The 57249-nt window shown below is 62.6% G+C and carries 51 protein-coding genes, 1 tRNA gene and 1 pseudogene (1 of these 53 only partly in view); 25 read left to right on the top strand and 28 right to left on the bottom strand.

From position 1 onward, the window contains the following. On the top strand, positions 1-449 hold the final stretch of the coding sequence (locus HHL24_RS34225) for a cation diffusion facilitator family transporter (RefSeq protein ID WP_169489716.1). The gene continues 796 nt to the left of window position 1, outside the view; 449 of the gene's 1245 nt are visible here — the last part of the coding sequence; its start codon lies beyond the left edge, outside the window; the stop codon is at positions 447-449. A 54-nt stretch (positions 450-503) separates the two neighbouring features. On the opposite strand, the gene HHL24_RS34220 is transcribed toward HHL24_RS34225, so the two are convergent. From HHL24_RS34220 to HHL24_RS34210, 3 genes are all read right to left on the bottom strand, one after another. Next, the gene (locus tag HHL24_RS34220; RefSeq protein ID WP_012431468.1) at positions 504-962 is read right to left on the bottom strand and encodes an Lrp/AsnC family transcriptional regulator; all 459 of its coding nucleotides are present in this window, start codon (positions 960-962) and stop codon (positions 504-506) included. 90 nt (positions 963-1052) lie between these two features. Then, entirely contained in the window at positions 1053-1682 is a 630-nt protein-coding gene (locus HHL24_RS34215; RefSeq protein WP_169489715.1) for a 3'-5' exonuclease family protein, read from the bottom strand. Continuing rightward, entirely contained in the window at positions 1679-2323 is a 645-nt protein-coding gene (locus HHL24_RS34210; protein ID WP_169489714.1) for an MBL fold metallo-hydrolase, read from the bottom strand. The genes HHL24_RS34215 and HHL24_RS34210 overlap by 4 nt, the downstream gene beginning before the upstream one ends. Before the next feature lie 640 nt (positions 2324-2963). On the opposite strand from HHL24_RS34210, the gene HHL24_RS34205 reads away from it, so the two are divergent. Next, entirely contained in the window at positions 2964-3566 is a 603-nt protein-coding gene (locus HHL24_RS34205; RefSeq protein WP_407947538.1) for a septal ring lytic transglycosylase RlpA family protein, read from the top strand. A gap of 216 nt (positions 3567-3782) precedes the next feature. Here the strand turns inward: HHL24_RS34205 and rsmI are convergent, their stop codons facing one another. After that, positions 3783-4661, bottom strand: a complete 879-nt coding sequence (gene rsmI / locus HHL24_RS34200; protein ID WP_169489712.1) for a 16S rRNA (cytidine(1402)-2'-O)-methyltransferase — start codon at positions 4659-4661, stop codon at positions 3783-3785. Here rsmI and HHL24_RS34195 point away from each other — a divergent pair. The 5 genes from HHL24_RS34195 (at position 4660) to HHL24_RS34175 (ending at position 7251) form a co-directional block, all read left to right on the top strand. After that, positions 4660-5103 (top strand): YraN family protein, encoded by a 444-nt coding sequence (locus tag HHL24_RS34195; RefSeq protein ID WP_169489711.1) that lies wholly within the window; start codon positions 4660-4662, stop codon positions 5101-5103. The two genes, rsmI and HHL24_RS34195, sit on opposite strands and share 2 nt — an antisense overlap. 228 nt (positions 5104-5331) lie before the next feature. Next, positions 5332-5919 carry a phosphoheptose isomerase gene (locus HHL24_RS34190; RefSeq protein WP_169489710.1) on the top strand — a complete coding sequence of 196 codons (588 nt, stop codon included), beginning with the start codon at positions 5332-5334 and terminating at the stop codon, positions 5917-5919. Positions 5920-5945: 26 nt separating this feature from the next. Next, entirely contained in the window at positions 5946-6740 is a 795-nt protein-coding gene (locus tag HHL24_RS34185; RefSeq protein WP_169489709.1) for a BON domain-containing protein, read from the top strand. Next, positions 6737-7087 carry a c-type cytochrome gene (locus HHL24_RS34180; protein WP_169489708.1) on the top strand — a complete coding sequence of 117 codons (351 nt, stop codon included), beginning with the start codon at positions 6737-6739 and terminating at the stop codon, positions 7085-7087. Before HHL24_RS34185 ends, HHL24_RS34180 begins: the two co-directional genes overlap by 4 nt. Before the next feature lie 88 nt (positions 7088-7175). Beyond that, positions 7176-7251: transfer RNA gene (locus HHL24_RS34175), tRNA-Ala, on the top strand. A gap of 168 nt (positions 7252-7419) precedes the next feature. On the opposite strand, the gene HHL24_RS34170 is transcribed toward HHL24_RS34175, so the two are convergent. Continuing rightward, complete coding sequence (locus HHL24_RS34170) at positions 7420-9102, bottom strand: methyl-accepting chemotaxis protein (protein WP_206003150.1); 1683 nt, start codon at positions 9100-9102, stop codon at positions 7420-7422. Between the two features lie 512 nt (positions 9103-9614). Here HHL24_RS34170 and HHL24_RS34165 point away from each other — a divergent pair. The 7 genes from HHL24_RS34165 to HHL24_RS34135 all read left to right on the top strand — a co-directional run bounded on the left by HHL24_RS34165 (position 9615) and on the right by HHL24_RS34135 (position 18119). After that, the gene (locus HHL24_RS34165) at positions 9615-10187 is read left to right on the top strand and encodes a TetR/AcrR family transcriptional regulator (protein ID WP_169489706.1); all 573 of its coding nucleotides are present in this window, start codon (positions 9615-9617) and stop codon (positions 10185-10187) included. A gap of 56 nt (positions 10188-10243) precedes the next feature. Then, entirely contained in the window at positions 10244-11119 is an 876-nt protein-coding gene (locus HHL24_RS34160; protein ID WP_169489740.1) for an SDR family NAD(P)-dependent oxidoreductase, read from the top strand. A gap of 60 nt (positions 11120-11179) precedes the next feature. Next, complete coding sequence (locus HHL24_RS34155; RefSeq protein WP_169489705.1) at positions 11180-11881, top strand: NAD(P)H-binding protein; 702 nt, start codon at positions 11180-11182, stop codon at positions 11879-11881. 308 nt (positions 11882-12189) lie between these two features. Then, entirely contained in the window at positions 12190-13701 is a 1512-nt protein-coding gene (locus HHL24_RS34150) for a sensor domain-containing diguanylate cyclase (protein ID WP_169489704.1), read from the top strand. A gap of 179 nt (positions 13702-13880) precedes the next feature. Then, positions 13881-14495: a DUF2239 family protein gene (locus tag HHL24_RS34145; RefSeq protein WP_169489703.1), complete on the top strand. Its 615-nt coding sequence runs from the start codon at positions 13881-13883 to the stop codon at positions 14493-14495. A gap of 421 nt (positions 14496-14916) precedes the next feature. After that, entirely contained in the window at positions 14917-16482 is a 1566-nt protein-coding gene (locus tag HHL24_RS34140) for a methyl-accepting chemotaxis protein (RefSeq protein ID WP_169489702.1), read from the top strand. Positions 16483-16811: 329 nt separating this feature from the next. Continuing rightward, positions 16812-18119 (top strand): solute carrier family 23 protein, encoded by a 1308-nt coding sequence (locus HHL24_RS34135; protein ID WP_169489701.1) that lies wholly within the window; start codon positions 16812-16814, stop codon positions 18117-18119. Between the two features lie 77 nt (positions 18120-18196). Here HHL24_RS34135 and HHL24_RS34130 read toward each other — a convergent pair whose 3' ends face one another. Then, positions 18197-19852, bottom strand: coding sequence for a Na+/H+ antiporter (locus HHL24_RS34130; RefSeq protein ID WP_169489700.1), 1656 nt, complete (start codon positions 19850-19852; stop codon positions 18197-18199). Between the two features lie 516 nt (positions 19853-20368). On the opposite strand from HHL24_RS34130, the gene HHL24_RS34125 reads away from it, so the two are divergent. Both HHL24_RS34125 and HHL24_RS34120 read left to right on the top strand, forming a co-directional pair. After that, complete coding sequence (locus tag HHL24_RS34125; protein ID WP_169489699.1) at positions 20369-21637, top strand: sensor domain-containing phosphodiesterase; 1269 nt, start codon at positions 20369-20371, stop codon at positions 21635-21637. A 111-nt stretch (positions 21638-21748) separates the two neighbouring features. Then, a complete protein-coding gene (locus HHL24_RS34120) occupies positions 21749-22492 on the top strand; it encodes a copper homeostasis protein CutC (protein ID WP_169489698.1) in 744 nt (247 codons plus the stop codon). 163 nt (positions 22493-22655) lie between these two features. Here HHL24_RS34120 and HHL24_RS34115 read toward each other — a convergent pair whose 3' ends face one another. From HHL24_RS34115 to HHL24_RS34080, 8 genes are all read right to left on the bottom strand, one after another. Further along, a complete protein-coding gene (locus HHL24_RS34115; RefSeq protein ID WP_169489697.1) occupies positions 22656-26243 on the bottom strand; it encodes an indolepyruvate ferredoxin oxidoreductase family protein in 3588 nt (1195 codons plus the stop codon). A gap of 225 nt (positions 26244-26468) precedes the next feature. Beyond that, positions 26469-27440, bottom strand: coding sequence for an ion channel (locus HHL24_RS34110; protein WP_169489696.1), 972 nt, complete (start codon positions 27438-27440; stop codon positions 26469-26471). 245 nt (positions 27441-27685) lie between these two features. Then, positions 27686-27931, bottom strand: coding sequence for a hypothetical protein (locus tag HHL24_RS34105; RefSeq protein ID WP_169489695.1), 246 nt, complete (start codon positions 27929-27931; stop codon positions 27686-27688). Between the two features lie 61 nt (positions 27932-27992). Then, positions 27993-28223 carry a hypothetical protein gene (locus tag HHL24_RS34100; protein ID WP_169489694.1) on the bottom strand — a complete coding sequence of 77 codons (231 nt, stop codon included), beginning with the start codon at positions 28221-28223 and terminating at the stop codon, positions 27993-27995. A 159-nt stretch (positions 28224-28382) separates the two neighbouring features. Further along, positions 28383-29300: a carbohydrate kinase family protein gene (locus HHL24_RS34095; protein WP_169489693.1), complete on the bottom strand. Its 918-nt coding sequence runs from the start codon at positions 29298-29300 to the stop codon at positions 28383-28385. Between the two features lie 5 nt (positions 29301-29305). Then, positions 29306-30580 (bottom strand): AGE family epimerase/isomerase, encoded by a 1275-nt coding sequence (locus tag HHL24_RS34090; RefSeq protein ID WP_169489692.1) that lies wholly within the window; start codon positions 30578-30580, stop codon positions 29306-29308. Continuing rightward, entirely contained in the window at positions 30577-31563 is a 987-nt protein-coding gene (locus HHL24_RS34085) for a LacI family DNA-binding transcriptional regulator (RefSeq protein ID WP_169489691.1), read from the bottom strand. The genes HHL24_RS34090 and HHL24_RS34085 overlap by 4 nt, the downstream gene beginning before the upstream one ends. Before the next feature lie 387 nt (positions 31564-31950). Next, complete coding sequence (locus tag HHL24_RS34080) at positions 31951-32979, bottom strand: bile acid:sodium symporter family protein (RefSeq protein ID WP_169489690.1); 1029 nt, start codon at positions 32977-32979, stop codon at positions 31951-31953. Between the two features lie 542 nt (positions 32980-33521). Here HHL24_RS34080 and HHL24_RS34075 point away from each other — a divergent pair. Further along, positions 33522-34082, top strand: a complete 561-nt coding sequence (locus HHL24_RS34075; protein WP_329606783.1) for a hypothetical protein — start codon at positions 33522-33524, stop codon at positions 34080-34082. Positions 34083-34367: 285 nt separating this feature from the next. Here HHL24_RS34075 and HHL24_RS34070 read toward each other — a convergent pair whose 3' ends face one another. Then, a complete protein-coding gene (locus HHL24_RS34070) occupies positions 34368-34631 on the bottom strand; it encodes a hypothetical protein (RefSeq protein WP_169489689.1) in 264 nt (87 codons plus the stop codon). On the opposite strand from HHL24_RS34070, the gene HHL24_RS34065 reads away from it, so the two are divergent. The 3 genes from HHL24_RS34065 to HHL24_RS34055 all read left to right on the top strand — a co-directional run bounded on the left by HHL24_RS34065 (position 34630) and on the right by HHL24_RS34055 (position 40898). Further along, on the top strand, positions 34630-35718 hold the full coding sequence (locus HHL24_RS34065) for a porin (protein WP_169489688.1): 1089 nt from the start codon (positions 34630-34632) through the stop codon (positions 35716-35718). The two genes, HHL24_RS34070 and HHL24_RS34065, sit on opposite strands and share 2 nt — an antisense overlap. A gap of 216 nt (positions 35719-35934) precedes the next feature. Continuing rightward, complete coding sequence (locus HHL24_RS34060; RefSeq protein WP_169489687.1) at positions 35935-36873, top strand: LysR family transcriptional regulator; 939 nt, start codon at positions 35935-35937, stop codon at positions 36871-36873. A gap of 272 nt (positions 36874-37145) precedes the next feature. Then, entirely contained in the window at positions 37146-40898 is a 3753-nt protein-coding gene (locus HHL24_RS34055; protein ID WP_169489686.1) for a methylmalonyl-CoA mutase family protein, read from the top strand. Between the two features lie 151 nt (positions 40899-41049). Here HHL24_RS34055 and HHL24_RS34050 read toward each other — a convergent pair whose 3' ends face one another. Continuing rightward, a complete protein-coding gene (locus HHL24_RS34050; protein WP_169489685.1) occupies positions 41050-42009 on the bottom strand; it encodes an NAD(P)H-dependent flavin oxidoreductase in 960 nt (319 codons plus the stop codon). 311 nt (positions 42010-42320) lie between these two features. Here HHL24_RS34050 and HHL24_RS34045 point away from each other — a divergent pair, with 311 nt between their 5' ends. Next, positions 42321-43211, top strand: coding sequence for an alpha/beta fold hydrolase (locus HHL24_RS34045; RefSeq protein ID WP_169489684.1), 891 nt, complete (start codon positions 42321-42323; stop codon positions 43209-43211). Positions 43212-43350: 139 nt separating this feature from the next. On the opposite strand, the gene HHL24_RS34040 is transcribed toward HHL24_RS34045, so the two are convergent. Next, entirely contained in the window at positions 43351-43821 is a 471-nt protein-coding gene (locus tag HHL24_RS34040; protein WP_169489683.1) for an Lrp/AsnC family transcriptional regulator, read from the bottom strand. Between the two features lie 114 nt (positions 43822-43935). Here HHL24_RS34040 and HHL24_RS34035 point away from each other — a divergent pair, with 114 nt between their 5' ends. Next, positions 43936-44835 (top strand): DMT family transporter, encoded by a 900-nt coding sequence (locus HHL24_RS34035; RefSeq protein ID WP_169489682.1) that lies wholly within the window; start codon positions 43936-43938, stop codon positions 44833-44835. 389 nt (positions 44836-45224) lie between these two features. Here HHL24_RS34035 and HHL24_RS34030 read toward each other — a convergent pair whose 3' ends face one another. From HHL24_RS34030 to HHL24_RS34005, 6 genes are all read right to left on the bottom strand, one after another. Beyond that, entirely contained in the window at positions 45225-46145 is a 921-nt protein-coding gene (locus HHL24_RS34030) for an MBL fold metallo-hydrolase (protein WP_169489681.1), read from the bottom strand. Beyond that, a complete protein-coding gene (locus HHL24_RS34025) occupies positions 46142-46675 on the bottom strand; it encodes a MaoC family dehydratase (RefSeq protein WP_230417678.1) in 534 nt (177 codons plus the stop codon). Before HHL24_RS34025 ends, HHL24_RS34030 begins: the two co-directional genes overlap by 4 nt. Next, positions 46672-46899 (bottom strand): DUF1289 domain-containing protein, encoded by a 228-nt coding sequence (locus tag HHL24_RS34020; protein ID WP_169489680.1) that lies wholly within the window; start codon positions 46897-46899, stop codon positions 46672-46674. The genes HHL24_RS34025 and HHL24_RS34020 overlap by 4 nt, the downstream gene beginning before the upstream one ends. A 4-nt stretch (positions 46900-46903) precedes the next feature. Then, positions 46904-47425, bottom strand: coding sequence for a YbaK/EbsC family protein (locus HHL24_RS34015; RefSeq protein WP_169489679.1), 522 nt, complete (start codon positions 47423-47425; stop codon positions 46904-46906). Between the two features lie 29 nt (positions 47426-47454). Then, positions 47455-48381: a hydroxymethylglutaryl-CoA lyase gene (locus tag HHL24_RS34010; RefSeq protein WP_169489678.1), complete on the bottom strand. Its 927-nt coding sequence runs from the start codon at positions 48379-48381 to the stop codon at positions 47455-47457. A gap of 305 nt (positions 48382-48686) precedes the next feature. Next, complete coding sequence (locus HHL24_RS34005) at positions 48687-49628, bottom strand: 2-hydroxyacid dehydrogenase (protein ID WP_169489677.1); 942 nt, start codon at positions 49626-49628, stop codon at positions 48687-48689. 178 nt (positions 49629-49806) lie between these two features. Here HHL24_RS34005 and HHL24_RS43690 point away from each other — a divergent pair, with 178 nt between their 5' ends. From HHL24_RS43690 to HHL24_RS33990, 3 genes are all read left to right on the top strand, one after another. After that, positions 49807-50121: a hypothetical protein gene (locus HHL24_RS43690; RefSeq protein WP_206003145.1), complete on the top strand. Its 315-nt coding sequence runs from the start codon at positions 49807-49809 to the stop codon at positions 50119-50121. Positions 50122-50201: 80 nt separating this feature from the next. Further along, complete coding sequence (locus tag HHL24_RS33995; RefSeq protein ID WP_074285637.1) at positions 50202-50804, top strand: RBBP9/YdeN family alpha/beta hydrolase; 603 nt, start codon at positions 50202-50204, stop codon at positions 50802-50804. A gap of 181 nt (positions 50805-50985) precedes the next feature. Further along, positions 50986-52011, top strand: coding sequence for a sulfate ABC transporter substrate-binding protein (locus tag HHL24_RS33990; RefSeq protein WP_169489676.1), 1026 nt, complete (start codon positions 50986-50988; stop codon positions 52009-52011). A gap of 152 nt (positions 52012-52163) precedes the next feature. Here HHL24_RS33990 and bioB read toward each other — a convergent pair whose 3' ends face one another. The 5 genes and pseudogenes from bioB to HHL24_RS33965 form a co-directional block, all read right to left on the bottom strand. Beyond that, complete coding sequence (bioB, locus tag HHL24_RS33985; protein WP_169489675.1) at positions 52164-53243, bottom strand: biotin synthase BioB; 1080 nt, start codon at positions 53241-53243, stop codon at positions 52164-52166. 34 nt (positions 53244-53277) lie between these two features. After that, complete coding sequence (bioD, locus tag HHL24_RS33980; RefSeq protein WP_169489674.1) at positions 53278-54009, bottom strand: dethiobiotin synthase; 732 nt, start codon at positions 54007-54009, stop codon at positions 53278-53280. Further along, entirely contained in the window at positions 54006-55190 is a 1185-nt protein-coding gene (bioF, locus tag HHL24_RS33975; protein WP_169489673.1) for an 8-amino-7-oxononanoate synthase, read from the bottom strand. The genes bioD and bioF overlap by 4 nt, the downstream gene beginning before the upstream one ends. Then, entirely contained in the window at positions 55190-56539 is a 1350-nt protein-coding gene (gene bioA / locus HHL24_RS33970; RefSeq protein WP_169489672.1) for an adenosylmethionine--8-amino-7-oxononanoate transaminase, read from the bottom strand. The genes bioF and bioA overlap by 1 nt, the downstream gene beginning before the upstream one ends. A 490-nt stretch (positions 56540-57029) precedes the next feature. Beyond that, positions 57030-57249: pseudogene (locus tag HHL24_RS33965) on the bottom strand (IS3 family transposase); the annotation flags it as partial.

Genomic DNA, 57249 nt, shown 5'->3' with positions numbered 1-57249 from the left:
CGGAAGGGCACTACATCGCCGAATCGGCGCGCTTGCGCGTGCTGGCCGACAACCGCGTGCTCGACGCACTGATCCATGTCGACCCGGAGAACGACGCGGTTGCGCACCCACCCGTCAATCTGCCGACCCGGGAGCGGGTAGTCGCCGAAGTCAACGCGGCGTTCGCCGCGGGTGGCGTGAAGGCCGAGTCGGTCAATATGCACTACTTGAGCACGGGGCTCGATGTCGAAGTGGTTTTGCCGGCGGCGGGGTCGCGCACTGCCCAAAGCGATGCACCATATCTTGCTCGCATTGATCTGGACGCGCTCAGGCGCAGCCTGGGTGCCCGCAAGCTGAACGTGCTGCAAGGGTTGAGTGCATTGCCGGCCGAAAGCGGTGTCTCGACGCAAGCAGGGCCTCGCGAGGCCATCGCACGTGCCAAGGCAGCCGAACCACATAGCGCCGCCTGACTGACGTCACTCGAGCCGAGCGGCGCGGAACGGGCGAGCCGCCGCTTCACAGTCTCACAGCGGCAATTGCGTATCGAATTTGATTTCGCGCAGCACGACGCTCGTGCGCACTTGTGCGACGGCGGGAATCTTGAAGATGCGCTCGTGTAGAAAGCTGTCGTACGCCTTGATGTCCGGCGCGACGATCTTGAGGATGTAGTCGGATTCGCCAGTCGTGCTGTAGCACTCGGTGACCTCCGGGCAGGTGGCGATTTCCCGCTCGAACTGTTCGACGCCGCCTTCGGTGTGGCGTGTGAGATGGATATGCGCGAGCGCGCAGACGTGCAAGCCCAGCTTTTCGCGATCCAGCAATGCCGTGTAGCGCTGGATCACCCCAGATTGCTCCATATCCTTGATACGGCGCCAGCATGGGGTGCTCGACAGGCCGACCTGGTCAGAAATCTCTTGCACGGACCGGCGTGCGTCGAGCTGTAGCAGGCGCAGGATTTTTTGCGAGAACGTATCGAGTGTCAACTGCGCCTCCGTTGGCGTCGCCTTATCAACGCATGGTAGAGGGCTCGAAAACGAAACGCAATGTAAAACGGCTTCGGCGAGGGAGATTACCTAATTTGCCCGTTCCCCAGCGGCGTTTTGTCCTGAGCCGTCCCCATCTTGACCGGCCGCCAGCGTGGCCGCCTGGACCGCGCGCAGATCCTTGAGCATGTTGCAGAAGAGCGCGCCCTGCTCGATCGCGTCGTCCAGCGCGACATGCGTGTGCGGATGTTCGTCGAACCAGTGCTTCGGGAAGCGTGGCTTGATGTTCTTGCGATACGGCAGGCCGGTCAGTGCGAAGGCCAGCGTCTTGATGTCGAGCGCCGACCACGAAAACGGGCAGCGGCCGACGAACCGCATCATGTACCAGAACATGTAGGTGAAGTCGAAACCGGCCGGCATCGCCACGAACACCGGCTTGCCCGGCAACGCCTCGACCCATTCGACATAGGCCGTCAGCGCGGCCTGCGGGTCCTGCAAATCCTTGCGGCAGGCCTCCCATGCTTCCGGCTGCGTCTTCCACCATGCTTCCTGCACCGGATGCGGCTTGGCGCCGTCGAGCAATTCGAGATTCGCCGAGAAGGTGGCGATCAACTGCTTGTCTTCCGTGTACGCGGCGGAGGCGAAACTGAGCATTGAATGCGGACCGGGAATCGGGCCGTCCGCTTCGACATCGGTGCTCACATAGATTTCGCTGCTCATGCTTCGACTCCGTCGGCCACATACGGATTGGTGCGGCGCTCGGCGCCGAACGTGGAGGTGGGACCATGGCCGGGAACGAAGGCAACGTCGTCGCCCAGCGGCCAGAGTTTTTCGCGGATCGCGCGTACCAGGTCGGCGTGATTGCCGCGCGGAAAATCCGTGCGGCCGATCGAGCCGGCGAACAGCACGTCGCCCACCAGCGCGAGCCGGTGCGCGCGGCTGAAGAACACCACGTGGCCCGGTGTGTGGCCGGGGCAGTGATAGACCTCGAGGGTTTCGTTGCCGAATTGCACGATCTCGCCGTCTTGCAGCCAGCGGTCCGGTTCGAACGCCTCAGCAGCAGGAAAGCCGAAGCGCGTGCTTTGATCCGGCAGCTTGTCGAGCCAGAAACTTTCGTCGGGGTGCGGGCCTTCGATCGGCACGCCGTAGTGCGTGGCGAGCGTCTTCGCGCCGGCACAGTGATCGATGTGGCCATGCGTGAGGAATACTTTTTCAACCGTCACGTTCTGACGCGCGATTTCACCCTGGATGAGATCCAGGTCGCCGCCCGGGTCGACGACGGCCGCGCGTCCGGTTGCCTCGCAAACGAGCAGCGAGCTGTTCTGCTGGAACGGCGTGACGGGGATCAAGATGACTTTCATGGATGACGGCGCCGCTGGAAAAACGTTGATTGTACCGGCGTCTCGCCGACCCTCGTCGAGGGCGCTGAGGCCTTGCTACAGCCGGCTCTCGGCTGCCCATTCTTGCAGCAGGAGTGAAAATTCATCAAGGTTTTCAGTCAGTTGCCATCCCAAAATTTTCTTTTGGGTATAATGGCCTCCATGCACAAGGAATTGTGTATGCCACAAGGCGATGCGTCCCCATCAAAAATGGGCGCGCGGATCGCCACTCAAGTATGGGCTGTCGCAGTTGTGGGCGGCCATCAGGTATCGAAGCTTTCGATGCACACGTCTTACCCAGCCAGGCGCCGCGCGCCTGCAACGGACTTAAATGCCGTGACGCTGGGTGGGGCCTACGCCGCTGTTCCTGCGCGCTGAGTTTGCGCGCGCAAGAACGTGTTTGCCACGTTCGATGGCGGCATGTGGGGTCTGGTCAGGCTGCCGGGGACAGGTTGCGCCAGACGTGAAAATTAACCGTGCGGTAGCGGCTGGGTAAGCCGCGTGCGGGCTTTGACGTACTGCGCTTTTCTGCGCGGCGCGTTGTCGCCTATTGCCGCCGGAGTCGCAGGCAACACGCTCAACTTTTCGCGTGATGCGGCTCGACAATTTGATTACACGTCTTATGAAAACTCGGTTATCCCGTGGTGTGGGGACTCTTTTTGCCTTTTTTGTGCTGGCCGGCTGTGCCACGCCCCCGGGAGCGAGCAGCACGTCCGAAAGCGGCGTGCCGCTGAGCACCCAAAACGCGCAGGCAGGCTCCTTCGGCCCACAAGCTTTTGGTAGCGCGCCGGCCTCCGATGCCGCCGCCCAAGGCACATCGCTGGCCGATGCTCAGCCGCTTACTGACGATAGTTCCAGCGTTTCGGACTTTCATCAGAGCGGCCGCGCCTCGTGGTACGGCCGCGGCTTCCATGGCCGCCGCACTGCCAACGGCGAACGTTTCGACATGCACGCGCTTACCGCGGCACATCGTACGTTGCCGCTCGGCTCGTATGTTCGCGTGACCAATCCGGCTACCTCGCGCTCGGTCGTCGTGCGCATCAACGATCGTGGTCCGTATGCACGTGGCCGGATCATTGACCTGTCGATGGCCGCCGCCGCCGCGCTCGACATGCGCCATGCCGGTACCGCACGCGTGCAAATCGAAGGATTGACGCGGCAGGAAGCACGCACTGAGCTGAATGAAACGCTGGCGTCGAACTCGGGTTCGAGCGCAGAGAAGTAATGTAGCGGCTGCGGGCGCTCTTCTGATGCGCTCGTGACGCCGGGCAACATGGCGCTAACTCGCGCCGTTGTTCGCCAAAAGACAAAGGGCCGCTTCATTCGCGCGGCCCTTTTCTTTTACTCATCAACCGTAGCTGGACGCAGCCGCTCATTCCTTGCGGTCCTAACTCGCGCTGCGAGCCTGGATCCGCTGGCGGACATCCTTTCCCCGTCCGCTTTATTCCTCGTCTTTCTTCAGCGCCAAAGCGCGCGTGTAGAGCGCGTTGCGCGACGCTCCGGTGATGCTCGCCGCAACTTTCGCCGCGCTGCTCACCGTCAACTCTTCCAGCAGAATGCCCAGCAACGCGTCGTGATCGTGTTCGCCGACGGCTTCCGGCTGCGCGCCCTCCACCACCAGTACGAACTCACCGCGTTGCCGGTTCGGATCCGCGGCGAGCCACGTTGGCCCTTCGGCCAGGGTGCCGCAATGCAGCGCTTCATGTAACTTTGTCAATTCCCGTGCGATCAGCAGCTTGCGCTCGCCGCCGAATGCGTCGGCCAACGCTTGAACGGTTTCAACGATCCGGTGCGGCGCTTCGTAGAACACCATCGCGTGCGGATGGTTCGCGAGCGGTTGCAGTGCCGCGGCGCGTGCTTTTGCCTTCGGCGGCAGGAAGCCGAGGAACGAGAACGTCGCGACCCAGTCGCCGGCCGCGCTCAGCGCGGTGGCGAGCGCGCTCGCGCCGGGCAGTGGAATGACCGGGAAACCGGCTTCGCGCACCGCATCGACGAGTTTCGCGCCGGGGTCCGAGATGCCGGGCGTGCCCGCGTCGGAGACGTAGGCCACGCGTTCGCCCGCTTGCAGATGTTCGATCAGGCGCAGCGCCGCGGCCCGCTCGTTGTGCTGATGAACCGCGACGAGCGGCTTCGAGATGCCGTAGCGCGCGAGCAATTGGCCTGTGTTGCGGGTGTCTTCGGCGGCGATGCGATCCACCAGCCCGAGCACATGCAACGCGCGCAGCGTGACGTCGGCGATGTTGCCGATCGGCGTGGCCACCACATAGAGCGCGGCAGTAGGGTACTGCTGCCCTTGCGCGAGTTCGGAGAGAGGAGTCATGAGGCAGAAGACGCAGACAGACGGAACGAGGCCGCCATTGTGCCACCCAAACCACCCGCACAACTTTTCGAGACCAACCGGGTCCAAACTCGTCGGCGCGGCTTTCGAGGCGCGTGCGATGGAGTTTTTGCAGCGGCAGCGTTTGCGTTTCGTCGCACGTAATGTGCTGTGCCGGGGCGGTGAGATCGATCTGGTGATGCGCGACCGTGACGGCGCGCTGGTGTTCGTCGAAGTGCGCGCGCGTGCGCAGCAGCATTACGGCGGCGCGGCGGCGAGCATCGGGTGGCAAAAGAAGCAGCGTATCGTGCGTGCCGCGCGGCATTATCTGGCAACCCGCAGCAGGCGTTCGCAAGATGAGCCCGCGTGCCGTTTCGACGTGATTGCGTTCGAAGCGGGCCGGCTCGTCTGGCTGCGCGATGCATTTCGCGCCGACGAAGTCTGACGTAGTGCGCGGAGAACGCGCGTGAGTGCGATAAACTTGCGCTCGCGTGCAGGCCTCGCGAACGCCGCCGGCATACGGAAAGCAGCGAGGAAGCAGCGCATTTCGCGATGATTTTACGCATACGCACCGCGTTGCCGGCATGGTTCATCAGCGCGGTAAGACTTCGCAACACGACTTCACAACACGGCCGCGCATTGCGGTCCATTCGCGGTAGAAGATAGAGACTCGATGTCAGTCGAACGCATTCAACAACACTTCCGCGACAGCGCGGCAGTCAAACTCGAAGCCCTTGAAACCCTGTCGATGCCGATCGCCGCTGCGATCGACACGATGTTCGCCGCGCTTGCCAACGGCAGCCGCATTCTTGCGTGCGGCAACGGTGGCTCTGCGGCCGACGCGCAACATTTCGCCGCCGAACTGATTGGCCGCTTCGAGCGTGAGCGCCCGGGCTTGCCGGCGATCGCGCTGACCACCGACACGTCCGTGCTCACCGCCATCGCCAACGATTACTCGTTCGAGCAGATTTTTTCGAAGCAGGTGTGGGCCCTCGGCCAGCCGGGCGATGTACTGTTGGCTATCACCACGTCCGGCACTTCCGCCAATGTACTGGCTGCGATCGAGGCCGCGCACGAGCGCGAAATGATCGTGATCGCGGTGACCGGCAAGGGCGGCGGCCGTATGCAGGAAGTACTGAGCGATACCGATATCCACATTTGCGTGCCGTCCGATCGCACCGCGCGTATTCAGGAAGTGCATTTGCTGACCATCCATTGTCTGTGCGACGGCATCGATGCCATGTTGCTGGGCGAAGACTGAGACTGATTCCGAAGGAGAGCTAGTTGATGAGCGTATTCCGCGTCAAGAAGACACTGGTGAGAACCGTACTGGTGGTCGGGTTCGCGGCGGGGCTGTCCGCGACGTTGCAGGGTTGCTTTCTGGCCGTTGCCGGCGCGGCGGGCGGCAGCGCGCTGGTGGCGACTGACCGGCGCACGCTCGGCGCGCAGACCGAAGATCGCGAATTGCAGGTGAAGGCACTGTCGCAGATCAGCCAGAACTTGCCCGACAGCGCGCACGTCAACGTCGCGGTGTTCAACCGTCGCGTGCTGCTGACCGGCGAAGTGGCGGGGGACGCGTCGAAGCAGCGCGCGGAGACCATCGTGCGCGGCTTGAACAACGTCAACACGATCGTCAACGAACTGGCGATCATGCCGGCGAGCTCGTTTTCGTCGCGCACCAATGATACGTACCTGGAAACGCGCGTGAAGACCGCGCTGATCGCCGAGAAGAACATCTCGGCGAACAACTTCAAGGTCGTGGCCGAGCGCGGCTCGGTGTATCTGATGGGGCTTGTCACGATGGACGAAGGCAATCGCGGCGCCGACGTCGCGAGCCGCGTGCCGGGCGTGGTGCAGGTCGTGAAGGTGTTTCAGTACATCCAGCCGCAGGAAGCGGCGGCGGCTGCGGCTGCGGCGGCGACCGCGCCGGCCGTCGCTTCGCAGCCGGACGCGAACGCGCCGACCGTCGGGGCGATTCCCGATTCATCGGTGAGCTCGCGTCCGCTCGATCAGCAGCCGCCGGCGCCGGTCAGCAATTCGAACTCGGTGCATCCGGGCAATCCGAAGGCGACGACGCCATGAAGCGGGGCGTTGCTTTCGTTGCAGCAATGTTGACGGTGACTGCGTGGGTGGGTGCTTTTGCTTCTTCAGCGCGTGCCGCCGATGCGCCGCGTGGCCAGATCGTTGCAAACTCGAATGCCTGCATGGGATGTCACGCGGTGGACCGCAAACTGGTCGGCCCGTCGTTCCAGCAGATCGCTGCAAAGTACAAGGGCGATGCGCAAGCGCCGGCAAAATTGACGCGCAAGGTGAAGGAGGGCGGCTCCGGCGTATGGGGCATGATTCCGATGCCGGCGCATCAATCGATGAGCGATGCGGACATCCGCACGGTGGTGGATTGGGTGCTGGCTGGCGCGCCGTCGAAGTGATGTTTTGCGACTCGTTTTGCCACCGGGTTTTGCCTCCCCAGGGGCTTGGCAAAACGGAAAATGCTTGTGCTAGAATTGTTTGCACGTTGGGGGGGTAGCTCAGCTGGGAGAGCGTCGCGTTCGCAATGCGAAGGTCGGGAGTTCGATCCTCCTCCTCTCCACCAAGAGGATTCTGTTTCTACGTGAGAACCGGCTACGCGCCGGTTTTCGCGTTTCTGGCTTCGGGTTTTTAACCCGGTGTGGCGGTCGTCCTGCAGCCTGCTACGTTGAGCATTGCTTGTGACTTTGTTCACGCGTCGCCCGCGAGCGACGCGTCATCGGAAAGAGCCCGATCAGAACTTATCCCACCCGTCATCCGCAGCAGCAGTCACAGTAGTAAGCGCAGCAACCGGCGCAACTGCCGTAGCCCGCGCAACGCGCTTAGGAGCAGCGCGAACCGCAACCTCGCGCCGCGGCGCTTCCCGCCGAGCAGGCGCAGCCGCTATCGCCGCCATCGCAGGCGCAGCATCCTTCACCTGAAAAAACGCCACGGCCTCGTTCAACTGTTGCCCCTGGTCTTCCATTGATCGCGAAGCCGCAGCCGCCTCCTCCACCAAGGCCGCATTCTGCTGCGTGACGTTGTCCATCTGGGTAATCGCAAGATTGACCTGCTCGATCCCACGGCTTTGCTCAGTCGATGCCGCCGCGATCTCCGACATGATGTCGGTCACTTGCGCGACCGCCTGAGTCACTTCGGCCATCGTCTTACCCGCCTCGCCGGCAAGCGCCGAGCCGTCGCGGATCTTCTCCACGGAGTTGGCGATCAAATCCTTGATCTCCTTTGCCGCGCTCGATGAACGTTGCGCCAGGCTTCTGACTTCGCTCGCGACCACCGCGAAACCCCGTCCTTGTTCTCCCGCGCGCGCGGCTTCGACGGCTGCGTTCAGCGCGAGGATGTTCGTCTGGAACGCAATGCCTTCAATGATGCCCGTGATGTCCGCGATCTTGGTCGAGCTGTCGCTGATGTCGTGCATGGTGTTCACCACCTGGCCGACGACCTCGCTGCCCTTTTGCGCCACCGACGATGCATTCGCAGCTAGCATGCTGCCTTGCTGCGCGTTGTCGGCGTTCTGCTTAACGGTGGAGGTGAGTTCCTCCATGCTCGAAGCGGTTTCCTGCAACGAGGCCGCCTGCTGCTCAGTGCGCTGGCTCAGGTCCATATTGCCCGCCGCGATCTGGCGTGCCGCACCGGCGATGCTGGTGCTGCTGTCGCGCACGCGTCCGACGATCGCCGTCAGCCGTTCGTTCATCTCGCGCAGGGCGGTCAGCAGTTTGCTGGTTTCGTCGCGGCCCTCGACGGTGATGCGCGTGCGCAAATCGCCTTCCGACACGGTGCGTGCGACGTCGATCGCGAAACGCAGCGGTCCGGTCACTGCACGCGTGATCACCACGCATGCGCTGACGGCGAGCCCCAACGCGATGAGGCAGATCGCGATCAGCAGATTGCGCTGGTTTTCGTAGTGCGCCGTGTACTCGTTGACCAGTTGGTCCTGGCGTGTGCGCGTATAGTCGGCGTACGTATCGGTCGCATGAATTAGCGCAGCGAGCAGTGGCCGGCAATGCTCGTCCATCTCGACGATCGCTTCGTCCTTCTTGTTGCTGAGCGCGAGATTGACGATGTTGAGGGCAACCGGACCATAAGCCGCTTCGATCCGGTTGATCTCGGCAACGAGACTGCGTGCTTTCTCCGACGTATCAGTCGCGTTCGCGATCATGTCGTTGAGCTTTTTCAGGTCGGTTTGCACGTCTTCGTGCGCGCGCGTCACATCGGCTTTCTCTATTTCGAGGTCCTGAGGTTTGGTCACGAGTACAAGATTGCGCGCCGCGATCGCTCGACGATCCACGGCGGTTCGAACCTGCACCGCCATGTCGGCACGTGCGTTGATGCCATGTACGAAGGTGGAAAATCCATCGGTCGAATCGCTCAGCGCTTTCAAGGAAAGGCCGGAAACCGCGACGACAATGAAAGACAGCATGCCGAAGCCGGCAATGAGTTTGGTCTTGATGGTGAGGTTTTTGAGTGTCACGATTTTTTTCTCCAATAACGAAACGTTAAAGCGTTCGCAATGGACTCTCAGGTCCGGGTACGGGAGCGTCTATCTGGCTGCCGATCAACGTGGCAGCCCCGCGCGGTTTTCCCCTCCTGCCTCTCATAAGACGCATCGCTAAGCGCGTCGAACGTCGGGCAAAAAATGGGTATCCCATTTACCGGTTATCGGACGGAATCCCACTTACTGAAGACATAGCGGGTATTTCTCTACTAGGCTTGCACGCGATGCGCGATGAACGCTTCATTTCCGACGGATTTGAATATATTTAGGCGCATGATGAAAACATTTTCTTACGTTTTCATTTCGCCTTCCGAGGGTGCACGGGCAAATGACCGTCTGGCGAGGGTCGAACAACAAAAATGGCTTGAACAAGCAGACATCCATGGATATGATTGAGCAATCACTCATTTATTATTTGTCATCGAAGCGAACCGCGTATGGCCCGTCCGAAAAGCGAAGACAAACGCAACGCCATCCTTGCAGCCGCCGCCGAGGTCGTTGCTGAGCAGGGCTTGGGCGCGCCCACCGCACGCATTGCAAAACTCGCGGGCGTGGCTGAAGGAACGTTGTTCACCTACTTCGACAATAAGGACGAATTGCTGAACCAGCTCTACCTGGACATCAAGGCGGAGCTGCGCGAAGTGATGATGACGACTTATCCGAAGCAAGCCAGCGTGCGCGATCGCGCCCAACACGTGTGGAACAAGTTTGTCGATTGGGGCGTGGCGCAGCCGCAAAAGCGCCGGGCAATGGCGCAACTGTCCGTGTCGGAGCGGCTGACCGACTGCACCCGCGCAACTGGCATGGAGTCCTTCGCGGACATTAACGCAATGATTCAGGCAAGCGTGGCGAGCGGCGCCTTGCGTGATCATCCGCCGGCTTTTCTGACGGCGATCATGGCGGCGCTGGCCGAAACCACCATGGATTTCATTGCTCGCGAACCGGCCGACGCCGACCGCTATCGCAAGGCTGGCTTTGAAGCGTTCTGGCACGCGATTGCTCAGAACTAAATTTTTTGTCTAATTAATGAGTGATTACTTGCTCATTAAAATGTAAGGAGCACATGATGTCGAAGGTCTGGTTGGTTACGGGAAGCGCCCGCGGGCTTGGGCGCGAAATTGTCGAAGCGGCGTTGCGCGCCGGTGAGCGCGTCCTGGCTACGGCGCGCGATCCGCGTCAGTTGGCAGATCTGCTGACACGCTATGGCGAGCAGGTTCGGGCCGTTGCGCTGGACGTCACGGATCCGGCGGCGGCCCGCAATGCGGTGCAGGCCGCGGTCGATGCATTCGGACGGCTCGATGTAGTGGTGAACAACGCGGGCTTCGGTCACCTGGCGCCGTTCGAGCAAACCACCGAGGACGATTTCCGCGCGCAGATCGACACGAACTTCTATGGTGTGGTTAACGTCACGCGTGCCGCGCTCCCGGTGCTACGGAAACAACGAGCTGGCCACGTGATCCAGATTTCGTCGGTGGGCGGACGTGTGGGGATCGCGGGATTGAGTGCGTATCAGGCTGCCAAGTGGGCCGTCGGAGGATTTACCGAGGTGATCAGCCAGGAGCTCGCGCCGTTCGGCGTCCATGTGACTGCGCTCGAGCCTGGCGGCATGAAAACAGACTGGGGCACTGAGGCGAGCGGTGCGTTGCCGACGTTGCTGCCGGACTATGTGCCATCGGTCGGCGCGGTGGTGGATATGCTGTCCCAGCATATCGGCCATGAAACGGGTGATCCCGCGAAGGTTGCGCAAGTCGTCCTGAAACTTGCGTATCACGATTCATTGCCGGCCCATCTCTTACTCGGTAGTGACGCATTGCATTACGCCGGTGAAGGCGACAAGGCGCGCGCCGCGAGCGCCGAAGCCTGGCGAGCGGTCAGTACGGCGACCGATTTTGCTGCGCCGGCGCCGTTGCCGGCGTTTCCCACCGCACCGGCGAAAGCCTGAACACTGAGCCAGCAACAGAGCCAAAGGCAACCTGAGGACGAACGACATGGAGCACGCATCATGAAGGTTCTGATATTTGGCGCGACCGGCATGGTCGGGCAGGGCGTATTGCGCGAATGCCTGCGCGCGCCCGACGTCGAGGTGGTTCAGACGGTTGGCCGTACCCGCGCCGGTCAGCTCGATCCGCGCCTCGTCGAGCTGATTCAATCGGACCTGATGGACTACCGGGCGGTGGAAGAGTCGCTCAAGGGTTTCGATGCGTGCTTTTTCTGTTTGGGTGTGTCGTCCGCGGGCATGCAAGAGGCCGACTATGCGCGCCTCACTTATGACCTGACGCTGGCCGCTGCACAGACGCTCGCCCGTCTCAATCCGCAGATGACCTTCGTCTACGTGTCCGGCGCGGGTACCGACAGCACCGAACGCGGCCGCAGCATGTGGGCGCGGGTCAAGGGCAAGACCGAGAACGCGCTGTTGCGACTGCCGTTCAAGGCGGTCTACCTGTTTCGTCCCGGTGTGATCGAGCCGCTGAACGGCGCTCGTTCGAAGACCCGCTCGTACCGGTTGTTCTACACAGCGGCCAAGTCTCTGCTGCCGATGCTGCGCGCGCTTTTCCCCAACCACATTCTGAGCACCGAAGACATTGGTCAGGCGATGCTGGAGGTCGCGCGCCACGGCGCTGCCAAAGCAGTGCTCGAGGTCGCCGATATCCGTGCGCTCAGCCGCGCCGCATCCCAGCCTGCGCTTGATCTGCACGCCGGCTGAGCGCCCGGGTCGACGTGACGTCCGCGTGCCGCTCCGCTGTTTGCCGGGCGAAAGTGCGTGTGGGCGCAAACGCGGTTGCAAAATCTGACGTCCGTGCTGTTTCGCGGACAGGACGCCGGCATCGCCCTAACGCCAGCGGCTTGAGGCACGCCATCGTCACAAAATTTCGCCCAACCCGCCAAAAACCTGTCTTTTCCCCCGTTTGACGTGCCTCAGCCTCTGGTAGGCTACTGTTTCGCGGGACGCGCCCTCCGGACGCGCCAACTTCCTCACGCGCGTAGGTCAGCGCATGCTCGAATGAAAAGCTCATGGTGACGCGCCGACCGAACATCGTGATTGCCATCAGTATCGTGCTGGCCAGCGCGATTCTTGCGATTGCGGTGTGGGTATTGGCGCAGATGCGCGATGACGCGCTGCGGCGCGCCCAGGATTCGGTCTTCAACGTCTCGCTGCTTGTCGAACGCGACGTTTCGCGCAATCTCGAGATCTACGATCTGTCACTGCGGGCCGTTATCGACGGCCTGAAACAACCCGGCGTGCTGGAATTGCCGCCGGCGATCCGCCAGATGGTGCTGTTCGACGGCTCCGCCAGCGCAAAAGACATGGGTTCGATTTTCGTACTCGACCCAGCCGGCAACGTCATCTTCGATTCGCAAGCCACGCCGGCGCGCCGAATCAATCTCGCCGAGCGCGACTACTTCCAGGTTCAGCGCGATTCTCCCAATGTCGGCCTGTATGTCAGCCATCCGTTCATGCCCAAGGTGACCGGCAAGGACGTGAGCATTGCGTTGAGCCGCCGCGTCTCAAGGCCGGACGGCAGCTTCGGCGGCGTGGTGGTCGGCACGATGCGCCTGACTTACTTCAGGCGTCTTTTCGCCGGCATGAATCTCGGCGCGGGTGGTTCGATGGCGTTGATGCTGAGTGACGGCACGATGCTGATGCGGCGCCCATACGATCCAAAAATCATCGGTCGGAGTCTGGTGGGCACCTCGAACTATTCACGCTTCCTCCAGCAGCCGAGCGGGGACTTCTTCGGCACGGCGGCGATCGATGGTGTCGAGCGCTGGTACGCGTTCCGCCATATCGATATGTATCCGCTGATTCTCGACGTTGCGCTCTCTACGCACGATATCTATGTGGAGTGGCGGCATCGCGCGTGGATCATCGGCTCGCTGATCGCGGCGCTCGACGTGGCGATCATCGCGCTCGCCATCCTGTTCTCGCAGCAACTGCGGCAGCGCCGCGCGGCCGAAGAAGAGTTGCGCGTGCTGGCGAGCACCGACGGGCTGACCGGCCTGAACAATCGCCGCACTTTCGAGGAACACGCGGAGGAGGAGTGGCGCCGCGCGCAACGCAACGGCTGGCCGTTGTCGATGCTGCTAATCGACGTCGACACGTTCAAGGGCTTCAACGACCTATACGGCCATTCGGCCGGCGACGACGCGCTCATTGCCGTGGGCCGCTGCATCGGGCAGAGCGTGCGGCGCCCGGGCGATACCGCGGCGCGCTACGGCGGCGAAGAATTCGCCGTGCTGCTGCCGGATACCGACGAAGCCGGGGCGGCGTGTATCGCCGAGAAAATTCGCGCCGCGGTTCAGGCGCTCGAGCTTCGCCATGTCGCGAGCTCGCACCATGTGCTGACCGTCAGCATCGGCATAGCGTGCACCAGGAGTCAGATATTCGCGACGAGCCGCGCACTCGTCAACGCCGCGGACGAGGCGCTCTACGAGGCCAAGGACGCCGGCCGCAACCGCGTCCTGTGTTATCCGGTCGCGGCGCGGGCGGATCGGCGCAGCGATGTAGTGTCGCCGGCGCAATGAGGCGGCACCATTTACCCGATATGCCCGTCCGCGAATCGCGTCAAGTTCAAGCAGAGGCTGGCGCGGATTGGCGCAGGACGTATCGCGCGCGCTGCGCTGGGTAATTTAACCCGGGTAATATGTCGCCTTTAATTTATACCCGGGTATAATTCGACAAATTCATCTTTCTGGAGTTTGTCATGACCCCCTATCCTGCTACCTGCACCGCCTTCGAGGGGCATCGCCGCATCGCCTCGGGCCCCTTGTCCGAGGTGGCGCTCGCTGTCCGAGAGGTGCTGGCGCGCGGCGAACAGGCGCCCGTGCTGATTTTCGACAACATCACGAGTCGCCCGGTCGAGTTTGATTTGCGCGGCACGCCTGAAGAGATTCTCGCGCGGCTGGCAAGCCAGGCGCCTGGCGAGCCACCCGCACCAACCGCTGACGCCGGGGAAGACGATACCCCGCGCGGGCGCGGCCGGCCCAAGCTCGGCGTGGTGGCGAGAGAGGTCACGTTGCTGCCGCGTCATTGGGATTGGCTCAACGGGCAATCGGGTGGCGCCTCGGTTGCGCTACGCAAACTGGTCGAAGCAGCGCGGCTTGCGGGCGAGGACAAGGACCGCAAACGTGCAGCGCAAGAAGCGGTGTATCGCTTCATGACCGCGCTCGCCGGCAATCTGCCTGATTATGAGGATGCAACGCGCGCACTCTATGCCGACGATCGGGGGCGCTTTGAAGACATCGTCGCGGCATGGCCAGAGGACGTGCGCCATCACACGCTCCGGCTTGCCGAAGATGCTTTCGTCAGGTATCCGTAAATTAGAACGCGCACTGACACGTGCGCGGCCAACGAAGCGTATGGACGAAAAAAAACCGCTCACGCCGGGGAGCGTGAGCGGAAAGTCGGAGAGTTACAACAACATCGCGTGCGCTCATGGGGGTGAACGCAACAAACAAATTCTAAAAGCTCGGCTCATCCCCATATATCAGACAAATCCCAATCGCCGCGTCGACGCGCAAAGCACGTTGACGTAGCGATCCGGCCCCGTGTGCCAGGCATTCGCCAGGCATTCCTTACATCATCCTGTCCCGGTTATGCCCGCCATTTATTGCATCAAGTCTCTGTTACGCCCGCCGTAAAAGAGGTGGGAGCGTCGCCACGTATCCGAAAAATGGCGAAATATTTCGCCATGGCGCGGCGGCGCGAGCGTCCCCTCAGGACTTATGAAGGATGGTGAGATGAAGTGGTTCGACCGCATGACCGTATTCAGGAAGCTGCTGTTGGCGTTTGCCGTTGTAATCGGGTTCTGCGTCGTGATCGGCGGGACTGCGCTGAAGACGTTGTCGTCGATGCATGACATTACCGACATCATCAGCGACCAGCACATGAACGGCCTCTACTGGATGGAAGAGGCGAACCGTCACAAGATCGATTCCGATCTTGCCGCCGCGAATCTCGGCTACGCAGCCGACGACGCCGGCCGTCAAAAGTTGAAGGACAGCATCGTCGCATCGCTCAAGGAGATGCACGGCGGCTACGACCAGTATCGCGCGACCATCGCGACCAGCAAGGGTCAGGAGATGTTCGACGAAGTGCTGCGCAAGTCGGCCGTGTGGGAGGGCATCGTGCATCAGCAGATCGGTCTCGAACCGATTCCGGCCGGCGTCGACAACAACGAACTCGTGCGCCGCGCGATTGCGGCGAGCGAGGCGCTGCGCGATCGCATCACCGCGCTGATCGACTATCGCCGTCAGCAAGCCAACGACGCCCAGCAGGAGGCGAGTGCCGACTATCAGCACATGCGCATCGTGATGCTCGCGTTGGTGTTGGGCGCGATCGCGGCGGGCACCTTGCTCGCGACGGTGATTGCGCGACGCCTCGCGCGTCAGCTCGGCGGCGAACCGGATTACGCGATGCACATCGCCAACCGCATCGCCGATGGCGACCTGAGCGTGCGCGTCGACACCCGTGCGGGCGATACCGACAGCATGCTGTTCGCGCTGCGCAACATGCGTGAGCGGCTGGCCGGCATTGTCTCGGGTATCAGCGAGTCGAGCGAATCGATCCTGATGGCCTCGGGCGAGATTGCGCAGGGCAACACCGATCTGTCGCAACGCACCGAAGAACAGGCGGCCGCGTTGCAGGAAACCGCGTCGAGCATGCAGGAATTGACCTCGACGGTGAAGATGAATGCCGAGAACGCCCAGCAGGCGGGCGGCGTCGCGCATGGGGCGTCGGAGGTGGCGGCGCGCGGCAGCCACCTCGTCGGCGACGTGGTCGAAACGATGCGCGAACTGGCAGCGGGTTCGAAGCGCATGACCGACATCATCGCGGTGATCGAAGGGATCGCGTTCCAGACCAACATTCTCGCGCTGAACGCAGCGGTGGAAGCGGCGCGCGCCGGTGAACAGGGTCGCGGCTTTGCGGTGGTTGCGGGGGAAGTGCGTTCACTGGCCCAGCGCAGCGCGGTGTCGGCCAAGGAGATCAAGGAGCTGATCGAGAGCTCGACGGCGCGCGTGGGCAGCGGCGCTGAACTGGCCGAGCGGGCCGGTCAGACGATGGCGGAAGTTACGCATGCGGTGAAACGCGTGACCGACATCATGGGCGAGATTTCGTCGGCGTCGCAGGAGCAGAGCACCGGCATCGAGGAAGTGAACCGCGCCGTCGCGCAGATGGACGACGTGACCCAGCAGAACGCGGCGCTGGTCGAGCAGGCGGCGGCCGCGGCGGCGTCGATGGCGGACCAGGCGAGGCAATTGCAAGCGGCGGTCACGGTGTTCTCGCTGGACGCGCGGCACAGCTGATTGAGTGGCTGGTGGTGAGGAGCGTGGCTGATCGCGCAGAGTCGTCGTTAAGGCGTGATTGCTTGCGCCCGTGACGGATCAGGGGCGTGCTGCCCGCACCGGTGAACATCGGGGGCATGGCTGCTTGCGTCGTTGATAGATCAGGGCGGTGCCTGATTACCTCCGTGATATTCGAGGGCACTGCGTCTGTAGCGGCTTTGCGCGGTTTCAGCCGCGCTATTCGCCGCCCTTGCCAGGCCTGGTGGCTCTCCGTACACTCGCGCGTAATTCGCAGACGGCGCAAGTTCCGGCGCCGTTCACCATAACGCCGACAGAGGAGAACCCCCGCCATGGCCGATTCCTACTTCCCACGCTGGCGCGCCCAGCCGCACGCCGCCGAAGGCCGCATTGTCGGAACCGAAGAACGGCTTGCGTGGCCGCAGATGTTTGCGATGGGCGTTCAGCACGTCGTCGCGATGTTCGGTTCGACCGTGCTTGCGCCGTTGCTGATGGGCTTCGATCCGAACCTGTGCATCTTCATGTCGGGGATCGGCACGCTGTTGTTCTTCGTGCTGGTGGGTGGGCGCGTACCCAGCTATCTCGGCTCGAGCTTCGCGTTCATCGGTCTGGTGATTGCGGTGACGGGATACGGCGGCCACGGTCCGAACATGAACATTCCGGTGGCGTTGGGCGGGATCATCGCGTGCGGGGTGGTGTACGCGATCATTGGCCTGATCGTGTCGGCGGTCGGCACTAAATGGATTGAAACGTTGATGCCGCCGGTCGTGACTGGGGCGATCGTCTGCGTGATCGGGCTGAATCTTGCGCCGATCGCGGTGCACGGCGTAAGCGGCAGCAACTTCGACTCGTGGATGGCGCTGGTGACAGTGCTGTGCGTCGGCGCGGTCGCGGTGTTTGCGCGCGGCATGCTGCAGCGTTTGCTGATTCTGGTTGGTTTGCTGATGGCGTACGTGATTTACGCGATCGTAACGAATGGTCTCGGCATGGGTAAGCCGATCGACTTTGCGATTGTGGCGAACGCGGCGTGGTTCGGTATGCCGCACTTCACCGCGCCGGTTTTCAGCGTGCAGGCGATGACCTTGCTCGCACCGATTGCAGTGATTCTTGTTGCTGAGAATCTTGGGCACATCAAGGCCGTGAGCGCGATGACCGGTCAGAACCTCGACCGTTATGTCGGCCGCGCATTTCTCGGCGATGGACTCGCCACCATCGTGTCCGGTTTCGCTGGCGGCACCGGGGTGACGACCTATGCCGAGAACATCGGCGTGATGGCCGTGACCAAGATTTATTCGACGCTGGTGTTTGTGATTGCAGCCGTGATTGCGCTGGTTTTGGGCTTTTCGCCGAAGTTCGGCGCCGTGATTCAGACCATCCCGGGGCCGGTGCTCGGTGGCGTGTCGATCGTCGTGTTCGGCTTGATTGCCGTGACTGGCGCGCGCATCTGGGTCGTGAATAAAGTCGATTTCTCGGACAACCGGAATCTGATCGTTGCGGCGGTTACCCTTGTGCTGGGCGCTGGGGATTTCTCGTTGAAGCTCGGTGGATTCGGGCTTGGCGGGATCGGTACGGCTACCTTCGGCGCGATCATTCTTTACGCTCTCCTGAGAAGGAAGCCGGCGCAGGGGCCGGTGGCCTGATTTGCCTGCGGCGTTGGCCTTTTCTCTTGCGATCATGCGACTCAGAAAAGGTCGTCGCCGCGTCGTGACGGCAACCCCTATCGCTTCCGAACAGTCAGCGCTGTCTCCGACAAATCCACCTCGCGCATGAGCTTGTTCAAGGTCTCATCGTTGATTTCCTGGCTATTGCGCAGCGCAAGCAGCGCCTTCCGCTCAGCTCTCATCGCCGCTAACTTCATGCGGAACTCCAGCGCGTCGGCACGGCGCGCCAGCTCCCGCGGCTCCTGTTCTTCGTCGAGCGTGGCAAGCCTGCGACGATACAGATCCATCACCCTCGCAGTGACATCCGCCGCATACGCGGACGCCGACTCATCCAGATCCCCGCACTCGGTATCGTGCACCTCGTCAACCGCGCGAATCGCGGCTTGCGCCGCCACCGTGCGCGCCATCGCCTCCTCTGCGGCATGCGGATCCTTGCCCCGCCGCCAACCTCGCAACAACAGCGGCAACGCCACGACTGCGACCAGCAGTGACAAAAGAATCACCCCCGACGCAATGAAAATCGCGAGGTCCCGCCCCGGCAGCGGCGCGCCTCCCGGCAAGACTTCCGGCAACGACAGCACACCCGCCAGCGTCACCGCGCCGCGCACGCCGGCCACCGTCGTGACCGTCACCGTGCGTAAGCCCGGCACCGCATTCACCAGACCATGCTTCGCCGCGCCACGGCTCGCGAACCAGCGCAGCAGCCAGACCCAGACGAAGCGCATCGCATAGAGTGCCGCCGCCACCGCGGCGATGTAGCCGATCAGCAGCCACACCTGTGCGTTGCTGGTCTCGTGCGCATCGAGCAGCGCACGGCCCAGAATGTGCGGAAATTGCAGCCCCAACAGAATGAACACCATGCCGTTGAAGACGAACTCGATCATCGTCCACGTGCTGTTCGCGCGCACTCGCGATGACACCGGCCCGGCGTTCGCAATGCTCGCGTAGTTCATCATCATGCCGGCCGAGACCGCGGCCAGAATGCCCGACAACTCGAAGCGTTCGGCGATCAGATAAGCGGCGAACGGAATCAGCAGCGTCATCACCACACCGGGCGCCGGATCGCCTTCTTCGTTAAGACTCAGAAAGCGCGCCGACACAAAGCTGAACACCCAGCTCACCGCCGCGCCCGTCGCGAGACCGCCCGCCGCGATGATCACGAAGCTGATCGACGCATCGCGCAGCGAAAACACACCCGTGAGCGCCGCGGCAATCGCGAACTTCAACGCGACTAGGCCCGACGCGTCGTTCATCAATGCCTCGCCTTCAAGGATATGCATTAGCCGCCCAGGGATCTTGCCCTTGCCGGCGATGCCGGAGAGTGCCACCGCATCGGTCGGCGACAGCACCGCGGCCAGCGCGAATGCGACCGGCAGCGAGATCGACGGCACTAGCGCATGCACGAAGTAGCCAACCGCCAGCACCGTCATGAAAACCAGGCCGAGCGCGAGCATCAGGACGGAGCGTCGCGCCATGAACAACTCGCGCTTGGGAATGCGCCATCCGTCCGCGAACAGCAGCGGCGGAATGAACAGCATCATGAAAATTTCTGGATCGAAGGTGACATGCAGCCCGAGCCTGGGCCATGCGAGCAATGCGCCGATCGCGATCTGGACGAGCGGCAGCGGCAAGGCAATCGGCAGCATCCGGGTCACGACGCCGGAAGCGGCGACGGCGAGCAAAAGAATCAGTACTGTAAAGACAATATCCATCGGTCTATTTCTGGAGATATAGCGGTGCTTGCTCTGCGGAACGTCGCCGCATATCGGCCACGAGGGGTGCGTGAGGCGCAAGGCCGAAGTTTAGCCCGACGACGCAGCGCGCCATCGCTAACCCGGCAAGGCTCCCGCGAGCGGCCGGCAAACGGCCAGGCAAGCGTCCCGGTAAGCGTCCCGGAAAACATCCCGGCGAACGTCCCTGCAAGCGTTCCGGCAAACGTCTCGGTAAGCGTCTCGGTAAGCGTTCCGGCAAACGTCTCGGTAAGCGTCCGGCAAACGTCCGGCAAACGTCCCGGCACCGCGATGCACCTTAACGGTGCGCTCCACGCCCGTGGGCGGCGCATTGTCCCTTTCGCCGGTGCAGCCGGACATGCAAATGTCATTCGAATGTGCGCCAGCGTGCGCATGGAGCTTGCTTAAGGAATATCGATGACGCACATTTTGAGAAACGGTGCCGAGGTTGTTCGCTTCCGCGTTCGGACCGGCCCGGCTCTCGCGTGAGAGGATTGCATGACGATTGCGCAACAGGAAAGGACGGCCAGCGCGCCGCATGGCTTCGATGTCGAGGTGACGTCGGGGCTCGAACGTTTTTCGGCGCAGCATGGCGAGCTGACGTTGACCAGCGTGTTTCAACCGATTTTCAGCCTGTCGCATATGCGGGCGGTCGGCTACGAGGGGCTGCTGCGCGCGCACGACGCGCTCGACCGCCCCGTGTCGCCGCTCGACGTCTTCGGCGAGGCGGCGCGTGTGGGCGACGTGCTGCAAGTCGACCGGCTCGCCCAGACGCTGCATCTGGAGAACTTCAAGGTGCTTGGCGCTGAGCGCGAATGGCTGTTCCTGAACGTCCATCCCGGCGCGCTCACCGATCCGTATCTCGCCGCCGCCTTGCTGGCCAACCTCCGGCGCCTCGATCTGTCGCCGCGCCGGATTGTGCTCGAGGTGCTTGAACAACGCGCGGAAGATCTCGAACGTCTCGCCGACGCGGTGCGCCAGTTCCGTGAGCGCGGCTTCCTGATCGCACTCGACGACTTCGGTGCGGGCCACTCGAATGTCGAACGGATCTGGCAATTGAATCCCGATATCGTCAAGCTCGACCGCATCATGCTGTCGCACGCCGCGCATCGTGCGGATATGGCGACGATTCTGCCGGGGCTGGTGGCATTGCTGCACGAAGCGGGCAAGCTCGTACTCATTGAAGGCGTTGAAACGGAGCATGAAGCGCAGATGGCGCTCGCCTGCGACGCGGACTTCGTGCAGGGCTTTTTCTTCGGCCGGCCGAATCCTGGCGCGGCCGATGCGGGGCACGCCACGACTTGCATTAGCGAAGTCACCGATCGCTATCGCGATCAGGCCGAAGCGCGCGAGCGCCGTAATGCGAGCCGTCTTATACCGTACCTGCGGGCGTTCGAGCGCGCCGCGGAACGGCTCGCGGCCGGTGAACCGCTCGAGGAAGTGTGCTGGAATTTCCTCGCACTGGACCATGCCGCGCGCTGCTTCCTGCTCGACGCGAAGGGCAAGCAGGCGGGCCGCAACGTCGTGTTGCGCGCCGATCGCGCGGCGCATGAAACGCGCTTTTTGCCGCTTGCCGATGCGCAAGGGGCGAACTGGCTGCGTCGTCCGTATTTCCGTGCGGCGATCAACGCGCCGGAACGCGTGCATGTGACGCGTCCGTATCTGTCGATCAACGAGGCGTTGCCGTGCGTGACGCTCTCGATGGCGACGCGCGTCGGCGAGCAGACGTGCGTGCTGTGCGGCGATATCGATTGGGTCGAGGAATAGCGGTTCCGATGGTTCGATCTGGAGGGTGAGCAGCGGTTTTGTGATCCAGATCGAGAGGCCGAGCAGCGGTTCTGAGATCATGTCGCTTTTTGACGACACACAGCCGCGCTTATGTCAGTCCTACTCGAAGTCATCGCCACGACCGTTGCCGACGCCCGGCTTGCCGTGCAGGCGGGTGCGAACCGCCTTGAACTCGTCACCGCGATGGGCGAGGGCGGTTTGACGCCGAGCCTTGGGTTGATCGAGGCGGTGGTTGCCGCGGCGGCTATCCCTGCGGCCAACGCGGCAACCGTCGCTCCGGCGGCCGGCGCTCCGGTCAACGTGATCGTGCGGCCGCATAGCCGCTCGTTCGTGTACGACGCCGACGACTACGCCGTGATGCTGCGCGACGTGCGTGCACTCAAAGCGACTGGCGCGAACGGCGTGGTGATCGGCATGCTGACAGCAGACGGTGAGATCGATCGCGAAGGCCTGGCGCGCGCAATCGATGCAGCTGATGGTCTGGCCATCACATTCCACCGTGCGTTCGACGAAACGCGTGATCTGCAAAAAGCGCTCGACGTGCTGCTTGGTTTCGACGCCGTGACGAATGTCCTGACCTCTGGCGGCAAACCGTCGGTACTGCAGGCGGAGTCGATCATGCGTGACCTGGTACGGCAAGCGTCCGGCTCACATTGCACGGTACTGGCGGGCGCGGGTTTGACGATTGATGCAGTGGCCGGCTTTGTGAGTGCGACGCACGTTCAGGCAGTTCACTTCGGTTCGGGCGTACGTGTTGGCGGCAGCGGGCTCGCGCCCATCGATGCGGCGAAAGTCGCGCAGGTGAGAGCGCTACTGGATGCAAAGCGTAGCTGACTCGTCAGGAAGATCATCAGCGCTATTTGACGCAGCGCGTAGCAAAACGATCCAGCAGAAAATCAACGCTACTGGACGCAACGCGTAACAAATCCATCAGGCAAAAAAATGCCGCTTCGAGTTGACCCTCGAAAGCGGCATTTTCATCGCACCGGCGAAAGAATTACTTCGCGACGACCACCGGGATGCCGCGCAACTGCCCGGCGCCCTTCATCTCTTCCAACGACTTCTTCACCGACGCGCTCGTCGCCGCTTCGATCTGCAAGCGTGCCGCGAGATCGCGCTCGCCGCGCTTCACGCCCGCCAGGTTCGCCAGCTTCACGTGACCATAACCGCGTACACGCGCATGCAGATCGGCGAGCTTCGCGACGTCTTCCAGATTGTTCGCGTTGAGCTTCGAGAACGCTCGTTGCAATGTGGTTTCGTAGTCGTCGGCGAGTTCGCGCTCCATTTTTCGTTCCAGCGTGCGGCCGAACGGATCGAGCATCGTGCCGCGCAGACCGCTGAATTTCGCCATCACGCCGAGTACCGGCCACATCCATTGACCGAAAGTCTTCTTGGTCGGATTGACGCCCGGTTGAGGGCGCGTGAGCGTAGGCGGCGCGAGGTTGAACTTGATGCCAAAGTCCTTGCCCGCGACACCTTCGAATTGCGCCTCCAGTGCTTCACGGAAGGCCGCATCCGTATGCAGACGCGCGACTTCGTATTCGTCCTTCACCGCAAGCAGGCGATAGAACGTCGTCGCCACTGCACGTGTGATGCGCTCGCTCTTTGCATCGACCGCGGTTTCGGCACGACGCGCCGCATCGACTAGCGTGCGATATCGCTTCACGTAGCTTGCGCCACCGTATATCTGGAGACGGCCCTCGCGATGGGCGATCAGTTCGTCGAGCGTATCGACGCGCACCACCTGCTTCGCCAGATGCCGTGCTTGCCACAGCGATTCCAGCGCGGCCGGGTCTTCCGCGGCAACACGCCCGATCGAAAACGCCAGCTGATTCATCTGCACCGCGACGTTGTTCAATTCGATCGCGCGCATCATCGCGGCGAACGACACCGGCACGAGACCGAGTTGCCAGGCATAACCGAGCATCAGAATGTTCGCGCCGATGGTATCGCCGAGAAAACGCGTGGCGAGCGCCTGGGCGTCGCACGTCGACATGCGATCAACGCCCGCCGCGTGACGCATCTTGTCGATCAACGCATCGGCATGCAGCGTCGCGTCCGGGTTCTGCACGAAGGTCGCGTTCGGAATTGCGTGCGTGTTCACGACGATGCGCGTGCGGCCATGGCGCACCGTTTGCAAGGCATCGGCGCTGGCGCCCACCACCATGTCGCAGGCGAGCAGCACGTCAGCCTGTTGCGTGTCGATACGTACCTGGTTGAGCCACTCGTCGCGCGCGGCGAAGCGCACGAACGACAGCACCGAGCCGCCCTTTTGCGCGAAGCCCATGAAGTCGAGCACCGACGCGCTTTTGCCTTCCAGATGCGCAGCCATGCTGATCAACGCGCCGACCGTCACGACACCCGTGCCGCCAACGCCCGTCACCAGAATGTCGTACGGCGCGGCATCGAGATGCGTGGCGGGGATCGGCAACGCTTCGACGCGTGCGGCGAGCGCAGCAGGATCGAACGCGGCGCCCGCGGCTTTCTTCAGCTTGCCGCCTTCCACCGTGACGAAGCTGGGGCAGAAGCCGTTCACGCAGGAATAGTCTTTATTGCACGACGATTGATCGATGCGGCGCTTACGCCCCAACGCAGTCTCAACCGGTTCGACCGACAGACAGTTCGATTGCACGCCACAATCGCCGCATCCTTCGCAGACTTCCTCGTTGATGAAGAGACGTTTGTCCGGATCGGGAAACTCGCCTTTCTTCCTGCGACGCCGTTTTTCCGCCGCACAGGTCTGGTCATAGATCAGCACGGTCACACCGTCGGTGTCGCGCAGTTCGCGCTGAACGGTGTCCATTTCGCTGCGATGGTGGAACGTCGTGCCTTTCGGAAACAGGTCGTGGTGACCGTCGTACTTTTCCGGCTCATCGCTGACCACGACGAAGCGCGACACGCCTTCGGCTTCCACCTGACGCGCGATCTGCGGCACGGAGATGCTGCCGTCGACCGGTTGGCCGCCCGTCATCGCGACGGCATCGTTATAGAGAATCTTGTACGTGATGGTGGCTTTCGCGGCCACTGCCTGGCGGATCGCGAGAATGCCCGAGTGAAAGTAGGTGCCGTCGCCGAGATTCTGGAATACGTGGCGCGTTTTCGTGAACATCGAATGCGAGGCCCAATCGACGCCTTCACCGCCCATCTGAATCAAACCGGTGGTGTCGCGCTCCATCCACGACGCCATAAAGTGACAACCGATCCCCGCATGCGCAATCGAACCTTCAGGCACTTTGGTCGACGTGTTGTGCGGGCAGCCCGAGCAGAAATACGGCGTACGTTTCACGCTATCCGCGGCATTCGAGAGAATTTGCGGCGCAACCAGATCGACCACGCGCTCGCGGCGATCGAGCGCCGGCTTGTGCTTGGCGAGCCAGTTCGCGAACACCGGCAGAATGCGCGACGGCCGCAATTCACCCAGCGACGACAGTAGCAGTGTGCCGTCTTCCGCGTTCTTGCCGACCACGATCGGCCGCGTGCCTTGCGTGCGGTTGTACAGATAGTCTTTGATCTGTTGCTCGATGACCGGGCCCTTCTCCTCGATCACCAGTACTTCGGACAAACCGGACACGAACGCGTCGATACGTGTCATCTCCAACGGAAACGACAAGCCGACCTTGTAGATGCGCACACCGGCCGCTTCCAGATCGGCGACTGTCAGATCGAGCCGGCGCAGCGTTTCCATCAAGTCGAGATGTGCCTTGCCGCACGTGACGATACCGACGTTCGCATGCGGACTCGGCGCGATCCATTTGTCGATGCTGTTGGTGCGCGCGAAATGACGAACCGCGTCGAGTTTCGCGTGCATCCGCGATTCGATTGTCAGGCTGGGCAGATCGGGCCAGCGGTTATGCAGGCCGCCGGTGGGGGCTTCGAAATCCTGTGGAATCGTCCATTCGGTTTGCAGCGCATCGAGATCTACCGTCGAGCCGGATTCGACCGTTTCCGAGATCGCCTTGTAGCCGACCCACGCACCCGAGAAGCGCGACAGCGCCCAGCCATACAGGCCGAACTCGAGCATGTCGGCTATGTTCGACGGATTCACCACCGGCATATGCCATGACATCAACGCGAAGTCGCTCTGATGCGGCATCGACGACGACACGCAGCCGTGGTCGTCGCCCGCCACCACCAACACGCCACCGTGCGGCGACGAGCCATACGCGTTGCCGTGTTTCAGCGCATCGCCCGCGCGGTCGACGCCCGGGCCTTTGCCGTACCACATCGCGAACACGCCTTCGACGGTGCGCTCCGGGTCCGATTCCACCCGTTGTGTACCGAGCACGGCTGTGCCGCCCAGTTCTTCGTTGATCGCCGGCAAAAAGCGAATATCACTCGCCGTGAGCAGTTTTTGCGCTTTCCACAACTGCTGGTCGACCATGCCGAGCGGCGAGCCGCGATAGCCGCTGATGAAGCCGGCCGTGTTCATACCGTGCGCGCGGTCGACTGCGCGCTGCATCAGCGCAAGGCGCACCAGTGCCTGTGTACCGGTCAGGAAGATTCGGCCGCGCGTGGCGGTGAGGTTGTCGGACAGCTTGTAATCGGCTAGAGCGGGCGTGCCGTCGATGGGCAGGCGAGCGGTCATGGGTGAGTCTCCATTGTTGCATCCGCGCGCCGTGGGTGGGGACCACAAAAAGTGACGCGGCGAAAGAGACTCTATTTTTTAGCGCCGATTGGAGTGAATTTTTTCTACTTGGCCGGGCGTTCGACGAAACAGCGCGACGGGGCACGCGTTTTAATGAAGTTTTGAGATGGATCTGCCACGCGACGGGCGGGTTCGGGTATGCCCTGGTGCGTTTCACGACTGTTTTTACGATGCCGGTGCCTTTGCCATAGGCGCGGCGACGGGCGCCGAGTCGAGCGGAACGACCTCGTTGAAATACGAGTAATCGATGTGACTCACGCCACCTTCCTCGCGCATGATGTCGACGAAGCGGTATTGCCAGCGGATCTGCTCGCAGGCCCACATGTAGCGCGCCTGCATGGTCTGCGAGGTCGATTCGTCGACCCCTTCGAGCGTGAGCAGCAGCGAAGCGTCGCGGCCCTTGAGCGTTTCGGCGGTTTCGCCGAACAGCGGGCTGTTTTCGTCGATGACATGCATCAGGACCCAGCCCAGCTTGAACACGGGATGCTGGTCGCGCACCAGCGTGAGATCGTAGAGCTTGCGCAGCGTAAAACCTTCGGCGGTGGTGTCCAACCGCATCATGCGCAGCTTCGCACGTGCTTCGGCGATCACGTTCTGACGTGCGTTGGCGGCGCGCACCATCAACGTCATGCGGCCGTCGATCGGCCGCACGACCGCGTAGCGGGCGAACATGATCTTGGCGTGCGGGCGTGAGAAGCGCGCGAAGATCAGCCCGGTCGCCAACGCGATACTGGACATGCCGACAAAGATCTCCAGTGTCGCGATCCAGTGGGCGTAGACCGTTTGCGGATGCATGTCGCCATAGCCGACCGTCGCGAGCGTTTCGACGCTGAAGAAAAACGCGCCGCCGAAGCCCGCCGGAAACTGATTGGCGATCGGTGCGTGGCCGACCATGTAGAGCGCGGCAAACACGGTGTTGAGCAGCAGGAACAAAACCCCGAGCGAGACAAAGAACGTCGGCCAACGGACGACCAGTGCACGGTGATAGAAATCCTGCCAGAGCGGCGTCGGCATGCCGTGGGTGATGACTACGCGATCGTCCAGGCGCAATTCCCGGCTGCCGCGGGCGCGACGTTTCTGCGCCCGCGTTTCGTCGTCGCCGATGCTGGAAAAGCGGTCTGAAGGTTCAGTAGCCATCGCGTGTCCGTGGAGTTGAAAACGCGCAAAGCGTAGCACGCCGGTTAGCGCACGGAAGGTGATCTTCGGCGCGCCGCAGGGGCAGTGGAAGTGGCGTCTCTACGGCAGCCCGTGGGGGGCTTCGGCGTGGCGTTTCCAACGCGCGCTTGCGGTGCTCTTCAGGCGAACGTGCCCGGGACGCTGCGACTACGTTAACTGGCGCACACACGTCGCTAAACGCGCCGACCGATGCGCCCGTTTTGCTGTTACGGAAAGGCTCTCGGCTTCGGAATGCCGGCGCCGTGTTCGATGTCGTCGACGCCTTGCTGATGCGCTGCGGCGACGGCTTCGGCTTCGTCCGCGTAGCCGTTGTCACCACCCACGGTGGTCCACGACTTGACGGCTTTCTCGCGATGCCGGATTTCGTATTCCGCGTCCCAGCGTGCGCCGTTAAGTTCGAGCGGGCGGACGTGAATCGAGTACACGCCGTAGAGGAAGAGCTGTTCAGCCATGATCGCCTCCAACCGGTTGATTCAGAGGCGGCGCAGTGCAATGGGCGCGGCGCCGGGTTGCCTAGAGTTCGATTTCCCCGAGGATGCGGTGTGCGAGGGCCTTGGCTTCCTCGAGGGCTTCCTCCGGCGTGGACGAGGTGGCTTCCACCTCATAGACCGTGGTTTCCTGGTCGGCGGTTGCTTCGCCTTCGTCGCGGGAAAGCGTGACCACACCCTGCCACGTGTCGCTTTCTACTTCTCTTGTTGATGCGGTGGCCGTGTAGATGCCTTTGGTATAGGTGATGTCATCCATGGCGACGCTCCTTCTTCCAAAGGGTTGGGTTTTTTCATCCTAGCACGATGGTCGAGCTTCGGTCTTTTGCCTGCGCGCGCGCGATGTCTACGACCGATGTTGGCTATCGATGTCTACGACCGATGTCTACAACAATACGCGCCGCACAAGGCAAAAAAGCTACAGCAGCGCCACGACCTCGTCCAAAGACGGTGCATGCGCGCCAGCGTGGCGGCAAGCCGCGGCGCCGGCAGCCAAAGAAAAGGCAAGGTGCTCCGGCCACGCCCGCTGCGGCGCGGTCATCAAGCTGAACAGCAGGCCGCCGATAGAAGCATCCCCAGCACCCACGGTATCGACAACTTCGACCCGAGGCGGCCGAGCCTCCACAACCATCGCGCCATCGATCAGCATGGACGTCTCCGGCCCGCGCGTCACCAGCACAGTGGCTGCAGGATTCATGGCCCGCAACTGCGCAAGCGCGCCGGCCTCGTCGTCCGTCTTGAACAGCATGCGCAAATCCTCGTCCGACACCTTGATCAGATCGGCCAGCGCAGCCATCTTCCGCAAGGTGGGCTCGTATCCATGCTCCATCAGGTTCCGGTAATTCGGATCGAAACTGATCTTCACGCCGCGCGCGCGCAACTCGGCTGCCAACGTGGCAAGCGTAGCCCCAAGCGGCTGACGCACCAGGCTGATGCAACCAAAATGCGCCCACTTCACCTGCCCGATCCAGCCAGCCGGCAAGCGCGCCGGATCGAACGCCAGATCGGCGCCGTTCTCACCCATGAAAAAGTACGCAGGCGGATGCGTCTGATGAACGATCGCCAGCAGAGGCGGCCGCTCCACGCGCTGCATGAAGCGCATGTCGAGCCCCGCGGCGAGGCTCGCATTCCACAGTTCGTCGGAGAAGTTGTCGACGCCCAGCGAGCCGGCACACGCTGTCGGCAAACCGAGCCGCGCCACGCAGCGCGCAACGTTCCAGCCGGCGCCGCCAGGCCGCGAGAGCCATTGCGAGGCGCCGGTCCGCACGAGATCGGTGAGGATGTCGCCGGCTGAGACGAAGAGGGGGAGTTCGGTGTTCGCGCTCAAGTTGTTCATTTTGCTTACTCCGCGGATTCGGATGCAGCGGCCGCGCCGTCAGGCAGTGCGTGCGCCAGGACCTCATAGCACGCGCCCATCGTGTGATAGTCGGTCTTGCCGGCGGGACTCTTTTCGTCGCTGTACTTACGGTTGTCGCAGGTGAGGATGCGGTACCACGCACCATATTTGTGATCGACGAAATGCGCCCAGCTGTAGCGCCAGATCTCGTCGTACCAGTCCCAGAAACGCTCGTTGCCGGTGCGCTTGCCTAGCAGCGCCGCGGTCGCGAGCGTCTCCGCCTGAACCCAGAAATACTTGTCGTGGTCGCATACGGTGCCGTCCGGGCCGAAGCCGTAATAGAGGCCACCGTGGTCTTCGTCCCAGGCATGCGTCATTGCGGCATCGAATAGCTCGATGGCGCGCGGTAGCAGCCACGGCAATGGACGATAGCGTTCCAGAATCAGTAGCAGCTTGGCCCACTCGGTCTGATGCCCAGGCTGGAAGCCCCACGGACGGAAGATGTTCGAGCTGTCTTCCTCGTTGTAATGCCAGTCGACCGACCAGTCCGCGTGAAAGTGCTCCCACACGATTCCTTGCGAAAGCTTCGCCTGACGCAGCGTGATGTTCGACGCCACCCGTTCCGCACGATCGAGATAGACCAGGTGGCCGGTCGCCTCGTGCGCGGTCAGCAACGCCTCAGTGGTGTGCATGTTCGCGTTCTGGCCGCGGTATGAACTGACGCGCCAGTCGGGCGTCGCCTCGTCAGCGTAGAGGCCGGCTGCGGCGTCCCAGAAGCGGTGTTCCATCAACTCGAAGGTCGCGCCAATCATCGGCTTCGCTTCCTCGATGCCGGCCATCGCCGCATGCGAATACGCGAGCAGCACGAACGCGAGGCCGTAACAGTGGCGCGTTGCGTCGAGCGTGCGTTTGCGGCCGTCGCGCCATTCGAGCTCCCAGTCGTAGCCCTCGTGTTGCGCGTCCCAGTGCGCTTCGCGCAGGAAGCGCAAACCGTGGCGCGCGTACTCGAGATGCTGCGGGTCGCCGAACTGGCGATACGCCATTGCGTAATTGAAGATGTAGCGGCAAGTACTGACGAGATGCCGCGTGGTCTTGTCGTAGACGGAACCGTCGTCGCGGAAAAAATGGAAGAAGCCGCCGCTCGGATCGAGCACATTCGGTGCGTAAAAGCGCAGCGTGTCCTGCACATGAGCGAGCAGGAAGTCGCGGCTGCGAAAGCTGTCGACGGGTGGCGCCGCGGCGGCGCCGTTGGCGGGGTGAAGCGGATCGGATTGCGTCATGGCGTTTTTACCAAAGTACTGGCACGGGCAATGAGATGGACGGGCAAGCGGACTTCGAGTTCAGCGGGTGTGTCTTCAAGCAGCAGCCCGACGCCGCGCCGGCCGAGCGCTTCCTTGTCGACCGAAATGGTGGACAGCGGCGGCGTGGCATGAGCGGCGGCGGGAATGTCGTCGAAGCCGATGATCGCGATGTCCTCGGGCACGCGGATGCCGCGCGCGAGGCACGCGCGCAGCGCGGCGAGCGCGGCGGCGTCGTTGTAGGCAAATACGGCGTCGGGCCGCGGGCCGGGCGCGTCGAGCAACTGATGCATGGCGCGCGCGGCGCCGCTATCGGGATCGAGACCGGCGTCGATGGTGACTTCCAGCGACGGGTCGAACAACAACCCCGCTTCGAAAAACGCGTGCCGGTAACCGAGTGCGCGCTGGGCGATGCTGAAGTGGGCGAGCGAGCCGCCGATGAACGCGACGCGCTTGCGCTGCTGCGCGAACAGATGCCGCATGGCGAGCGTGGCGCCCGCGGCGTTGTCGAGATTCACCGAGCGCAGGCCCGGCGCCCACAGGTCGATCAGCACGAGCGGACGTTGCATCGCCACCAGCGTGGTCAGCGTTTCAGGCTCGACGAAACCGGCGATCGCCACGGCGTCCGGCGCATGCAGGCGCATCTGCTGGATCACGTCTTCGGTCGGACCGGCGGTCAGTACCGAAGGCACGATGCCGCGTTCGCGGCACGCGTCTTCCACGCCGTGCAGCACGTGCGAAAAGAACGGGCTGACGGCGAAGTTGTTGTGCTGACGGTGCAACAGGAAAGTGAGGCGGCGGATGCGCGGGCGCAATTGAGCTGCGTCATAGCCGAGCTGCCGCGCCGCTTCGATAACGCGTACGCGGGTGGCCTCGGAAAGGCCGGGCTGGTTCTTCAATGCGCGTGAGACGGTGCCGATCGACACGCTGGCCGCGCGGGCGACGTCGCGGATGGTTGTGGCCATCGAATGAAGCGGCCGCAGGAAGGGCGGCCACAGGGTGTTTGGGTTCCGGCGATTGTATAGTAAAACGTGGCTGAAACAGCCTCGCGAACAGGCGATCCGTACCCGGAAATACCCGTAGGCAGTGGCGCAGGCCTGATTTATGTTGTTTAGTAAAAATTGCTAAACAAGTGAATCTTTCGTGATGTGTTGCACCGGAGTGGTGCGTCTCGGTTTTGAGTCCGCTGTCGGCGAGTTTTGCCACGGCCAGGACTTTGCCTATGCCATCCGGCTGAGGCGACAGCGGCGGCGTTTGAGCGTGAAATAACAAAAAAGCCGCACGAGGCGGCTTTCTTCAAATGACGCTCAGGGAGGGCGCTTATGAATGTCCTGTTTGCATTGCGCGCGTATTCAATGGCGCGCGACAGCGGCGGCGGGCCGCTCGCGCGAGGCAGCGCGGGTTTCGCCGCTCATGTCGCGAGCACCCCAGCGCTGCGCGAGCGCGGCGCACACCATCAACTGGATCTGGTGGAACAGCATCAGCGGCAAGACCACGGCGCCCACCGCATGCGAGGCGAAAATCACCTTGGCCATCGGCACGCCGGCGGCGAGGCTTTTCTTCGAACCGCAGAAGATGATCGTGATCTGGTCGGCGCGATTGAATCCGAGCCGCTTGCTGACCAGGATCGTGACGGCCAGCGCGAGTGCGAGCAGCACAACGCTGATCAACAGCAGGCCGCCGAGGGCGGACAACGGGATCTGGTGCCACAGGCCTTCGTTGACGGCCTCGCTGAACGCGCCGTACACCACCAGCAGGATCGAGCCCTGGTCGACGAATTTCAGCACGCCGCGGTTGCGCTCGATCCACTTGCCGATCAGCGGGCGCAGCAACTGCCCGGCCACAAACGGCACCAGCAATTGCAGAACGATATTGCCCACCGTATGCCACGGCGAGGCGCCGCCGCTCGCAGCCTGATTGGTGACGACGAGGCTGACGAGTGCGGGCGTGATGAAGATGCCCAGCAGGCTCGAGGCCGACGCGCTGCATACGGCGGCCGGCACGTTGCCTTTAGCAATGGACGTGAACGCGATCGACGACTGAACCGTCGACGGCAGCGTGCAGAGGAAGAGGACCCCCGCGTAGAGCGCCGGCGTGACAAGTGGCGAAAGGAGCGGCTTAAGCGCGAGGCCGAGCAGCGGAAACAGCGCGAACGTGCTGAGCAGCACTACCAGATGCAGGCGCCAGTGCGTCGCGCCCGCAACGATCGCTTCGCGTGAGAGCTTGGCGCCGTGCAGGAAAAACAGCAGGCCGACCGCAACGTTCGTCACCCAGTTGAACCCGACGGCGGCCTGCCCGTGAACCGGCAGGAAGCTGGCAAGGGTCACGGTGCCAACGAGGCACAGGGTGAAATTGTCGGGAAGCAGTTTCGGGCGAGCCATGGCGGAATCTCGATTCGGTGATGCGGAAAGCCGGGCGCGCAAATACGCCCGGCTCAGGCTATGAAAAACGCCTATTGTTGTTGAAAATCGATTGAATAGGCAAATTCATTTGCAGAATCGATTAATGACTATCGTGCATCAAATCGCTGCGTCGGCGGCCTTCAGTCGATGTTCACGGTCAGTTCCAGTATTGGCGACCGTATCTGTTTGGTCCACTGCCGTTTTGACAATCAGGCGAAAATTCGGCCGGGATTCGTCATACGCAAACACGTGTAGCGGATCTCGGAATAGCCCGTAAACCAAGCCGTTTCAAGGCTTTCGCGCAAGGGCTATGTCGCGGAAAAACGTCGCAGTAACAAGGTGTTACAACAGCGCTCGAGGCCTAACACTTTTTGGCTCGACACCCTTTGCCGGCACCCATAAATTACTGCTCACAGGCCATCGGGATGCCCCGCGCCGCGACAGATACGCAGCGCTCGTGCCGGTCCCAGAACAAGCCCATCGCAGCTCGAACGGTGGACTTCAGGCAGGTCTTCGGGCATGTGAGTCACTTGGTGGACGGGTTGTCGAGAAGGAAGCACTGGGCGCTGGGCGCGGTTATCGCTGCGTTGTGCTCGTTCGCCTACGCAAAAGTGCCGGGCATACCGCACGGCGGCGGTGGTGGCAGTTACTCGCATGCCGATGCGGGCCACCCAATGCGAGGCGACGCGCGCAACGGCGGTAATTACTATGGCGCCGCCAATGCAAGACCGGCTCACAACAACGTGGCCGACAGTAGCGTGCGCTTGCCGCATGGCGGCGCGAACGTCGCCGCTGGCGGCTACGCTAACGGCTTTGGCGGTTACAACCCAGGCATGCATCGTGTTGCCGGGCCGGCTGGATATGCTAACGATGGCCGTGGCGGCATGCAGTACGCGGGCGCAATCACCCCGGTCAGCGCCGAATCGCGCACCGTGCCGCGGCCGCCGCCTAGCGCGCCGGTTCGCGCCGGCTCGATTCGTGCCGACATCGCCCGCTACAACGAGGAGCGCGGCACCTCGCGCGCAATGCAGCGCCAAGGGGACGACCCGCGTCAGCAGGAAGGTTCGCCGTACCGTAACTAATCGCGGACTAAAAGCCCGCGTTGAATGCGGTTCTACACCGCTCCTCGTCTCACCGAATTCCCCTCCCACACTTCGCCAAATCCGCCTTTCCGGCTTTCAAACCGGTTTGCTGCGGTATTGCGCGCCGCCGCCTTCCCAAAAGCTCCCGTCAATGTGACGTTTCGACGCCACACTTTATTGAAAACACTCGGCAGCAGCCGCATCCCATCGTCAAATTTGGTTGTTTCTGCGGCGACGCGTCATCCGCATGTCATCTGAACCGTTATCACCCAGTCGGGCGCAATGTCAGTAACGTTTTGCGCCGAACCGCGAGGTCTGCGGCGATGCGGCGATGAGGTACACGGCCTGCGCTTTATCAGGCCGATAAGCGACAAAACTAATCAGACCGCTATACCCGCAATAACCCAAGATATTTTTGTCCATAAAAATGGTCCGCAAAGATGGTCCCGCCCAGATTGGCTCGATGATCGAACGGACAACAACAATGGTTCGCGCGAGCTCCCCCTTTCGCACAGCCACACCCTTTTTGACAAAGACAGGAGAACCCATGAAAACAAGCATCAGCAGTGCGCTGAAGACCACCCTCAAGGCAACCGCGTGTGCCGCTCTGCTGGCCAGTGCATCGTCTGCTTTTGCGCAATCGAGCGTGCAACTCTACGGTCAGGTCGACGAATGGGTTGGCGCGCAGAAGTTCCCGGGCGGCAAGACGGCAGTGCAGGTGTCCGGCGGCGGCATGTCGACGTCGTACTGGGGCTTGAAGGGGGCTGAGGATCTGGGCAACGGCTACAAGGCGATCTTTGCGCTGGAAGGCTTCTTCCTCGCGCAGAACGGCCAGTACGGCCGCTTCACGGGCGACACGATGTTCTCGCGTAACGCGTACGTCGGTATCGAATCGCCGTACGGCACGGTGACGGCAGGCCGTCTGACCACGCCGCTGTTCGTGTCAACGATTCTGTTCAACCCGTTCGTCGACTCATACGTGTTCTCGCCGATGATCGCTCATACGTATCTCGGCCTAGGCACGTTCCCGACCTACACGACCGATCAGGGCGTGACGGGCGACTCGGGCTGGAGCAACGCGGTGTCGTACTCGTCGCCGAACTTCAACGGCCTGTCCGCGACGGCGATGTACGCGCTCGGCAATACGGCGGGTGAGAATGGCGCGAAGAAGTGGAGCGGCCAGGTGCTGTACTTCCACGGCCCGTTCGCGGCGACCGCGGTGTACCAGTACGTGAACTTCAACAGCGTGCCGGGCGACCTCGGCAGCTTCGATACGTCGGGCGTTCCGGGCCTGAAGAGCCAGAGCGTGGCGCAAGCAGGCGTGACGTACGACCTGAAGTTCGTGAAGTTCTATGGCCAGTACATGTACACGTATAACCAGCAAACCATCTCGAGCTGGCACGTGAATACGGGGCAGGGCGGCGTGACGATACCGGCCGGCCCGGGCTCGGTGATGGCGTCGTACGCCTATTCGCGCGATGGTGGCGGCCTCAACCAGACCCGTCAAACGGCTTCGGTCGGCTACGACTATCCGCTGTCCAAGCGCACGGATATCTACGCGGCTTATATGTACGACAAGATCAGCAGCCAGTCGAGCGGCGACACGTACGGCGTCGGCCTGCGCGCGAAGTTCTAAGCGTCTGGGCTCAAGGCGGGCGGCGCCTGCGAGCAGATGCCGCGTGACGCTAACCCCGCCGAAACAGGCAACACCTGCAAAGCCCACCTTCTCCGGAAGGTGGGCTTTGCCGCTTCTGGCGTCCGTTTTGGGTGTCCGAATCTACTCGATTTGCTGACCAGTTTTTGATAAACCCGGCAAAATGACGTCGATTGATTCCTGAAGCGAGCGATTGAGATGGATACCCTCGTCAGCATGAAAGTGTTCCGCCATGTGGTCGAAGTCGGCAGCTTTGTCGGCGCGGCCGATCGGATGGAGATGTCGGCGGCGATGGCGAGCAAGCATGTGATGCACCTCGAACAGCAGCTCGGTGCGCGTTTGCTGAACCGCACCACACGCCGTGTCGCGCCGACCGAGGCGGGCCGCGAATACTACGAGCGCCTGAGTCAGGTGCTCACCGAACTCGAAGAGGCCGAACAGGTGGTCGGTGCAGCGAGCGTCGTGCCGCAAGGGCGCTTGCGGGTATCGTCGCTATCGGCGTTCGGCTTGAGCCACGTGATGGCTGCTGTGGCCGACTACGCCGCACAGTATCCGCAGGTCACTGTCGACATGACTTTGTCCGACCGTGTGGTCGAACTGATCGACGAAGGCTTCGACGTCGCGATCCGGGCTTCGCCGAATGGGCTGAAATCGTCTTCGCTGATCGCCCGGCAGATTGCGACCGCCCATCTGGTGCTGTGCGCGTCGCCGGCCTATCTGCGCCGGCACGGCACGCCGAAGACCGTTGCCGATCTGGCGCGTCACAACTATCTGCAGTATGCCGGCGTGTCCGCGCTCGAAATCGCTCCCGCGACCGGCGACGCCTCGTCGCGCGTGCGTCTGTCCGGCAACCTGATCGTCAACCACCTGGAGGCGCAGCGCGTGATCGTGCTGCAAGGCGCGGGCATCGCGATGCTCGGCACCGAGGTGATCGGCGACGATCTGGCTGCGGGGCGCCTGGTGCCGCTGCTGGTAGACGACGTGCCGCCGCGCGAGTTGCCGATCCATGTGGTCTATGCGAGCCGGCGGCATCTGTCGGCGAAGGTGCGCTCGTTCGTCGACTTCCTGGCCGAGCGGTTTGCAAACGAATCGCTTTGGCCTTCGCTCGAGCAGATCAAGGCGCTGGCGGTGCGGTAGGCGGACAGGGAAGCGTAGCCGGGACGGCTGGGCTACCAACGCGGCAAGCGGTGCGGCCGGCCGGGTCACCAAGCGCGGCGAGCGGTGCGGTCCGGCCGGGCCACCAAGCGCGGCAAGCTATGCGGTCCGGCCCGGTCACCAAACGCGGCGAGCGATGCGATCCGGCCAGCCGGGCCGCCGAGGCGCCGGGTTGTACGGTCCGGCCGAGGCGATCCTACCCGTTTAGCTATACTGGTTGCCAGCACCTATACGCGTAACGATCTGGGGGAGACATGACGGATCTGTCCACGCCGCAGCGCGCCGGCGGCCACAAGCTGCCCGCGGGTCGGCGCCTGCGCTTTGTCACCGCTGCCGCCTTGTTCGACGGCCACGACGCGTCGATCAACATCATGCGGCGCATCCTGCAAGCGAGCGGTGTCGAGGTGATCCACCTCGGCCACAACCGCTCGGTCGAAGAAGTCGCCACCGCCGCACTGCAAGAAGACGCCGACGGCGTCGCCGTGTCGAGCTACCAGGGCGGCCACAACGAATACTTCCGTTATCTCGTCGATCTGCTGCGCGCGCGTGGCGGCGAGCGCATCAAGGTATTTGGCGGTGGTGGCGGCGTGATCGTCCCCGTCGAAATTGCTGAACTCGAACGGTACGGCGTCGAGAAGATCTATTCGCCGCATGACGGCCAGCGGCTTGGCCTGCAAGGCATGATCGACGACATGATCGGGCGTTGTGCTGAAGTTGCGCGTGCCGCTGCCGCCGTGCCGGAGAGTCCGGTTGGCGAGTGGGTGGCGGATTTGTCGGCGTGCGGGTTGCCGCGTTTTGAGCCGCGTGCGGCGTCGCACGTCGAGACGCGTGCCGACGATCACGCCAACGCGCGCGATGTTTCCGGCAAGACTCGGCAAGCGGCCGGGGCCCTCAACGCTAGCCAGGTCGGCGACACCGCTAGTACCGCTGAGATCGCCGACGCCGCCGGCACCACCATCGACACCACCGGCACCACCATCGACACCACCGGCACCACCATCGACACCACCGACACCACCGACACCACCGGCACCATCGACACCATCGACACCATCGACACCATCGACACCACCGAACAGCCAGACTCTGCAGCCTTCACTTTCCGCCGCCTCGCGCAACTGATCAGCGCGTACGAAGCGGGCCGCGTCAAATCAGCCGAACAGGAAATACTATCGGTCCTCGCTGGAGCGATCGAGGTTCCTGTCCTCGGCATCACCGGCACCGGCGGCGCCGGCAAATCCTCACTTACCGACGAACTGATTCGCCGCTTTCGCCTTGACTATGGCGACGCCCTCACCATTGCCGTGCTGGCTATCGACCCGTCGCGCCGCAAGTCCGGCGGCGCGCTGCTCGGCGACCGCATCCGCATGAACGCAATCGGCGATTGGGGCGACGGCGCGCGCGTTTACATGCGCTCGATGGCGACGCGCAACGCATCGAGTGAAATCACCGATTCGTTGCCCGACGTGCTCACGCTGTGCAAAGCCGCGGGCTTCGATCTGATCATCGTCGAGACGTCCGGGATCGGGCAGGGCAATGCGGCGATCGTGCCGTTCGTCGACGAATCGCTGTATGTGATGACGCCGGAGTTCGGCGCGGCGAGCCAGTTGGAGAAGATCGACATGCTCGACTTTGCCAGCTTCGTCGCGATCAACAAGTTCGATCGCAAGGGTGCGCCGGACGCGTTGCGCGATGTCGCGAAGCAGGTGCAGCGCAATCGCGGCGACTTCGCGAAGGCGCCCGACGCGATGCCGGTGTTCGGCACGATCGCCTCGCGCTTTAACGACGATGGTGTGACCGCGCTTTACCAGCACGTGGCCGAGGCGCTGCGCACGCACGGCCTGCGTTCAGGCGGAGGCCGTCTGCCGATGCTCGACGACCTGCGCTTTTCAAGCGGCCGCAACGCCATCGTGCCGCCGGCACGCGTGCGCTATCTGGCGGATGTCGCGCAGACTGTCCACGCGTACCGCGAGCGTGCCGACGTGCAAGCACGGGTGGCACGTGAGCGCTGGCAACTCACCGAAGCGCGGCGGATGCTCGGCGATGCAGAAGCTGAAGCTGACGCAGGAGCAGGAGCAGGAGCAGGAGCAGGAGCAGGAGCAGGAGCAGGAGCAGGAGCAAACGCAGCTGCAAACGCAAGCGCAGACATCGCTGAAGGCGCAGCAATAGCAGGGGCGGAGACAGGCAATCACACCCAAACCCAACTCGACGCGCTCATCGCCCAACGCACCGCCGCCCTCGGCGAACGCGAACGCAAGCTCCTCGAAGCCTGGCCCCAAACGGTGACCGCCTATTCCGGCGACGAACACATCGTCCGTGTTCGTGACCGCGAAATTCACACCGCGCTCACCGTCACGACACTATCCGGATCTAAGGTCCGCAAAGTCGCGTTGCCGAAATTCGTCGACCATGGCGAAATCCTGCGCTGGCTGATGCTAGACAATCTCCCCGGCTACTTTCCGTTCACCGCAGGCGTGTTTCCGTTCCGCCGGGAAAACGAAGACCCGACACGGATGTTCGCCGGCGAAGGCGATCCGTTCCGCACCAACCGCCGTTTCAAATTGCTCTCTGAAGGCATGCCGGCCAAACGTCTTTCGACGGCGTTCGATTCGGTCACCCTCTACGGCGAAGAGCCAGACGAGCGGCCGGACATCTACGGTAAGGTGGGCAACTCGGGCGTCTCCGTCGCAACGCTCGACGACATGAAAACGCTCTACGACGGCTTCGATCTGTGCGCGCCTGAGACGTCGGTGTCGATGACGATCAACGGCCCGGCGCCGACGATTCTCGCGATGTTCTTCAACGTCGCAATCGACCAGCAGATCGCGCGCATGGCGCAGCAGCAAGGCCGTCCGCTCACGGAAGACGAACTCGCCGCCGCTCGCCGCACAGCGCTGGAAAACGTGCGCGGCACGGTACAAGCCGACATCCTGAAGGAAGACCAGGGCCAGAACACCTGCATCTTCTCGACCGAGTTCAGCCTGAAAGTCATGGGCGATATTCAGGCGTATTTTGTCGATCACGGCGTGCGCAATTTCTATTCGGTGTCGATCTCCGGCTATCACATCGCCGAGGCGGGCGCGAATCCGATCTCGCAACTGGCCTATACGCTCGCGAACGGCTTCACCTATGTCGAGGCCTATCTCGCGCGCGGCATGTCGATCGACGACTTCGCGCCGAATCTGTCGTTCTTCTTTTCGAACGGTATGGACCCGGAGTACACCGTGCTAGGCCGCGTCGCGCGGCGCATCTGGGCCATTGCCATGCGCGAACGCTATGGTGCGAACGAACGCAGTCAGAAGCTCAAGTATCACGTGCAGACCTCGGGCCGCAGCCTGCATGCGCAGGAGATCGACTTCAACGATATACGCACCACGCTGCAAGCGCTGATCGCGATCTACGACAACTGCAATTCGCTGCACACCAATGCATTCGACGAAGCGATCACCACGCCCACTGAAGATTCGGTGCGCCGTGCAGTGGCGATCCAGTTGATCATCAATCGCGAATGGGGTCTGGCAAAGAATCAGAATCCGAATCAGGGCAGCTTCGTGATCGAGGAACTGACCGATCTGGTCGAAGAAGCGGTGCTGGCGGAATTCGATCGACTCACTGAGCGCGGCGGTGTGCTGGGCGCAATGGAAACGGGTTATCAGCGCGGGCGCATTCAGGACGAGTCGATGCTGTACGAGCATCGCAAGCACGACGGCTCGTATCCGATAATCGGCGTGAACACGTTTTTGAGCACACATCCGCACGAAGCGCCGCAGCCGATCGCGCTCGCCCGTTCTACCGACGAAGAGAAGCAGAGTCAGTTGAAGCGCCTACGCGATTTTCAGGCGCAGCACCGTGACGAGGCGCCGGCGGCGCTTGAGCGTTTGAAGCGCGCAGTGATCGACGATGACAACGTGTTCGCGGTGCTAATGGATGTCGTGCGCGTCTGCTCGCTCGGGCAGATCACGCACGCATTGTTTGAAGTGGGCGGGCAGTACCGCCGCAATATGTGAAATTAGGGCGTGTTGCCAATTAGGGCGTGTTGCCAGTAGCGAGACCTGAACGCGAGGCAGGCTCAAGAGGCTGCATACAACGCCCGAGGGTGAATGCCGGACATGCTGCGGCGCCAGAATCGAGCCGCAGCAAAACGTCTTAACCAGGCACTTACCGCGCGATGCCCAGCCGCGCTTTCGCGTCGTTATATTCCTGCGTCAATCGCCGAACCAGCTCACCCACGCTCGGCACATCGTCCATCAGGCCGACGCCCTGGCCTGCGCCCCAGATGTCTTTCCACGCCTTCGCCTTGTCGCTGCCGAAGTTCATTGCGGTCTTGTCCGATTCCGGCAGCGCGTCCGGGTCCAGCCCCGCGTTCACGATACTTTCGCGGATGTAGTTGCCGTGCACGCCGGTGAACAGGTTCGTGTAGATGATGTCCGACGCCGTGGAGTTGACGATTGCCTGCTTATAGCTGTCGACCGCGTGCGCTTCTTTGGTCGCGATGAAGCGCGTGCCCATGTAGGCGAGGTCCGCGCCCATGGCCTGCGCGGCGAGAATCGAGCCGCCGTTGGCGATCGAGCCGGACAGGACGATCGGGCCGTCGAACATGCGCCGCACTTCGCCGACCAGCGCGAACGGCGAGGTCGTGCCCGCATGGCCACCGGCGCCCGACGCCACCAGGATCAGCCCGTCGACGCCCGCTTCCAGCGCCTTCTGTGCATGCCGGAGGTTAATCACGTCGTGCAGCACGATGCCGCCGTAGCTATGCACCGCGTCGACGATCTCACGCGCCGGTGCGCGCAGGCTGGTGATGAAAATCGGCACCTTGTGTTCGACGCACACACGCACGTCGTGCTCGAGCCGCGTATTCGACTGATGGACGATCTGGTTGACAGCGATCGGTCCGATGACCGCGTCGGGGTTAGCCGCCTTGTGCTCGGCGAGCTGTGCCTGAATCTGCGTGAGCCATTCGTCGAGCAGTTCGGCCGGGCGAGCGTTCAGCGCGGGGAACGAGCCGACGATGCCGGCCTTACATTGAGCCAACACGAGTTCGGGATAGCTGACGATGAACATCGGCGAAGCGACGACGGGCAGCGCGAGTTTTTGCAGGACGGCGGGCAATGCCATGGTGCGAGTCTCCTGATAAGCGGACCGGTGCGGTGTAGAGCGCCCGGCGATAATGAGTTTAGCGGCACATGGCCTGTGGTGCGTCGAGACTGACCAGCGTCATGCCGCCGCCACGATCTCGCCACGCGTTTGCCACGGTCGTCCGAAAATTTAAGAACGATCGTTCGATTATAGGCGAAGCTGCCGCTTCGTGTTCGTTTAGAACAGTTGGAAGGAGTGTTCAGTTTCTATGCTTGCGTGGGTTATCCCACCCCGCGTCGACACGTTGCGCTCCTACAATGCTTTGACTTCCAAATGACAAGAGACCCGCTATGGCCTTCGAGGATTTCACGCCCTTTCGCGTCGCCGTGGGCGACGTCGATATTTTCGGAGTGAAGGGCGGGGCAGGGCCGCCTCTTCTGCTGCTGCATGGCCACCCGCAGTCGCATCTGATCTGGCAGCGATGCGCGGCGCAACTGGCGGAACACTTCACCGTCATCGCCACCGACTTGCGCGGCTACGGCGCCTCAGGCAAACCGCCGAGCGACGCCGACCACACGCCGTATTCCAAGCGTACGATGGCGGCGGATCAGGTCGCCGTGATGCACCACTTCGGCTTCGAACGATTCCTCGTGTGCGCACATGATCGCGGCGCCCGCGTCGCGCATCGGATGGCGCTCGACCATGCAGACGCCGTCGAGCGCTTGATGCTGCTCGACATCGCGCCGACGCTCGCGATGTACGAAGCCACCGACCGCGCCTTCGCGACGTATTACTTCCACTGGTTTTTCCTGATCCAGCCGGAACCGCTGCCGGAGACGCTGATCGGCGCGAACCCGACCGCGTATGTCGATGCGGTGATGGGCAGCCGTCACGCAGGTCTGGCGCCGTTCGCGCCGGAAGCGCTTGACGCGTATCGCAGTGCTTTGGCGCAACCCGGCGCCGTGCATGCGATGTGCGAGGACTACCGGGCGTCGGCGAGCATCGACCTCGAACACGACCGGGCCGACATCGAGCGTGGCCATAAGATCGGCTGTCCGCTGCGTGTGTTGTGGGGCGACAAGGGCGTGATCGAGAAATGCTTTGACGCGCTGGAGGAATGGCGTCACGTCGCGCGGGACGTGAGCGGGCGTTCATTGGCGTGCGGGCATTACATTCCTGAAGAGGCGCCAGACGAACTGGTCGCGGAAATGCTGTCGTTCTTCGAGGCGGTCGAACAGTAAGCCACTTTATTCATACGAAATGCGGCCGCTAGCTCGCTCATACCCGATGCGGCCGACATTTCATACACCGACATTCCATACGCCTGCGATGCGGCCACTGTTTCGCGCAAGCGCGCAGCGGCGCAGCCACGTGTTTCGTTCAGCCTAGCGGCGGCAAGCGGCGCGCGACGGGCGTCGACTTGACGATTGCGGTGCTCGTCTCCGCGCGCTCGGTGACTTTCGACAGAATCTCGTCGAGTTGCTCAATCGACTGCAGAACCAGGCGACAGATGAAACAGTCGTCGCCGGTCACCTTGTCGCATTCGACAAATTCCGGAATGCGCCGGATCACGTCTTCCACCAGATGCAACTGCCCGGGCAACGGCTTCACGCGCACGATTGCCTGTAACGTGAAGCCGAGCGCGCGCGGATCGATCTGCACGGTGAAGCGCTCGATCACGCCTTGCGCTTCGAGCCTTCGGATGCGTTCGGCCGTACTCGGCGCCGAGAGGCCGACCAGACGCGCCAGTTCGCTGACTGGCTGCCGGGCGTCCGCCGCCAACGCGGCGAGCAGCGCACGGTCGGTTTCGTCGAGTGTCGCGGGTGCGGCGGGAACAAGGCGTTTCGTCATGATGGCCTTCGATTATTAGGTTCCTTCTCAGGAAGACTTAAGTTTAGCCATGTATTCGGGCGGCTGGATTAATTACACTGCTTCTCATGCAGGAATCAATTCGAGGATCGAATCATGGCGTCAAATGAGATTCGCCGCGGCGCGGCGGAAATGACCATGGCCATGCTGATGTCCGGCACCATCGGCTGGCTGGTGGTGTCGTCGCAGCAGAGCCCGTTCAATGTGGTGTTCTTTCGCTGCATCTTCGGCGGCGCGACGCTGGCGCTCGTGTGCGCTGTACTCGGCCTGTTCAGGCGCAAGCTCTTTTCGTGGAAGATGCTCGGCCTCGCGCTGCTCGGCGGCGCGGCTATCGTCATCAACTGGGTGTTGCTGTTCGCGGCCTATTCACGCGCTTCGATCTCGATGGCAACCGCCGTCTACAACACGCAGCCGTTCATGCTGGTCGCGCTCGGCGCGCTGGTGTTCCGCGAGCGCATCAGCGCGTCGACGGTCGCCTGGCTGGCGGTCGCGTTTGTCGGTCTCGTGTTCGTGGTGAAGGTCGAGCCGGCGGTGTTGGCGGTGCCGGGGCAGTATCTGGTCGGTGTCGCCTATGCCGTGGGCGCGGCGGCAATGTATGCGGTCTCGTCGATCATCACGAAGCGCCTGAAGGGCACGCCGCCGCATCTGATTGCGTTGATCCAGGTGTCGCTCGGCGTCGTGATGCTGGCGCCGTTTGTGCGCTTCGATGCGCTGCCGACTAACGGCGTGCAGTGGCTTGAATTGACCGTGCTCGGTATCGTCAACACGGGGCTCATGTATGTGCTGCTCTACGGCGCGATCCAGAAACTGCCGACCTCGATGACCGGTGCCTTGTCGTTCATCTATCCGGTGGTAGCGATCATCGTCGACCGGGTCGCGTTCGGGCAGACGCTCGCGTGGATTCAGGTGCTCGGCGCGGTGCTGATTCTCGTGGCGGCCGCCGGCGTGAATCTCGGCTGGCGGATCGTGCCGCAGAAACGTCTGTCTTCGACCTGATGTCATGACTGTGGCGCCGACGGATCGACCGGCGATAGTACGGATTCCGGAGTAACCGGCGCGCTGCATTGCTCATATAGACGGACCAATGACGTCCAGCTTGTGCGACTACGAGGCTTCGTAACGTTGTCTGTATGCGGGTTTAAAAGGCAGCGTCAAACTTCTGTAGGGAAATCACTGATGCGGGCAAAAAACCGGCACGCGTATCATTCATAGCGACGCTGATCACGTCCGACAGAATTTCCGCCGCTCGCCTTGATGGTCGAGCGGCTTTCTTTTTGTGGCGACGGTTTTGGCGTTTTGCGTGCCATACGGCGCTTACCGCTCACCGCTCACCGCTTACCTCCTGCCTCCTGCCTCCTGGCGCTCGACCTCCTACACCGCGCGCGTCACGCCTCGCGCGCGACGATGCGCTCGCCATCGATTTCCAATGGCCCGTTCCCGACGGCCAACTCCTCAACGATCGCATGCACCAACGTGGACCATTCGCCGCGCGGTTTGAGCATTGCTGCGGCGGCGCGCATCACGGCGGCCTCGTCGAGCATCCGCAGCAAGGTGTCGAAGCTCATCGCGCGAACTTCGAGCAGCTTGAACACAATCAACACCTTCAACGCATTTTTCGCATTACGCGCCGGATCGGCACGTAGCCACGCGACGCGTGAAAACGCCCGTTCAAGCGCCTGCTCGACATTCGTAAAGGGCGAGCCATGACCGGGAATCACGAGCCGCACGTCGAGCTTCGCGATAGCGTCGAGGACCGCCTGTTCCTCGGCGAAACCGCTTTCACCTTCCAGTTCGGGAAAGATCACGCCAAAGCCGTTTTCCCACAGCGCGTCCGCGCTGATCAGGATGCGTTCGTCCGCGCAATACAGCATCAATGAATGCGGATCGTGGCCAGGTGCGCCGAGCACCTGCCAGTCGAGCGCGCCGAGCCGCAGTTGCGCGCCGGGCGCGATCGTCTCGGTGAAGGTGAAGCGCTCGCAGCGCTGTCCGGTGGCGCGAAACGTCAGACGGGTTTCATCCCAATCGTGTACCGCGTCGGCTTCCGATGCGGGAATCGCAGTACGGCACGGCCACGCCGACTGCAATAGCGCGTTGCCGCCGCAGTGATCCGAATGCAGATGCGTATTGACGATCAGATCGAGCGGTCGCGCACCGAGCGTTTGCTTTACCAGCGCGAGCGTTTGCGGCGCGTGGGTTGCGTAACCGGTATCGACGAGCGCGGCACACGTGTCGTCGACCAGCAGCACGTTGTTCGACGAAAGCCAGCCGCGTTCGAAGACTCGGATCGATTCCGGTAGCGTGATCATGGTGCGCCTGTGTCCGCGTTGGTGTCTGCGCTTGTATCCACGCTTGTATCCACGCTTGTGTCCACGTTTATGTCCGCGCCTGAGTTCGCCGATGCCTCGGGTTTCGGCATCACGAGGATGGTCGACGTGCCGATCAACATAGTGTCGCCGCGCTGATTCACCACGCTCCCTTCGAGATGGGTCAGATCGCCGTTCAGACTCGGCTTCCAGTAAGCGTCGCGCACGCGCCAGGTGATTGTCAGCGTATCGCTCGCGTGGACCGCTTTTTTCAGCTTGATATCGAACTCGAGTCCGAGCGGCTGCGCGTAGGTCGAGAAATGCGTGGCCAGCAGCGCCATGAAATACGCGGTTGGTTGCGTGCCGGACGCGATCAACCCGCCGAAGCGGCTTTGCGCCGCGTACGCGTCGTCGTGATGCAGCGGATTCAAGTCGTTGACGAGCGTGGCGAACGATTTCACCGATTCCGCCGATAGTTCGAGCGTCGAGCTGAACGTCTCGCCGACTGTCACGATGCGCGGCGCAGCGTTCATCGTTGCACCTTCGCCTGCTTTGCCATGAACTCCGCGTGGCGTTCCTCGATCGCGTCCCAGACCGCGCGCTTCGCATCGTCGTCGAACAACGACCAGCCGGCGATTTCGTCGATCGTGCGCAAGCAGCCTTCGCACCAACCGGTCGAGGCGTCCATCTTGCACACGCTGATGCAGGGTGACGGCACGGCAGCCTCGTCGTCTTCGTTATCGATGCCCGCTGTCATCGCTTCACGCCGTCTCGCGTAGCGCCACGTCGATCACCGGCGCGCCCGTCAGCGCAATCAATTCCTGCGCTGTCAGATTGAACACCGCATGCGGATGACCCGCGGCGGCCCACAGGCTGTCGAGCGCCAGCAGATCGGCATCGATAAGCGTGACCGGTTCCGTCGCGTGGCCGATCGGGCACACGCCGCCGATCGCATAACCGGTTTTCTCGCGGACGAACTTCGCATCCGCACGGCCGATCTCGCCGACTTGCGCCGCGACCTTCTTTTCGTCGACGCGATTCGCGCCGCTCGCGATCACCAGCACAGGCGCATCGTCTTCGCGGCGGCGAAACAGGATCGACTTGGCGATCTGCGCAACCGAACAGCCGAGGCCGGCGGCGGCTTCGGCGGAAGTCTTGCCGGTTTCCGGCAGCATCACGATCCGGCCCGCGTGGCCGCGTTCACGCAGCAACTGCGCGACGCGGCGCGCCGAGTCGGGCAACGCGGCGAGATCGTCGGATTCGAGAGAAGCGTGGTCCGTCATCTGTCTATGTCCTGAATGGATTGCAAGAGTCAAACGCAGTTGGCCTGTTCGCTGCGCGCTTTGGCAAGCAACGCCTTGCCGGCGCGCGATACGTTCGGCCGGCCAATCGACGTCGAAATGAAATCGCCGATCGCGACGACTTGCGCGAGGTCGATGCCGGTCTCGATGCCGAGGCCGTTCATCAGATACAGCACGTCTTCGGTTGCGACGTTGCCGGTTGCGCCCTTCGCATACGGGCAGCCGCCGAGCCCTGCCACTGAAGCGTGATAGATCTCGATACCTTCCTGCAACGCGGCGTAGATGTTCGCGAGCGCCTGACCGTAGGTGTCGTGGAAGTGGCCCGACAGACGTTCGCGCGGGAACACCCTGGTGACCGCCTCGAACACTTCGCGTGTGCGCTTCGGCGTGCCGACGCCGATCGTATCCGCGATATCGATCTCGTCGCAGCCGAGCGCCGCGAAACGTTCGACCACATCGACCACCGACGCCACCGGCACTTCGCCTTGATACGGACAACCGAGCGCACATGACACGCTGCCGCGAATTCGCAGGCCGTGATCCTTCGCCGCCTGCGCGACCGGCGCGAATCGATCGATGCTTTCCGCGATGCTGCAATTGATGTTCTTCTGTGAGAACGCTTCGCTGGCCGCCCCGAAGATCACGATCTCGTCCGCGCGCGCGGCGAGCGCGCCTTCGAAACCGCGCAGGTTCGGCGTCAACACCGAGTAGATCGTGCCCGCCCGGCGCTCGATGCCGGCCATGACGTCGGCGCCGTCGGCCATCTGCGGCACCCATTTCGGCGATACGAACGACGCTGCTTCGACGTTGCGAACTCCCGCCGCCGACAAGCGGTTGATCAACTCGATCTTGATCGCGGTGGGGACGAATTCTTTCTCGTTCTGCAGTCCGTCACGCGGACCGACTTCGACGATTTTGACGCGTTGGGGCAAGGCCATGATGTGTCTCCTGTGTCGACCGGAGTTTGCGCTTTAGCGCATTACTCCGGTCCCATGCAAAGCGGTCGACCGGAGTTTGCGCTTTAGCGCATTACTCCGGTCCCATGCAAAGCGGTCGACCGGAGTTTGCGCTTTAGCGCGTTACTCCGGTCCCATGCAAAGCGGTCGACCGGAGTTTGCGCTTTAGCGCGTTACTCCGGTCCCATGCAATGAGCCCGCGCGTGGCGGCGCTCCTTCGATTGCTCAGTCGGATTCGATGGTGGTGTTCAAAATCCGCACTCGATAGGTGAGTTCCGTATCCACGCTCAGTATCCACGTTCGATATCGACCACGCCGCCCACCGTTTCGCCGCGCATCAGCGCCGCCATTTTCCGTGCGACCTGGGCGACGCTCTCTTCGCGCAAGGTGAGCGCGGAGATGTGCGGCGTAATCGTGATGCGCGGCTCCTGCCAGAACAGATGATCGGGCGGCAACGGTTCTTCGCGGAACACGTCCAGCGTCGCCGCAGCGAGCTGGCCGCTTGCGAGCGCTTCGAGCAGATCCTGTTCGACCAGATGCCTGCCACGTGCGACGTTGATCAAATACGCGCCTTTCGCGAGCCTGGAAAAGGTGCGCTTGTTCAGCACGTCGCCCGTATCCGGCGTATGCGGCAGCAGATTCACCAGCACTTTCACGCCGTCGAGAAATGCATCGAACTGCGCTTCACCGGCGAAGGTCGTGATGCCGTCGATTTGCCGCGCACTGCGACTATAGCCGCGCACGGGCATACCGAACGACGCGACCGCTTGCGCCACATGCGCACCGAGTACGCCGAGGCCGAGCACGCCGACCGTGAAGGTCTCGCGCGGATGCGGGTCGAGCACTTCCCAGCGGCGCTCGCTTTGGAGCGTCTGATATTCGTCGAAACGACGCAGGTAGCGCAGCACCGCATGCGTCACATACTCGGCCATTTGCGGCGCCATGCCGGTGTCTTCGAGCCGGATCAACTGGGCGTTGCGCGGCAGCGTACCGGGTTGCTCGTGTTCGAGCGCGAGGATCGCATCGACGCCCGCGCCGAGATTGAAGATTGCGCGCAGATCGTCGCGGCCGGCCAGCATCTCATGCGGCGGCCGCCACACGACCGCGAAATCGGCTGGTTCGGTGTCGCCCGTCTGCCATTCGCGCAGTTCGGCTTCCGGCAGCGCGCGGGCGAAGTCGTGGAGCCACGCAGCGGCGTCGGCATGCGGCATGTAGAAGAGGATTTTCATACGGTGCGGAAGGCGAGTGCGTTGTCGAGTCTGATGACGGGAAAGGCCCGGTAGAACGGCTGCAACGCCCGCGGCGCTTCAGACGACGCTTGCGGCATGGGACCTCCTCCTTTTAGGAATAGGCTTCATTCTACTTTTTCGACGCGAATCGCGTGCGTTTGCGCACGGGCGTGCAGTTTTGGCTGGGCCTCTGGCTCGGCCGCGCTCCCTGGCGTGGCTCGGATCCAGCTGCGGCAACAGCCACGGCGACGGCAACAGCCACAGCCACGGCGACGGCAACGGCGACGGCAACGGCGACGGCAACGGCGACGGCAACGGCGACGGCAACGGCAACGGCAACGGCAACGGCAACGGCAACGGCAACGGCAACGGCAACGGCAACGGCAACGGCAACGGCAACGGCGACGGCAACGGCGACGGCAATGGCCACGGCCACGGCCACGGCCACGGCAGAGCCGGGGCGAAACGATTTGGCCGTGTATTTGCCCCATAAACAAAGCACAAAAACTTGGTTCGCCCTGGCGGCGCCCGGCGGGACAATCACTTTCCGGATTCCGGCAGCGAGGGACTGACATGCTTTCATGCACCAAATCGACATGGCCGCCGCGGCTCGTCACGGTTCCCGGCCTGCACGGCAGCGAGGGCGCGCACTGGCAAACCTGGCTCGAACGGCAATTCGCGCGCTCGCTGCGCGTCGAACAGGCCGACTGGGATGCCCCGGACGTCGCCGTCTGGGCGCGGTCGCTGCGCGATCTGCTCGCGCGCGAACGTGGACCGTTCGTGCTGGCCGCCCACAGCTTCGGTTGCCTTGCGACCGCCCATGCGTTGCAGCAGGCGTCGTACGCGAACGACGTGGTCGGCGTGCTGTTCGTCGCGCCTGCGAGCCCGGAGAAATTCGCCTTCGCCGGACCATTCGACGCGCGGCGCCTCGGCGTGCCGTCGATTCTGATCGGCAGTGAAACCGACCCGTGGATGCCGCTCGCCGGTTCGCGTGATCTCGCGCAGCGTTTCGGCAGCGCGTTCGTCAATCTCGGCGATGCCGGACACATCAACACCGCGGCGGGATTCGGCCCGTGGCCGCGTGCCAAGTATTTCGTCGACACGCTGGTGCATTGCGCGGCGCCGCTGCGCTTTCGCGAGGAGACGTTCGAGGTCGCGCAGCACGCGTTCGTTTGAGTGGCCTGAGTGCTTCACCCGGTGTTTGGGAGTCGAGCGCCGGGCAAGTGATTGCGTAACCAGACGCATACCCGAGCGTCCAATTGAGCGTGAGTGAACTCGTAAGCGATCCGTTAGAATCCCGCTTCACGCTGCACGTTCGTGCGGCTACAGATTTTCATCATCGATAGGCGGGGACAAGATGGCAGGCAAGACGGGGACATCGCGCTGGCTCGCAGCCGGCATGACGGCAATGACGCTCGCGCTCGGCAGCATCTCGACGGCGCACGCCGACACATCGCTGCTCAACGTGTCGTACGACGTGACGCGCGAGTTATACAAGGACATCAACGCCGGCTTCATCACGGCATACAAGCAAAAGAGCGGCGAGACCGTGTCGATTCGCCAGTCGCATGGCGCGTCGAGCGCGCAGGCGCTATCAGTGTTGCAAGGACTGCAGGCTGACGTCGTGACGATGAACCAGCCGAACGACATCGACCTGCTAGCAGAAAAGGGCCAACTGGTGCCTGCCAACTGGCGCGCGCGCCTGCCGGACGACAGCGCCCCGTACACCACGACGATGGTGTTCCTCGTGCGCAAGGGCAATCCAAAGCACATCAAGGACTGGGACGACCTCGCCAAACCTGGCGTGCAAGTGGTGATCGCCAATCCGAAGACTTCGGGTAACGGCCGCTACGCGTATCTGGCTGCGTGGGGCTATCGCAAGCAGCATGGCGGCACCGATGCACAGGCACTCGAGTTCGAAAAGGCGATCTTCAATAACGTGCCGGTGCTCGACACGGGCGGCCGCGGCGCGACGACGACTTTCACGCAACGCGGTATCGGCGACGTGCTAGTGACGTTCGAAAACGAAGTGTCGTTGATCGACACGGGGGTGGGCGCGGGCAATTTCGAAGCGGTGTATCCGTCGGTGAGCCTGCTGGCTGCGCCGCCGGTGTCGCTCGTCGACAAGGTGGTCGACAAGCGCGGCACGCGCAAGGAAGCGCAGGCGTACCTCGACTATCTGTGGTCGCCGGCCGCGCAGGAAATCATTGCGCAACACCATCTGCGTCCGCGTGACAAGAACGTGCTCGCGAAGCACGCGTCCGAGTTCAAGCCGATCAAGACCTTCACCGTCGAAGAGATGTTCGGCAGCTGGCAGAAAGCGCAGCAAACGCATTTCTCTGATGGTGGCACGTTCGATCAGATCATCGTGGATAAGAAGTAAATCTCTACGTTAGAAGTAAAAAGGCCGCCTCGTTTCTGACTGCACCCCGAAGTAAGTTGGACATCCGTCCGACGATTCGAGGTGCCGTTCATTTCCGAGGCGGCCTTTTTTATGCGTGTGTTTGATCACACACGCCTGATACGCGTAGTTCTTTAATTCGGCGCAGCGTGCTTATCACAGCCGTGCTCGCAGCCGCTTTGATCCAGCGGCATCTGCTGTGCCGCTTCCGCGCGAATGCCGAGGCGTTCGAGCAGCTTGCGATCCGCTTCGGCTTGCGGGTTGCTGGTGGTCAGCAACTGGTCGCCGTAGAAAATCGAGTTCGCGCCGGCTAGGAAACACAGCGCCTGCAACGCTTCGTCCATCTGTTCGCGGCCTGCCGACAGACGCACCATCGCGCGTGGCATCGTGATGCGCGCAACAGCAATCGTACGCACGAATTCGAACGGATCGATTGCTTCGGTGCCGGTCAGCGGCGTGCCTTCCACTTGCACCAGGTTGTTGATGGGTACCGATTCCGGATACGGCTCCATGTTCGCCAGTTGCGCGATCAGGCCGGCGCGCTCACGGCGCGATTCGCCCAAACCGACAATACCGCCGCAGCACACGTTGATGCCCGCATCGCGCACGCGTTCCAGCGTGTCGAGGCGGTCCTGGTACGTGCGCGTCGAAATGATCTGGCCGTAGAACTCCGGCGACGTATCGAGGTTGTGGTTGTAGTAGTCGAGACCCGCTTCGCGCAGACCTTGCGCCTGATGCGTTTCCAGCATGCCGAGTGTCACGCAGGTTTCGAGGCCCATCGCCTTCACGCCGCGGATCATGTCCTTGATCGGCTCGAGGTGGCGGTCCTTCGGATTGCGCCACGCCGCGCCCATGCAGAAGCGCGTCGCGCCGTTTTCCTTGGCGACTTTGGCGGCGGCCAATACTTCATCGACCGGCATCAGCTTGTCAGCCTGCAGGCCCGTGTCGTGATGCACCGACTGCGGACAGTACGCGCAATCTTCTTCGCAACCGCCGGTCTTGATCGACAGCAGCGTCGACAGTTGCACCGTGTTCGCGTCGAAGTGTTCGCGGTGGGTTTGCTGCGCGCGGAACATCAAGTCGTTGAACGGCAGTTCGTACAGCGCGACGATGTCGGCGACGCGCCACTTGGCCACCGACTTGGTGCCTGCTGCAGCATTATTGTTGGCGGCGGCCGTGTCGGCTGGCGTCGGAGCGATGTTCAGTTGCGTCATGTCGTCAATCCTCATGGATGGATGTAATGGGTGTTCAGCGCTGCGCGTGACGCAGCGTCTGCAGGAGTCGGTTGATGTCGAGTTGATCCGCCGCGAACTCGGGCGAAGCCGGGTTCAAATGCGGCACGATACCTAGCAAGGGTGCATCGTATTCGCGCGCGAGATGCTCGCGAACCGAGGCGATGTTTTCATCGGGGAACGTCATGTCCGGATCGATGCGGTTGGCCACCCAACCCGCAAGTGTCAGCCCACGCGCGGCGATCGCTTCGGCGGTGAGTAACGCATGGCTGATGCAACCGAGGCGCATGCCGACCACCAGCACGACCGGCAGTTTCAGCGCGACGGCGAGGTCGGCGGTGTCTTGCGTTGCGGTCAGCGGCACGCGAAAACCGCCGACGCCTTCGACCACGACGATCTCCGCTTGCTTCAAAGCTTGCGCATGGCATTCGACGATGTGATCGATGTCGAACGTGGCGTTTTCCAGCGCGGCGGCGATATGCGGCGCGGCGGGTTCTTTCAGCAGATACGGCGTGCGAATCGCTGGCGGCAGCAGGACACTCGACGCAGCGTCGAGTTGATCGGCGTCTTCGTTATGCAATACGCCGTTCACTTCGAACGCGCCTGCGGCGATCGGCTTCATCGCGGCGGCTTGCAGGCCTTCGCGAACGAAACCGCGCAACAGCGCCGAGGATACGAAGGTCTTGCCAATTTCCGTATCGGTACCGGTGACGAATAGCGACAGCGCGCTTTGATTCGAGCCAATCATGCCGCCTTTGCCCCGAGTTGTTGCAAGCCCGCTTCGAGCCGGTCCAGATCCGCTTGCGAATGCGCGGCGGAAAGCGAAATGCGCAGCCGCGACGTGCCGGTGGGTACGGTCGGCGGACGGATCGCCGGCACCCAGAGGCCGGCACGATCGAGCGTGGCCGCGATGTCGAGGGTGGCTTCGTTCGAGCCGATGATCAGCGGTTGCACGGCAGTGTGCGAATCGACCGGCAGCCACGGCGTGGCTTTCAGCATTGCGCGCGTGCGTTCGATCAATTGCTGGAGATGGGCGCGCCGCGCGTCACCTTCTTCGCCACCGATAATGCGCAGACTCGCCGATACCGCATGCGCCGCGGCGGGCACCGACGCGGTCGTGAAAATGTACGGACGCGCGCGCTGCACGAGCCATTCGATCACGGTCTCATGTGCGACGACGAATGCGCCCGATACACCTGCCGCTTTACCGAGCGTGCCGATCGAAATCAGATTCGGCGAGCGCAATGCGGCCTGGGCGATTGCGCCGCGGCCTTGCGGACCGAGCACGCCGAAACCGTGCGCATCGTCGACGATCAGCCATGCGCTATGCCGTTCTGCAAGTTCGAGCAGACGCGGCAGCGGCGCGATATTGCCGTCCATGCTGAATACCGTGTCGGAGACGATTACTTTGACTTCGGCGTCCGAGGCATCGAGCATCGCGCTCAACGCTTCCGTATCGCAGTGCGGATAGATCTGCACGTCGGCGCGAGACAAACGCGCGCCGTCGATCAGCGACGCGTGATTCAACGCGTCGGAGAACAGCGTCGTGCCGCGGCCCGCGAGCGCGGTGAGCGTCGCGAGATTCGCCATGTAGCCCGTGCTGAAGTAAAGCGCGCGTGCATTGTCAACGAAGCCGCCGACGAATTCAGCCAGGTCGTCTTCGAGTTGCGCATGCGCGCGCGAGTGGCCGCCGAGCAGATGCGAACCGCCGCTGCCGGCGCCGTAACGCTCTGCGCCTTCAGCGATGGCCGCGATCAGTTGCGGATGCGCGGCGAGACCGAGATAGTCGTTACTGGCGAAGCCGATAATTGCGCGACCGTCGACCGTCATGTGCGCGGCGCACGGCGTGTCGGCGATACGGCGACGGCGGCGCAGACCGCGCGCATCGATTTCCTTGAGGCCTTCGGTGAGTGTGTCGAGCAGGTGCATTAGCGGGTCTCCGCGAGCGTTGCTTCGAAGGTTTCGCGCGTGCGCGAGGCGAGCAGTGCGATCTCTTCGTCGTCCAGGATGTAGGGTGGCATCAGGTACACCGTCGTCGAAATTGGGCGCAGCAGCAGTTCACGCTGCAACGCGTTTTCGAAGAAGCGGCGCGAGAATGTTTTGGCTTGCTGAGCGTCGTCGATCACGGCGTCGAATGCGAAGATCGTGCCGCACTGACGCAGATTGCGCACCTGCTTGTGTTCGGCGAGCGGTGCGAGCGCCGCCTTCAGCTTCGCGGATTTCTGCGCGTTGACGGCGAGTACGTTGTCGCTTGCGAAGAGATCGAGCGTGGCGAGCGCCGCGCGGCACGCGAGCGGATTGCCGGTGTACGAGTGCGAGTGCAGGAAGCCGCGCGCGGTATCGTCGTGATAGAAGGCTTCGAAAATTTCATCGCGCGACAGCACGATCGAGAGCGGCAGATAGCCGCCGCTGATGCCTTTCGACAGACATAAGAAATCTGGCCAGATGCCGGCTTGTTCGCACGCGAAGAACGTACCGGTACGTCCGCAACCGACTGCGATTTCATCGGCGATCAGATGCACGCCGTACTGATCGCACAGCGCGCGCAATCCGGCGATATACGACGGGTCGTGCATCGCCATGCCGGCCGCGCATTGCACGAGCGGTTCGACGATCAGCGCGGAGATCTTCGTGGCGCGTGCTTCGAACAACGCGCGAACCTGATCGAGGGTGCGGTGAGCGACGTCGGCTGCGGTTTCGCCGGCTTGTGCGAGCCGAGCATCGGGCGACGCGACGACGTGCGCGTTGCGGATCAGCGGATCGTAGGCGTCTTTGAAGAGCGCGACATCGGTGACGCCGAGCGCGCCGATGGTTTCGCCGTGATAGCTGTTGGCGATGCAGACGAATTCCTGCTTGTCGGCAAAACCGCGATTGCGCCACGAGTGGAAGCTCATCTTGAGCGCGATTTCGACGGCGGATGCGCCATCGGACGCGAAGAATGCATGACCGAGCGTGTTGTTCGTGAGCGCGCCAAGACGCTCCGCGAGTTCGATGGCTGGCTCGTGTGTGCAGCCGGCGAGCATCGCGTGTTCCAGCGTATCGAGTTGGTCTTTCAGTGCCGCGTTGATGCGCGGGTTGGCGTGGCCGAACAGGTTGACCCACCAGGAGCTGATCGCGTCCAGATACCGGTTGTTTGCGCGGTCGTAGAGCCACGCGCCTTGACCTCGTGCGACCGGGATTAGCGGCAGGCGCTCGTGGTGTTTCATCTGGGTGCAGGGGTGCCAGACGGCACGCAGGCTGCGGGTGATCCAGTCTTCAGGGGATGCTGACTTTTCCAAAAGGGTACTCCGAGGTGCTTTTTTTGCCGTTGCACGGCGGGCTTTTTTAGGGCCTTTTCAGTCGCGCTGCGGTTTTTTCTTTGCGCTGCGCGCGGCCATGGGAAGGCGTGCGGGGTCGAGATTAGCGGTTTATTTCGTGCTCTGCACTAGGGGCTGAGGGTGGGTTTTTGCCTGCGGCGCTGGGGTTTGGCGCTGTTCGATGCAGGTGGTTTCTGTTTCGGTACGAAGGTCGCTGATCGGCGGAGTTGACGACGGGAAAGTAGTTGGACCTTGTGGGCGGGAATTTGGGGTTCGGGGGTGGGTTTGGTTTTGTTGCTTGCCTGCGGAGGGGGTTTTTCTGGTTCTCTGCCTGCGTGGTGCTTTTTTGTCTGTGGGTTTGTGGCGGTGCCTTTCCTTGAATTGTTAGTGGTCTATTAGCGTCGCCCCTGTGCGGGGCGGCACTTACTTTCTTTGCCGCCGGTGTGTGTCAAGGTAGTTGTCGCGTGAACCGTTACGCTGCGTGCTTATACATTCCGGCCGAGGCGTGGGTTCGCTCCGGGTTCAGATAGACCGCGTCTGTCAGGTGCCAGTTGCGGATGGCACCTGACCAGCGTGCGGGGTTCTGCAGGCGCGCGTCTTCGTACAGCGCACGCCGTCGGGCCAGAAGCTCGTCGGCTTCGCCGCGGTGCCGCTGCCCCGGACTCACATACTTCAGGCCGCTGTGGCAGTGC

It is taken from the genome of Paraburkholderia polaris, assembly GCF_012927345.1.
Taxonomy (GTDB): Bacteria; Pseudomonadota; Gammaproteobacteria; order Burkholderiales; family Burkholderiaceae; genus Paraburkholderia; species Paraburkholderia polaris.
This window is presented reverse-complemented; position numbering and strand designations above follow the sequence as displayed.

Coding starts and splice junctions, on each gene's coding strand:
- HHL24_RS34215 (WP_169489715.1), bottom strand. CDS start 1,682: ATGAGCAGCGAAATCTATGTGAGCACCGATGTCGAAGCGGACGGCCCG.
- HHL24_RS34210 (WP_169489714.1), bottom strand. CDS start 2,323: ATGAAAGTCATCTTGATCCCCGTCACGCCGTTCCAGCAGAACAGCTCG.
- HHL24_RS34205 (WP_407947538.1), top strand. CDS start 2,964: ATGAAAACTCGGTTATCCCGTGGTGTGGGGACTCTTTTTGCCTTTTTT.
- HHL24_RS34195 (WP_169489711.1), top strand. CDS start 4,660: ATGAGGCAGAAGACGCAGACAGACGGAACGAGGCCGCCATTGTGCCAC.
- rsmI (WP_169489712.1), bottom strand. CDS start 4,661: ATGACTCCTCTCTCCGAACTCGCGCAAGGGCAGCAGTACCCTACTGCC.
- HHL24_RS34190 (WP_169489710.1), top strand. CDS start 5,332: ATGTCAGTCGAACGCATTCAACAACACTTCCGCGACAGCGCGGCAGTC.
- HHL24_RS34185 (WP_169489709.1), top strand. CDS start 5,946: ATGAGCGTATTCCGCGTCAAGAAGACACTGGTGAGAACCGTACTGGTG.
- HHL24_RS34180 (WP_169489708.1), top strand. CDS start 6,737: ATGAAGCGGGGCGTTGCTTTCGTTGCAGCAATGTTGACGGTGACTGCG.
- HHL24_RS34170 (WP_206003150.1), bottom strand. CDS start 9,102: ATGCTGTCTTTCATTGTCGTCGCGGTTTCCGGCCTTTCCTTGAAAGCG.
- HHL24_RS34165 (WP_169489706.1), top strand. CDS start 9,615: ATGGCCCGTCCGAAAAGCGAAGACAAACGCAACGCCATCCTTGCAGCC.
- HHL24_RS34160 (WP_169489740.1), top strand. CDS start 10,244: ATGTCGAAGGTCTGGTTGGTTACGGGAAGCGCCCGCGGGCTTGGGCGC.
- HHL24_RS34155 (WP_169489705.1), top strand. CDS start 11,180: ATGAAGGTTCTGATATTTGGCGCGACCGGCATGGTCGGGCAGGGCGTA.
- HHL24_RS34150 (WP_169489704.1), top strand. CDS start 12,190: ATGGTGACGCGCCGACCGAACATCGTGATTGCCATCAGTATCGTGCTG.
- HHL24_RS34145 (WP_169489703.1), top strand. CDS start 13,881: ATGACCCCCTATCCTGCTACCTGCACCGCCTTCGAGGGGCATCGCCGC.
- HHL24_RS34140 (WP_169489702.1), top strand. CDS start 14,917: ATGAAGTGGTTCGACCGCATGACCGTATTCAGGAAGCTGCTGTTGGCG.
- HHL24_RS34135 (WP_169489701.1), top strand. CDS start 16,812: ATGGCCGATTCCTACTTCCCACGCTGGCGCGCCCAGCCGCACGCCGCC.
- HHL24_RS34130 (WP_169489700.1), bottom strand. CDS start 19,852: ATGGATATTGTCTTTACAGTACTGATTCTTTTGCTCGCCGTCGCCGCT.
- HHL24_RS34125 (WP_169489699.1), top strand. CDS start 20,369: ATGACGATTGCGCAACAGGAAAGGACGGCCAGCGCGCCGCATGGCTTC.
- HHL24_RS34120 (WP_169489698.1), top strand. CDS start 21,749: ATGTCAGTCCTACTCGAAGTCATCGCCACGACCGTTGCCGACGCCCGG.
- HHL24_RS34115 (WP_169489697.1), bottom strand. CDS start 26,243: ATGACCGCTCGCCTGCCCATCGACGGCACGCCCGCTCTAGCCGATTAC.
- HHL24_RS34110 (WP_169489696.1), bottom strand. CDS start 27,440: ATGGCTACTGAACCTTCAGACCGCTTTTCCAGCATCGGCGACGACGAA.
- HHL24_RS34105 (WP_169489695.1), bottom strand. CDS start 27,931: ATGGCTGAACAGCTCTTCCTCTACGGCGTGTACTCGATTCACGTCCGC.
- HHL24_RS34100 (WP_169489694.1), bottom strand. CDS start 28,223: ATGGATGACATCACCTATACCAAAGGCATCTACACGGCCACCGCATCA.
- HHL24_RS34095 (WP_169489693.1), bottom strand. CDS start 29,300: ATGAACAACTTGAGCGCGAACACCGAACTCCCCCTCTTCGTCTCAGCC.
- HHL24_RS34090 (WP_169489692.1), bottom strand. CDS start 30,580: ATGACGCAATCCGATCCGCTTCACCCCGCCAACGGCGCCGCCGCGGCG.
- HHL24_RS34085 (WP_169489691.1), bottom strand. CDS start 31,563: ATGGCCACAACCATCCGCGACGTCGCCCGCGCGGCCAGCGTGTCGATC.
- HHL24_RS34080 (WP_169489690.1), bottom strand. CDS start 32,979: ATGGCTCGCCCGAAACTGCTTCCCGACAATTTCACCCTGTGCCTCGTT.
- HHL24_RS34065 (WP_169489688.1), top strand. CDS start 34,630: ATGAAAACAAGCATCAGCAGTGCGCTGAAGACCACCCTCAAGGCAACC.
- HHL24_RS34070 (WP_169489689.1), bottom strand. CDS start 34,631: ATGGGTTCTCCTGTCTTTGTCAAAAAGGGTGTGGCTGTGCGAAAGGGG.
- HHL24_RS34060 (WP_169489687.1), top strand. CDS start 35,935: ATGGATACCCTCGTCAGCATGAAAGTGTTCCGCCATGTGGTCGAAGTC.
- HHL24_RS34055 (WP_169489686.1), top strand. CDS start 37,146: ATGACGGATCTGTCCACGCCGCAGCGCGCCGGCGGCCACAAGCTGCCC.
- HHL24_RS34050 (WP_169489685.1), bottom strand. CDS start 42,009: ATGGCATTGCCCGCCGTCCTGCAAAAACTCGCGCTGCCCGTCGTCGCT.
- HHL24_RS34045 (WP_169489684.1), top strand. CDS start 42,321: ATGGCCTTCGAGGATTTCACGCCCTTTCGCGTCGCCGTGGGCGACGTC.
- HHL24_RS34040 (WP_169489683.1), bottom strand. CDS start 43,821: ATGACGAAACGCCTTGTTCCCGCCGCACCCGCGACACTCGACGAAACC.
- HHL24_RS34035 (WP_169489682.1), top strand. CDS start 43,936: ATGGCGTCAAATGAGATTCGCCGCGGCGCGGCGGAAATGACCATGGCC.
- HHL24_RS34030 (WP_169489681.1), bottom strand. CDS start 46,145: ATGATCACGCTACCGGAATCGATCCGAGTCTTCGAACGCGGCTGGCTT.
- HHL24_RS34025 (WP_230417678.1), bottom strand. CDS start 46,675: ATGAACGCTGCGCCGCGCATCGTGACAGTCGGCGAGACGTTCAGCTCG.
- HHL24_RS34020 (WP_169489680.1), bottom strand. CDS start 46,899: ATGACAGCGGGCATCGATAACGAAGACGACGAGGCTGCCGTGCCGTCA.
- HHL24_RS34015 (WP_169489679.1), bottom strand. CDS start 47,425: ATGACGGACCACGCTTCTCTCGAATCCGACGATCTCGCCGCGTTGCCC.
- HHL24_RS34010 (WP_169489678.1), bottom strand. CDS start 48,381: ATGGCCTTGCCCCAACGCGTCAAAATCGTCGAAGTCGGTCCGCGTGAC.
- HHL24_RS34005 (WP_169489677.1), bottom strand. CDS start 49,628: ATGAAAATCCTCTTCTACATGCCGCATGCCGACGCCGCTGCGTGGCTC.
- HHL24_RS33995 (WP_074285637.1), top strand. CDS start 50,202: ATGCTTTCATGCACCAAATCGACATGGCCGCCGCGGCTCGTCACGGTT.
- HHL24_RS33990 (WP_169489676.1), top strand. CDS start 50,986: ATGGCAGGCAAGACGGGGACATCGCGCTGGCTCGCAGCCGGCATGACG.
- bioB (WP_169489675.1), bottom strand. CDS start 53,243: ATGACGCAACTGAACATCGCTCCGACGCCAGCCGACACGGCCGCCGCC.
- bioD (WP_169489674.1), bottom strand. CDS start 54,009: ATGATTGGCTCGAATCAAAGCGCGCTGTCGCTATTCGTCACCGGTACC.
- bioF (WP_169489673.1), bottom strand. CDS start 55,190: ATGCACCTGCTCGACACACTCACCGAAGGCCTCAAGGAAATCGATGCG.